This window comes from Fluviirhizobium alvei, assembly GCF_030551875.1.
In the GTDB taxonomy this organism is placed as follows: Bacteria; Pseudomonadota; Alphaproteobacteria; order Rhizobiales; family Rhizobiaceae; genus Rhizobium_E; species Rhizobium_E alvei.
The window spans coordinates 516,602-567,454 of the sequence record NZ_JAUOZU010000007.1 but is presented as its reverse complement, the minus strand read 5'-3'; the positions used below and the strand labels follow the sequence as shown (position 1 = coordinate 567,454).

The window sequence follows — 50,853 nt, the reverse complement described above, 5'->3', positions numbered from 1 at the left end:
GAAAAACAGGCCGCATGAGGCCAGATTAGAAACCCGAGACTCTCCCGAAAACTGGAGGGAATTTGGGTCTCAGGTCACGACGCACAAAAATGTGCCTTCTTGCCGGGTCGCCGAGGGCCCGCTAACCCAAGGGAAACAGGGGAGGAAGAGCATGCTCGGACGGTTGTCGCTCGAAAATCAGGTTGCCATCATCACCGGGGCCGGAGGCGGACTGGGCAGTGCCACCGCACGCCTGATGGCGGCGCGCGGCGCGAAAGTGGTTCTGGCGGATTACATTCTTGTAGCGGCGAGATCCGTTGAGGCAGAGCTGGCAGCGACCGGCGCGACTGCGTTGGCCATCCAGTTCGACCTTGGCGATGAAGCATCGATCAAGCGCATGGTTGCCGAGACGATCGACCGGTTCGGTCGGATCGATATCCTGCACAACAACGCTGCCGATCTTTCTCCCGAGGTCGGGCAGAATGATCACGACATTCTCCATATGGATACCGCACTCTGGGACCGGGTGTTCCGGGTGAATGTGCGCGGCACCATGATTGCCAGCCGGGAAGTGCTGCCCCATATGCTGGCGCAGGGAAGGGGGGCAATCGTGACGATGACGTCGAGCCTCGCCTTGCAGGGTCATATCGTCCAGAATGCCTATTCGACCTCCAAGGCGGCGCTGATCCAGTTGGTGCGCAACATCGCGGCCGCGCATGGTCCAGATGGTATCCGTGCCAATTCGGTTGCGCCTGGCCTGACCTTGACGCCGGCGGTGCGGCGCGTCTTCCCGGAGGCCGTCCGGACGCTTGTTGAAAAGGAAACGCTGCGGGACCAGATGGGGGAACCGGACGATCTCGCCGAACTGGTCGCGTTCCTGGCGTCTGATGCGGCGCGCAACATCAACGGCGAACTGATCGTCTGCGATGGCGGTCTGACGTCGCATGTGCCGGATATCGCCGGCTATCGCGCCCTCGGCAAGAAGGCAGCACCCGATCAGGTCTGATCGGTCTGCTGCCGGGACCCGGCGGGTCCGTGCTTGGTATCAGTCCCCGGTCTTGAAATGCTTGGAGAGTTTCAGGCCCTGGGCCTGGTAATTCGATCCCAGAACCGTGCCGTAAAGGGCCTGCGGCGCTTCCTGCATATGCTCATAGACCAGCCGGCCGATGATCTGGCCATGGTCGAGAATGAAGGGCACATCGTGGCTGCGGACTTCGAGAACGGCGCGCGCGCCGGCGCCGCCTGCGCTGGCATGGCCGAAGCCGGGGTCGAAGAAACCGGCATAGTGAACGCGGAACTCGCCGACCAGAGGGTCGAACGGTACCATTTCCGCGGCATAGAGCGGCGGCACATGCACGGCCTCGCGGCTGACGAGGATATAGAATTCGTTGGGATCGAGGATCAACTCGTTGCGGCCGCGGCTATAGAGCGGCTCCCAGAAGTCATAGATGTCGTGGGCGGCCTTGACGTCGACATCGATGACGGCGGAATGGCGCTTGCCACGATAACCGACCAACCCATCCGAACCGCTGCCGACAAGATCGATCGAGAGCGCGATCGAGGAGCCGGAAATAACCGGGCTTTCTGCCGCCACCAGCGTTTCCGCGAGGTGAAGCGCCAGCATTTCATCTTCCCGCAAAAGCGACTGGCCATCGCGAAAGCGGATCTGCGACAGCCGCGAGCCGCGACGGACGACGACCGGGAAGGTTTTGGGCGAGATTTCCAGGTAAAGCGGACCCTTGTAGCCGGCCGGTACCTTGTCGAACTCCTGCGCATAATCGGTGATCACGCGTGTGAAGATGTCTAGCCGACCGGTCGAGCTTTTCGGATTGGTCGAAGCCGACAGTCCATTCGGCAGGTCGAGACTTTCCAAAAGGGGCACGATGTAGACGCAGCCGGTCTCGAGAACCGCACCTTCCGAAAGATCGATCACATGCAGGCTGTGGCGCGACAGCTTGTCGGCCACGCGGCGATTGGGACCGGGCAGAAAGGAGGCGCGGACGCGGAAGGCGCGCGCACCCAATCGCAGATCCAGACTTGCCGGCTGGATCTGATCCGCATCCAGCGGCTTTTCGGACGCCAGGCGCCCCTCTTCAAAAAGCGCCCTGATGGCGCGGTCTGCCAAAATTCCAGCCATAGATGTCTCCCGCGGGGGAACCATAGGAAGGTGGAATGATTGACGCAAGCGCCGAGATCAGCTATGTCGCCTCTATCCCGTGGTGATTTGGCCGGCCGGCTTGCAGCCACGTAAAACAAGTAGCTAAAAAGGCCGGGTTCAGTGGAAACCGGCCTGCTTTTGCGGCCGGTTTTTGTATTTGAGGTGACCGGAAATGACCAAAAATTGGCGGCCTGCGACCAAACTCGTCCATGGTGGCACTCTGCGTTCGCAGTTCGGCGAAATGTCCGAGGCGATCTTCCTGACGCAGGGTTTTGCCTATGAGACATCCGAAGCCGCCGAGGCGCGCTTCAAGGGTGAGGCCGATGGTTTCATCTATGCGCGCTACGGCAGTCCGACCAATGACATGTTCGAAAAGCGGATGTGCCTGCTCGAAGGCGCAGAAGATGCGCGCGCCACGGCTTCGGGCATGGCAGCCGTCAGTGCGGCCATTCTCTCTCAACTCAAGGCCGGCGACCACATCGTGGCGGCGCGGGCGCTTTTCGGTTCCTGCCGTTGGGTGGTGGAAACGCTGGCGCCGAGATATGGCATCGAATGCACGCTGATCGATGGCAAGGACCTTGCCAACTGGGAGCGCGCCATTCGCCCCAACACGAAGGTCTTCTTCCTTGAAAGCCCCACCAACCCCACGCTTGAGGTGGTGGATCTGATCGGTGTTGCCAAGCTCGCGAACCAGATCGGTGCCAAGGTCGTGGTCGACAATGTGTTTGCGACGCCGCTGTTCCAGAAGCCACTCGAACTCGGCGCCCATGTGGTCGTCTATTCTGCGACCAAGCATATCGATGGACAGGGTCGCTGCCTGGGTGGCGTCGTTCTGTCCGACAAGCAATGGATCGATGAAAATCTGCACGACTATTTCCGGCATACCGGACCGGCCATGTCTCCCTTCAATGCCTGGGTGCTTTTGAAGGGACTGGAAACCATGGCTCTGCGCATCAAACAGCAGACCGAAAACGCCGCAAAGATTGCCGATTTCCTCGCGTCGCACAAGGCTGTCGCCAAGGTTGTCTATCCGGGCCGCAAGGATCATCCGCAGGCCGATATCATTGCCAAACAGATGACGGGTGGATCCACGCTCGTCGCCTTCGAACTCAAGGGTGGCAAGAGCGCTGCCTTCGCGGTGCAGAACGCGCTTGACGTGGTGACGATCTCCAACAATCTCGGCGACGCCAAGAGCCTGATCACCCATCCGGCCACCACGACGCACAAGAACCTGTCGGATGAAGCCCGCGCCGAACTGGGGATCACGCCCGGTATCCTTCGCCTTTCCGCCGGGATCGAAGATTGCGACGATCTGATCGAAGATTTCGACAGGGCTCTATCGGGCCTGGCCAGCTAAAACTTTATTCGACCCCGGCTGCGATCCGTGGCCGGGGTCAATCGTCCTGACGTTCGAAGCGGCTGCGAGCCGCCTCGATATCCGCCTCATGGCTGCTGATCCAGCCGATTAGCATGTTCATGAGCTTCTGCAGCTCCTGTCCGAGTGGGGTAAGCGCATAGTCCGTGCGCGGAGGAACCGTTGGGGTCACGGTCCGAACCACCAGGCCGTCGCGCTCAAGCGCCCGCAATCTCAAGGTCAGCATGCGTTGGGAAATGTTCTGCTCGGATGCGAGAATGCAGACGAGACGGCGCAACTCGGCGTAACGGTAGGTCCCGGTTTCGAGAATGACGAGGATCAGCGGGCTCCAGCGGTCACCCAGCCTGGCCATGATCTCGCGAACCGGCGCATCGCGATCATGGCGCGATCGTGACATGCGTTCGGCGAGGTCCCCCAGTGCGCGATAGACCTCCTCCCGGTCTTCGCGCTGTGCCAGTGTTTTTTCAATGTTCCGGCGCTTGCCTTCGAGATCGAAGTTCAATGGACGCTCCCCTGATCCATGGTCACCGCCTGATCCGGCGATGAAAGATCTAGAGGCTATCGGTTGTCATCGCAAGAATGCCGATGAGAGACGGTCAAGCCGGGAAATCGGAACGATTGAGGATCTCGATCAAAGTGCCCCAGGGGTCGGTGATGAAGATCGCGGTTGCCGGTTGCCGGTCGCCCGTCAGGTGAGGGTCTTCCTCCCGCGACATCGGCTTGCCCTTTCCACGGGCGATGCCCACGATCTCGATCCCGGCCGCATGGAGTGTTTCTGCAGTCGCCTGTGTATCCTCCACGGCAAAACAGAAATGCTTCATGCCCTGCGTCTTGAGGTCCGTGTTGGGGAGACGACGTTCCTCGGGCACTGCCGCAGAACCGGCAATCTCGAACAGTTCCAGACGCATGCCGCCGAGGCGGATGAAAGCGCCTCTGGCCGATATGTGGGCGATTTCGAAGGAGAATTCGTGCTCGAAACCGAAAACCCGTTGCCACCACTCGATCGCAGCTTCGCGATCGGGGACGCTGATGCAGAAATGGTGCGGCGTCACGGCAATCAATGGGTCAGCCATAGAATCCTCCCGGAAGCTGATTGAACGAATGACTAAATAAGCGTCGAGCCCGTTGGTGTCAATCGACCCGACGGACGCGGCGAAGTCATCCCGGAACGACCGTCACGCCGCTTCCTCAACTCTGCGGACGCTGGCGCTCCGGATCAGCCCAAGCCCGAGCACCGCTGCCACGATCGAACCTGCAAACATCCAGGGAGCCGGTCCGGTCAACTCGAAATGATGTGACAGATAGACGATCCCGGCGCCTGAGCCACCAATCCCGAGATAGAGGGGAATATGGCCATAGGCCCACAGGCGGAGGCGACGCCCCGATGCCGCATCTCGCACCCGCCTTTCTCCGATCGCATCGGCGCTACGGAAATAGCCGATCCAGTAGAGGAGCCCGATCGCGACGCCGAGGAGCGCAGCTACAAGAGTATCCAGGTGAAGTTCGGAGCCATGATCCAGCGCATGGACGGATGCGGCGACCATTTCTCCGAGCATGATCAGGGTGAAAAGGCCGAACCGCTCGGGAAGATGTTCGGGATGCGGCGGCGCGCGATGCGTTTCGGAGGCCACGATAAAGGGCGTGACCACATCAACGCCGAGCGCCAGAGCCCACATCCAGACCCGGACGGAAGGATCCATTGCGATCGACAGGAGCCACAATGCGCTTTGGAGCGCATAGAGGGCAGCATAGAGGTTTACGAGACGACGCAAACCAGGCCTGTGGATTTCCCTTAGATAGTTGATCATGAGCAGGATCTTGAAAGCGCCAACGCCACCTGCAAAGGCCCAGGCGCGATTTCCGAAGGCGTCGCCCGTACCATAGGCGATGAAGACCACCGCAACGATCTGCACAAAGCCGATCAGGCGCTGATCCGGTCGATCGCTGTAGAACCGACTGGCATTGAAACTGTTGCCCAGCCACAGCCACCACAAAACTAGAAAGAGAAAGGCAAAGGAAAGCAAGCCGTTGAAATCATAATGTTCGGCCAGACGTGACGTCAGGCCCGCCACCGCCACAACGAAAATCAGATCGAAGAAAAGTTCGAACCAACTCACCTTCTTGGGTTCGGCATGGGTCGTAGTGTCCGACATGGATATCTCTCCCTTTATTTGACAATGCGCTGGCTAGACCCGGGATGATACCCTGACCGATGCAGGTGTCCCCGGCTGCAGAATGGTTTCAGCGGCCGAGAGCTTCGACCACCAGAGCGGCTGCGGCGGCGCCGGAATATTGTTGCTGGCCTGTGATCAGGTTGCCATCACGTACCGCAAAGGGCTTGAACATGCTGTTGACGATGAAGTTTGTGCCGGTGATCTTGCGCGCCTCTTCCTCGATCCAGAATGGCTGGATGCGCTTGCCGACGAAATTGTCAGCAAATTGCTCCTCGCTGTTGGCGAAGCCCGTCCATGTCTTGCCATTCACCAGCAGTTCGCCGTTCGAAAGCCGTATCTTAAGCAAGATGCAGGTTCCGTGACAGACGATCGAGACGATCTTTCCGCGTTCGTAACTCTGAGCGATGAAGCGATGCAGCGCCTCGTCATCGATCATGGTGACCATCGGCGATTGTCCGCCGGCGAGAAAGATGGCGTCGTATTTCGCGGGGTCGACCTCTGTAATGGCGCGCGTTCCCTTAAGAAGGGCTGCATGGGTCGGCGAGGTCTTGAATCCGAGCGACAGGATGTCGTGAGCCGAATAGCCGGAGGCATCGTCCGGATCGGAAAAACCGTCGGCCACGAGATCGCCTCCCTTCGGACTGACGATATCGATTTCATAGCCGGCTTCGGAAAACGTCCAGTAAGGATGGGTTAGTTCGGCCCACCAGAAGCCGATCGGCCAGCCTGTCGTGGGCGATATTCCGGGATTGGCCGCAATCAGCAGCACCTTCTTGCTGTTGTGGACGTCGATGGAAGCAGACATGGTTTGCCCTTTCAGATGGTTTTGTTTTTTCGGATAAATGAAATGCCTCGGCAGCGTGTGCTGTCAGCGGTTAGAGCGAGGCCTCCTATTCCGTTTCGCAACCGGGATTGACTCGACGCCGCATGACAATTGTCGCGGTTTCAGACATGGCGGTTTCCGAATTCATGATAGTCGGGAAGAGGGGCTCGGCCCTCGACGGCGGCGAACGCCCAGTTGCGGCCCTTGCCGCGAAAGAGAGCCTGATTGATCCAGACCATGGCGAAGGGTTCGAGCAGTCGGGACTTCGTGATGTCGCCTGCGTCGAGTGGTGCAAAACCGAGATCGGCGAGCAGGGCTGCAGCCTTTTCTTTCGCTGTCTCACTATTGCCGGCCATCAGCATGGCCGGTCGATGGGGCAGATGATCGTTCTTCGCCATGATTTCGGCCCCGACCTGATTGAGCGTCTTGACCACATGCGCTTCGGGCAGCCAGGTCTGCACCATTTCCCCGCCACTGGACGTGTGGCCGACGACGAGGCCAAGAGCACCATTGACCATGCCGATAGGGTTCATGCAGTCGATGACCACCTTGCCGACTAGATCGCCGAGGCCTTTTGTTGCCGCTTCGGCCGCTTTCCAGGGCAGGGCAAAAATGATGACATCCGACATTGCAGCGGCATCGGCGGGAAGAGCTGAACGACTTCCCGTTTCCGACGCCAGTTGCTTCGCCTCTGCCGCGTCCGGATCTCTCGTGCCGATGATCATTTCGTGTCCCTTGCCCTTAAGGCCATGGGCGATAGCTGAACCGACATTGCCCGTTCCGATAATTGCGATCCGCATGGACATTCTCCCTGTTGCTTTCCGTTCGGGTAAGGTATGACGAAGCGGAATGTAGAGAAAACGAATTCGCCTAATGTCTGATTTAAGTGATTCTCAACTCAGAAGGCTCGATCTGAGCCTGCTCCTGGTGTTTCTCGGCCTTCTGCGTCACCGGAAGGCGGCACTGGTCGCGGCCGAACTCAGCCTCACGCAATCGGCCATCAGTCAGGCCTTGAAGCGCCTGCGGGATGTCTTCGGGGATCCGCTTTTCCTTCGCCTGCCTCATGGCATGGAGCCAACGGCAACGGCTCTGGCGCTGGAATTGCCAGTGGCCCAGGCGGTCTCGGCGCTGCGTTCGGCTCTCAAGTCAGCGCGTGCGTTCGAGCCGACACTGGCGGAAGGTGTTGTTCGCATTGCCGCGCTCGATGCGGAACAATCCGTGTTGGTGCCACGGTTGGTCGAACGTGTGGCGCATCTGGCACCAAAGCTGGCTTTCTCGGTGATTCCGCTTGGTCGTCGCGCGGCGGTCGAAGCGCTGGTGGATGGGCGGGCAGATCTGGCACTCGGCTATGTCTGGGAGGCGCCGGACGTCCTTATCCGCAAGAAAATCTATGATGAGTCGTTTCTCGTTGTCGGAAAACCGGCAATACTGCCGGACGCGCCGGATTTGTCACTGGATGCCTATTGCGCGGCAAACCATGTTCTCGTTTCTCCGGGCGGCGATTTGCGCGGGGTGGTAGACGACCGGCTGGAAGCGCTTGGCAGGACGAGGCGCATCGTGCTCGGACTGCCCTCGTTTTTGCCAGCGTTTGCGGTCGTTGCCTCATCCGATGCCATCGTAACCGTTCCGAGCCGGATTGCCCGGGATTTCGCGCCCGGCTTCGGGTTGGCGGTAGCCGAGCCTCCGCTCGATATACGACGCTTTCCGGTTTCGGTGTTCTGGCATCGCCGCAACGACCAGGATCCGCTGACGCGTTGGTTACTGCAATTCTTGAGGGAGTGATTGTGCGGCAAGACGCATCCGCGTCGCGGCATAATGTGGCTGAATTCTTTGCATAAAGAGTGGTACGGTTGGGTGGATTCGAACCACCGACCTCAGGAGCCACAATCCTGCGCTCTAACCAACTGAGCTACAACCGCATGACTGTCTGCGACAAATCGCATTCGTGGGGGTCACATACGGGGCGACGGATTTTTTTTCAAGCCCTTTCGTCAGGATTTTTGTCTCGAAGACGAATTCCACAGTTTGCCTGGGACCTGAAACGCGAAGGGCCGGAATGAACCGGCCCTCCGAAATCGATGCGGTCTTGCCGATCAGCCGTTGAGCTTCATGGACGACATGGCCTTTTCGGCAGCGTCCTTGCCCGGCTTGGAAACATTTTCGGCAACCTTCTTGGAGGTCTCCTGCAATGCCTTGGCCTGTTCGACAGCGAGCTCGGCCTGCTTGCGCAGGAAAGCGGTCTGCAGTTCGAACAGTTCGGAAACGGACTTCACGCCGAGCAGGGCTTCAAGATGGCTGAAGGAGTTTTCGGTGTTGGTGCGCAGCATTTCGATTGCCTTGAGGCCGAACTCGACCGAGCCCGCCTGAGCGTTCTGCACGGTGGCTTCAACCGTCTTGGAGGCTTCTTCGGTGGCTTCCTTGACCTTGGCGAGCGTTTCCTTGGTCTTCAAGGAACCCTTTTCGGCGAATTCCTTGAAGCTCTCGGTGAACTTGCTCGGGTCGAAGCTGGAGAAGGAGAAAACGTCATCGGTCTTGAACGTGGACATGCTATTACCTCTCGATAGGGCGATGGGTTGGGACGCCAAATTAATCACTGTGATTATTCTTATAGCACGGTTTATTGTGCAGCGCAACATAATAATGCGATGCAGCATGATTAACCCTTCGCAGCGATAGGTCCCGTGCCGTTCTGGACCGCCGTGCGGCGAAGGAGTATTAAGAATGCGTTAACGATCGCGCGAATGCGGCAGTTGACGTTTGTTCAGGTTCCGCGTTTTCAGGTCCGCCATGCCCCAGGTGCAATACCCATTCATCGACATAGCCGTGCATCCGGATGTTCGCGAACGTTTTGCGGCCGGTGAGGCGATCGTGCTGTTCTCCGAGGACATGAACGACGTGCTCTGGGCCAATGGTCGCGGGGCGAAACTGTTTGGCGAAAAGTTTATCTATGACCTGCTGGACAATGGACCCGACAGGAACGGGGTGGCGTTCCGCCAGCTTTCCTCGGCCGTCGGTCAACTGGCCGGCGTCGGAGATCGGCTGGGCTTTGCCATGCGCGTGGCCTCCGGCTTCCGCAGCACAACGACGCCAGCTGAAGTGAGCCGCATTGCCATCCGGCCGGGCGAGACTGTGATCATGTTTTCGGCACCGATGGCGGCGGGAGGAAACAATCCTGAGCACCGCTATTCCGCCATGCTCGAAGGGTTCGATGACCCCGATACGCACATGGCCGTGCTTGATGGAGAAGGTCGTGTTCTGGCCGCTTCGCCGCGCTTTGCAACGCTCGGCATTTCCGAGGCGACTGCGAAAAGCCTGATCGTGGCTGCCGATCGGGATGCCGATCGTCTGATCAAGCGGCCGATCCCTTCGGGTGCGGGCTATCTTCCGGCTGCGATCGGCAAACTGTCCGATCAGCCGTCGCTCAACCTGATGTTCTGTGTCGAAACCGTGCTTGGCCTGATGGATCCTCCCGAGGCGGATGCGATTTCCGCACCTGCCGAACCGGTGTTCGCGCTTGCTGAACCTGAGGATCATCCGGTTGTCGAGAGCATCCCTGAATGGAATAGTGTGGTCACCGACCAAGTCGACATCGTTGAAGCGCTGCCAGCCGATGCTGCCGCAGACGTGATTGAATTGCCGGAGACCCTGGTCTCCGAGGTGGCGGCCGACGGCATGACGGCGGAACCCGTTGCCGAGGAAACCGATGCGTTTCCGGACTCTGACATTCAGGGCGAGGCACCGCAGGCCGATGATGTTCTGGACGATGTGGTAAGTCATGCAGTTCAGCGCGAGGATGATGCATCGGCCGAGATGGTTGCCGCTGACGAAGCCGTCGCGGATGAGCCATTCGAACCCGTCGCTCAAGCCGAAGACGTGACGGAGACGGCAGCGGACATCATTGCCGATGCGGCCGCGACGGCGCCGCAAGCACATGAGACGATCGATGCGGAAAGCCCGCTCACAAGCGAACCGTTCCGGTTCGAGCCGCAGAACCGGCCGATCCGGTTTGTCTGGAAACTCGGTGCGGACGGTCGCTTTTCCGAAGTGTCGCCGGAATTCGCCCGCACTGTGGGGCCGGTGAGCGGTGATATCAATGGCAAGAGCTTTGCGTTGCTTGCCGAAGATTATGGGTTCGATCCGAACGGAGAGATCCGCGGTCTTCTGGAACGACGCGACACCTGGTCTGGCCGGACCATCCGCTGGCCGATCGAAGGCACCAACCTGATGGTTCCGGTCGATCTGGCGGCGCTGCCGACCTATTCGCGCAATCGCGAATTCGACGGGTTCCGCGGTTTCGGCATAATTCGCGTCAACGACGCGGAAATCGACAACCGCGCTATAGGCCTGTCGATCGCGGCTGTAACGGGCGGAGAGGCTTCCGAGGCTTTCGACATTACAGGCGATGGTGAACCGGTGGTCAATGCATCGATCGCGACCGAAGAAGAGCCTGTGGCTGACGATGGCGAACAGATGGCGGGTGATTCCGGTTTCGATCATGCCCGGCCTGATGAAGACGTTATGGCGGATACGCCAGATCCTTTTGCTGGCGAAGTTCCGGTATTCGCCGCGACAAACGAGGTGCCGCCTCTGGTGCCCGGCCTCTCCGAAAAGGTCGTGCTGCTTGAAGAGCGCCGCGCCAAGGCGCGTGACGGTCTGAGCCAGGCCGAACAGGCCGCGTTCCGTGAGATCGCGCGCCAGCTTGAGACGGTGGGTCGTCCTTTCGAGGATGGCGATGAGGTTGATGGCGATTTCGAGCAGGATGATGATTTTGTCTCCGTGATGGAGGAGGTCGAGGCCGCTCCCGTTTCGGCATCTGACGAAGAGCAGCCCGGTCCTTCCACCGAAGAAGGTGAGGCAGAGCAAACCGCGCATTCCGCCACTGACGCCGATGTCATCGACCTCTCGGACCGGGAGCGCGGCCTGACGGCTGCTTCGATCGATATGGTGCCGCTCGCCATTCTCATTCACGCCGGCGATGATCTGATTGCGGTGAATGCGGAATTCCGCCGGCTGACGGGTTATGACGGGATTGCAGCGCTCCAAGCTGCCGGAGGTCTGGATGCGCTTATCCTGCGCCGCGAGGGCGAAGAGGCGGGCGTTTATCTCATTCGTGCCGATGGAACCCAGTCGCCGGTGTCGGCGCGGCTGCAATCAATCCGTTACGAGGGTGTGGCGGCCCTGCTTCTGGCACTTGTGCCGATCCCGTCGGTTGCCAAACCAGTCGTCGATGATGGCGCCGATCGCAGACGTCTGGCGGCACTCTCGGTCGAGGTCGACGAGTTGCGCTCGATCCTCGAAACGGCAACGGATGGCGTCGTCCTGCTCGATACCGAAGGGCGTATCCGCTCGATGAACCGTTCCGCCAGTGCGCTGTTCAACTATGACGATGCCGAAATCAACGGCCGGCCCTTTGCCATGCTCTTTGCCCATGAGAGCCAGCGTGCGGTGCAGGATTATCTCGCGGGCCTGGCCGGCCATGGCGTGGCCAGCGTGCTCAACGATGGCCGTGAGGTGATTGGCCGCGAGGCTTCGGGCGGCTTTATCCCGATGTTCATGACCATGGGGCGGATGCCGGGATCGGACAGCTATTGTGCCGTGATCCGCGATATCACCCAGTGGAAGCGTTCCGAGGAGGAATTGCGCGCTGCCAAGCGTTCTGCGGAAACGGCCAACCAGCACAAGAGCGATTTCCTGGCCCGCGTGAGCCATGAGATCCGCACGCCGCTGAACGCGATCATCGGCTTCTCCGACATGATCGCCAGCGAGCATTTCGGTCCGGCGGGGCATGCCCGTTATGTCGAATATGCTGCCGATATCGGTCGGTCGGGGCGGCATGTGCTTGATATTGTCAATGACCTTCTCGACATTTCGAAAATCGAAGCCGGCGAGATGGATCTCGATTTCGTTGCCGTCGGCCTCAACGACTGCATTTCCGAGGCAGTGTCGCTCCTGCAGCCGCAGGCCAATACCCAGCGGGTGATCGTGCGCACCTCGTTGTCGCAGTCCGTCCCGAACGTAGTGGCCGATCTGCGATCGGTGAAGCAGATCGCGATCAACATTCTGGCCAACGCGATCCGTTTCACCCAGCCGGGTGGACAGATCGTGGTGTCGACGGCCTACGAACCGTCGGGATCCGTGTCGCTGAAGATCCGCGATACCGGTGTCGGCATGTCGCGGGCCGAGCTTGAACAGGCGATGAAGCCCTTCGGCCAGGTTTCTCCGGGCAGTCGCAAGCGTGGTGATGGAACCGGGCTCGGCTTGCCCCTGACCAAGGCCATGACGGAAGCCAATCGGGCGCTCTTCTCGATCCATTCCGCGCCCAACGAGGGAACGCTGGTGGAAATCACCTTCCCGCCGCAGCGCGTTCTTGCGAATTGAGGCTGGTGATATTAGAGCATGATGCTCAACTTTACCCGCGATTGATGGGTGGTCGGCGCCGGGGCGAATGGCTTAGGCGCCGAGAACATGAAGCCGGACGAGAGCGTTGCCAGATCAAGCAAGCCAAGCCTTTGCGGTGAGCCCGCAGCCCCTTCGCCGGTGGCGGTCTCCTCTGTTGCAGATCGCTGTGATCTCGGTATCCTTCTTGATTGCGCTGCCGATGGCCGCCATTCTCTGGATGGGCGTAACGGCCGGCACGGATGATCTGCCGCATCTTGTCGAGACGGTCCTGCCGCGCGCGCTTGGGCGGACATTGACGCTCATGGTGCTGATTTCGCTGGCGACAGGCATCACCGGCATCCTCACCGCCTGGCTGACGGTGGCCTTCGATTTTCCGTTCCGGCGTATCCTCACAGTCGCTTTGGTTCTTCCGCTGGCGATGCCGACCTATCTTGCCGCCTATGCCGCCGGCGAGGTGTTCGATTATGCCGGCCCACTGCAGAGCCTCCTGCGAACCGTCTTCGGCTTCCACTCGGCGCGGGATTACTGGTTTCCCGATATCCGCACGACATCCGGCGCCGTCTTCATCATGGGGTCGGTGCTCTATCCCTATGTCTATCTTTCCTGCCGTTCGCTGTTCCTGCTGCAGGGGCGTTCAGCGGCCGATGTTGCCCGGACCCTGGGCGCATCGCCAATGAGGGTTTTCTTCACCGTGCAATTGCCGATGGCGCGACCGGCGATCGCCGCCGGCTTGACGCTGGTGGGCATGGAGACGCTGAACGACATCGGTGCGGTCGAATATCTTGGCGTCAACACGCTTACATTCGCCATCTACGACACCTGGCTCAATCGCGGCAGTCTGGCCGGGGCGGCGCAAATTGCTTCCTTCATGCTCGTCTTCATCGGCGCCCTGATCGTCATAGAGCGCCATGCACGTCACCGGCAGCGGTTTCATACCGGCAAAGCCGCCCAGGCGCTGATCGACAGCACCCGTGTTCGCCCGGCAAAAGGCTGGGGCTGGCTGATGACGCTTGCGTGCCTCGCACCTGTGATCGGCGGATTCCTGATGCCGTTTCTGATGTTGTCGAGCTATGCGATCAAGCGTCTCGACCTCTTCGGGTCGCCCGCCTTGTGGAATGCGCTCGGCAACACGGTGCTGGTCGGTTGTGCGACGGCAATCATCTCGGTCGGCTTTGCCTTCCTGCTTGCATATTCGGCTCGCTTGGGTCGCAACCGCGCGACCGGCATTGCCGCGAGGATTGCGGCATTCGGCTACGGTATCCCGGGAACCGTACTGGCAATCGGTGTGCTGATCCCGCTTGCGGGGATCGACAATCTCGTTTCCGCGTTTCTGCGCGATGTCTTCGGTTTGCGGCTTGGCCTGCTTTTGTCAGGCACGATGTTTGCCATCGTTTTCGCACTCACCGTGCGGTTTCTCACCATGGCGGAAGGAACGGTGGAAGCAGGCTTCCAGAAACTGCCCGTCAATCTCGACCATGCGTCGCGTACGCTCGGCCGCACAAGTAGCCAGACACTCTGGACCATTCTTGTCCCGTCCATGCGCCCGGCAGTGCTGACGGCGGCCCTTCTGGTCTTCATCGAAACGATCAAGGAACTGTCGGCCACGATGCTGCTCAGGCCGTTCAACTTCAATACGCTGGCCACGCTCGTCTATGAGGACGCGTCCCGCGCAAAGGTCGAGGATGCCTCTGTGCCGGCCATGATCATCATCCTGGCCGGGCTCATTCCGGTGATGATTGTCTTGAGGTCACTGGAAAAAGGTCGCTAGGCCGCCGCCAATCAGGTCGGCAGCAGCCCCTTCAGACCTGCGGCTGTGTATTTCAACAATGTCGAATAGGCGTTGTCGAGATTGTTGGCGGTGAAGCGGCCGCCGGACAGGGAATCGAGGCGGCGATTGGAGGAGACGGCCTGCAGCATCAGCTGGAGGCTGAAGGAGAAGCCGCGCATCAGTTCTTCCTCACTCAATCCGGGCAGAAGCGGGCGCAGCCGCTCGATGAAGAGATTGGCCGTCTCGTCGAAATATTCCTTCAGCAGGTCTAGCCAGCGGTTGGTCAGCGCCAGTTTGGAAATGACATGAACATAGGCGCGCCAGCCATCGTCGCCGCTTTGCATTTGCTGAAACAGAGGCAGCATGAAGGCGTCGAGCAGGCTTTCGACCGTGACATTGCCGCTTTCTTCAAGCGCACGCAGACGCTCGCGACGCATGTCGTTGAGCAGGTGAACGCGTCTCGCCACCACCGCGGCAAAGAGATTGTCCTTGGTGCCGAAGTGATAGCTCGCAAGAGCCAGGGTGACATCGGCGCGGTTGGTGATATCGCGCAGCGATACGGTGTCGAACGTCTGCTCACCGAACAGTTCCTCGGCCGCATCAAGGATTTTTTCCTTGGTCTGGTCGCCGTTGGCGCGTGTCATAGGTGCGGTGCCGCCCCGCTTTGCTTGCTTCAGACCTGCCTTCGACACTGCGGACTCCCTTGATCAATGTGATTCGATTATGCCTTCGGGCGCGTTTGGTTTCAATCGTCCTATAGACGAGTGCTCTTTGGATGTATCGATGGAACCGATAGGTGCTCTCAGACACAAATCGCTTTACCGCAATTGGTTGAGTGTTTAAATAAGCTCATGAGGCGTCGCCGGTAGGAGGGCGGTGCAGGTGTAAGGGCTAGCGCCCCATCGCCGACGAAACATGGGGGGAATTCATGACTGACAAGATTCTGTCTTCAATCATCGATGGCCAGATGAGCCGCCGTTCTGTGCTCAAGAGTGCGGGCAAGGTCGCGGCTGCATCTGCCGCCATGAGTTTGCCGTCGTTCAACATCGTGCGGGCGCAGGAAGCGACGATCAAGATCGGCTTCATCGTGCCGCTTTCCGGTATTCGGGCTTCGTTCGGCGAGTCGACGCAGTTCACAATCGACAGCGTCCGCGAACATCTGAAAGACGGTATCGAGGTTGGCGGCAAGAAATATGCCGTCGAGATCATCGTCAAGGACAATCAGTCGACCCCGACCCGTTCGCTTCAGGTTGGCAACGAACTGATCCTCAACGACCAGCCGGATATCATTCTGGTTTCGGATGCCGAAGGCGGCACGGCGATCGGCAACCTCTCTGACGCGCGCGGTATTCCGCAGATTTCGACGGCAGGTCCCTGGCAGGGTTGGGCCTTCCAGCGTGGTTACGATCCGGCCAAGGGCTTCCCCTTCACCTATCACTTCTTCTGGGGTGCGGATGAACTGGGCGCTGTCTATGCCAACATGTGGAACGGCATGGAGACCAACAAGAAGGTTGGAACCCTCTATGCCGACAATGATGGCGGTCGTGCGATGTCGGATCCGGAGCGCGGCTTTCCTGTCGCCTTCAATGCGGCAGGTTTCGAGGTTATCGATACCGGTCTCTTCCGCATGGATACGGATGATTTCTCCACCCAGATCGCGAAATTCAAGGAAGCCGGTGTCGAAATCGTTGCCGGTCATGCCTTCGAAAATCATCTCGCAACCTTCTGGAACCAGGCGGCGCAGGTCGGCTTCCAGCCGAAGATCTGCACCATTGCCGCCGGTCTGCTGTTCCCATCGTCTGTGAACAACCTCGGTGTGCGCGGTGATGGCATGTCGACCGAAGTCTGGTGGACACCGGCCTTCCCGTTCAAATCCTCGCTCACCGGTCAATCCGCCAAGGATGTTGCCGATGCCTATACGGCAGCGACCGGCAAGCAGTGGACCCAGCCGCTCGGCTATGACCATGCCTTGCTTGAGGTGGGTATTGCGGCGCTGAAAGCTTCGGGCGATCCGAAGAACAGGGTGGCGATCCGCGATGCCATTGCCGGCCTGACGCTGGATACGGTTGTCGGCAAGGTCGATTTCAAGAATACGCCGCTGAAGAATGTCGGCCTGACGCACATTACCGGCGGCCAGTGGCAGAAAACCGGGGATGCGAAGTTCCCCTTCGATCTCAAGGTCGTTGACAATTCGACGAATCCGGATGTTCCGGTTTCCTCGCAGTTGCTGCCGATCGCTTATTGATGAGATAGTTGTTGAGGTTTGGCGGGCGGGTGCCTGGTGCATCTGCCCGCTGCCATGGATGCAACTGAATTTGAATGGACGATGATCGTGCCGCTTCTCGAAGTCAGGGATCTCAACAAGAGCTTTGGGGCCATTGTCGTGGCCGACCATGTCGATCTTGTCATTGAAACCGGCGAATGTATCGGGGTCATTGGCCCGAACGGTGCCGGCAAAAGTTCGCTCTTCGGCCTGATCGCGGGCAGCTTGACGCCGGATTCCGGCCGGATTGTTCTCGATGGTCGCGACGTAACTGCCTTGCCGGCCTTCAAGCGCGTTCATCTCGGCGTCGGGCGGGCTTTCCAGATTCCGCAGCCTTTCGTCGGTCTCACCGTCTATGAAAACATCCTTGCGGCTACCGGCTTTGGAGCAGGATTGTCCGGCAACGTCGCGCGGCAAAAGGCGCGCGAGGTGGCGGAGAGAACGGGACTGGCCGCAAAGGCCGATATTCTCGCCGGTTCGTTGACATTGCTCGATCGCAAGCGGCTCGAACTCGCCAAGGCCCTGGCAACGGGTGCCAAGTTGCTGATGCTTGATGAAATCGGCGCCGGCCTGACCGAGCGTGAGGTTCTCAATCTCGTCGAAACGATCCGGGATCTGAAGCGCGACCATGGCATCATCTGGATCGAACATATCGCCCATGCGCTCAAATCCGTCGCCGACCGCATCATCGTGCTGCATTTCGGCAAGAAGCTCCTGGAAGGTGCGCCGGAGGAGGTGATGGGCTCGGCCGTGGTCAAGGAAATCTACATGGGGCTTGCTGCCGATGCCGATCATTGAGGTGGAAAAACTCGAGGCCTTCTATGGCGACATGCAGGCGCTGTTCGGCATCGATTTCGCGCTCGGCGAAACGGAGTGCCTTGCTCTTGTCGGTGCCAATGGTGCGGGTAAATCGACGACCCTGCGCTGTCTGACCGGGCTCATCCGCAAGCTGCGCGGCGATATCCGCTATGACGGCAGTTCCACTCTCAAACTGACAGCCGAGAGCCTGGCGCGGGCGGGCATTGCCATGGTGCCGGAAGGTCGCATGCTGTTTGCTTCGCTGACCGTCGAGGAAAATCTGACGATGGGGACCCTGACGAGGCGAAAGGGTCCCTGGTCGCTCGAGCGGGTCTATGGCCTTTTCCCGATCCTCAAGGAACGGCGGAACCAGATGGCCACGACGCTTTCGGGTGGCCAGCAGCAGATGGTGGCGATCGGACGTGCCCTGATGTCCAATCCGCGCGTCATGCTCTGCGACGAGATTTCACTTGGTCTTGCCCCGGTCGTGGTCGGGCAGATCTACGATTCCTTCGGCACGATCCGCCAGGAAGGCACGGCGCTGGTGGTGGTCGAGCAGGATATCAATCGCGCGCTTTCGGTTGCCGACAGGGTCATGTGTCTGCTCAAAGGCAAGATCACGCTCGAGGGCCGCTCGCGCGAGATCGACATGGACCGGCTGACGGCCGCCTATTTCGGAGAGTGAGCCATGGTCTGGCTGGAAACCATCATCAACGGCATCCTGCTTGGCGGGCTCTATGGCATTCTGGGTCTCGGCCTGGCGCTGGTCTTCGGCGTGATGCGTGTCATTAATGTCGCCCATGGCGAATTCATTGTCGGGGCGGCCTTTGTCGGCGTCGTTTTCGGCTGGCTGCTGCCGGGGGTCAATCCGCTCGTCACGCTCATCCCGATCATGGTTCTCGCCTTCGGGGCCGGGTGGCTGTTTCAGACGGTGTTGCTCAATCGCGTGGTCGAATCCCGCAACATGCTTGTGCCGATGCTGGTGACCTTCGGTCTGTCGATCGTCATCCGCAACCTCATGCTGGCGGAATTCGGCTCCAATCCGATGGCGATCGATGCCGGGCCGATTGCCAAGGCCTCGCTTGAAATCGCCGGCGTCCATATCGGTCTCCTGCCGATCATCACCCTGGCGATTTCCATCGTGCTGTTCGGATTGCTGCAATATCTGATCAAGAGCACGATGTTCGGACGCATGGTACGGGCGACGGCGGACAATCCGGAAATCATGCGTCTGATGGGCGTCAATCCGAAGCGGGTCTATGCGCTGGTGATGGGGCTTGCCTTCGTCATGGCGGCCGTTGCCGGTGTGCTTCTGTCGATGCGCACATCCTTTTCGGCAACCTCGGGCACCGATCGCATTCTCATCGCCTTCGAAGTGGTGGTTCTGGGCGGGCTCGGCTCCTTCTGGGGCGCCCTGATTGCCGGCATCCTTTTGGGTGTGGTGCAGCTTCTGTCCTTCCAGTTCGATGCCAATTCGGGCCTGCTTTACGCCCATCTGCTTTTCTTCCTGTTCCTCGTCATCCGACCGAACGGCATTCTGGGAGCGCGCGCATGACCGCCACCATTTTGAGGGGTCTTCCCTTCGCCGCCTTCCTCCTGTTCCTGGTTGCCTCCCCCCTGTCCTTGTCGGATGGCAGCCTGCATCTGGCGACCGAAATGTTCGTGATCATCGTGATTGCCTCGATGTGGAACCTGCTTGCCGGTTATGCCGGGCTGATGTCGCTCGGCCATCAGGCATTTTTCGGCGCCGGCGGCTATGTGCTGTTCATCTTCTCCAACAAGACGGGCCTGCATCCCTATACCGGGCTGATTGCCGCCATGCTGTTCGGTGCGCTGGTTGCCGCGCTGATCGCTCCGGTTCTCTTTCGCCTGCGCGATGCCTATTTCGCGATTGCGACCTGGGTTCTGGCGGAAATCCTGTCGATCGCTGTGCAGAAGACCGATGCCTTAGGCGGGATTACCGGCGTTTCGCTGGAGCGGATCGATCTCATCGATTTCATGCGCTTTGAATCGCAACTGTTCATCATCGGCGGCATCGGCGTGCTGGTGACCGTTCTTGGTAGCCTCTGGCTGCTGCGTTCGCGGCTCGGGCTCGGTTTCATGTGCGTGCGCGACAATGAACTGGCGGCTGCAGCCATCGGCGTGGATGTCTGGCGCAACCGTTTCATCGTGTTCATTCTTTCGGCTGCGGGATGTTCCTTTGCCGGGGGGCTGTCGCTGCTCGGTGGCCTCGTGGTGCAGCCCGGCAATGCCTTTTCCGGCGAATGGTCGGTGATCATGACCTTCGTCGTCGTGATCGGCGGCATCGGCACACTGGAAGGGCCGGTGATCGGAACCCTGATCTATTTTGCACTGAGACAGTTGCTGACGGTCGTCTTTCCGCTGTCGGGCACCTGGTTCTGGGTCGCGATGGGTTCTGTTGCCGTTGCCACCATGCTCTTTGCGCCGCAGGGTCTGTGGCCCTGGCTGCGCGACCGGTTGCGGATCGACTGGATGGTCGTGCGCCGCAGGATGCCGAGCTGAGACCAAGTCTCACCTATCATGTTTCGAGAGGCCGCCCCTGTGGCGGCCTTTGTCGCTCGAGCAAGGAATAAATTCACAATTTTGAACCTTGACTCTTTTTTGATCCTCTGGAATCTATAAGAACATAACAAGAACAAATATAGGAGCGCCCGCCATGGCAACGTCTGTCCTGGCGCAGGAGACGCTTTGCGCCTTGCGCACAGAGATCAACCGGCTGGAAAATGAAAAGACCTCCACTCTTGGCCGCAAGGCGCGTCATGGTGAGGGTTGGCAATCGCCTGAGACGATCCCGAACCTGATCCGGACCGGGGCCGAGCCATTTGACCATGCGTTGGGCGGCGGGATCGAGAGAGGCGCGCTGCATGAGATCCGTTCGGCGGAATCGCGCGACAATGGTGCGGCAAGCGCTTTCGCCCTGGCGCTCGCGCTGATGGCGGTCAGGCAGGGGCGCGCAGGCAGCGGCGCCCGCATTCTCTGGATTGCGGATCGGCTGCAGGCAAACGAAACGGGCCGGCCTTACGGACCGGGCCTAGTCGGCTTTGGCATGAAGCCGGGTGGCATGGTGCATGCGACGCCGCGCAATCTCACCGATGCGTTGATGATCGCCGAAATGGCGCTGACGGTCGATGCCTTTGCCGCCGTGATCCTCGAGGTCAACGGCAATCCGCGTGGCCTCGGCCTGACGGAAAGCCGCCGGCTGCATCTGAGAGCCCGAGCCTACCGGCGGCCGTTGCTGCTGTTGCGGGAGAGGGGCGAGGAAGAGGCTTCGAGCGCGCTTTTGCGGTTCCGCGCCACGCCTGCGCGCGCCGCACCTTGCCGGCTTCCGGATGGAACGTCGTTTGCCGCCAGCATCGGGCCGCCGGTTTTCCGCATCGATATCGAGAAAAGCCGCACCCCGATTTTCGAGAGTTTTTTCCTGGAGTGGAATGCCGATGACTGTCTTCTGTCCCGATCCGAGCCGGACCCTGTTTTCCACACAGGGGCAAACCCGCCTGCTGGCGTTGCACTTTCCGCATCTGGCGACCGACCGGATCGCCCGGGCACGATGGGGACGATCCTGGCGTTCGACCGGGCGTCCTGATCATCCGCCGATCGTCTGTGCGGCCCGCAGCGGCAATGCGATGCGCCTGAGCGCGCTTGACGAGGCGGCGCGCGGTGTCGGGCTGAGACCAGGCCAGGGTGTGGCCGATGCCCGTGCCATGATCCCCGGCCTCGATGTGGTGGCAGCCGAGCCCCAGGCCGATCGCGCCTTTCTCGAAGCGATCGCCGACTGGTGCGATCGTTACACGCCGCTGGTGGCGATCGACGGCGAGGATGGGCTCTATCTCGATATCACCGGCTCGGCGCATCTTTTCGGCGGCGAGAAGGCGCTCCTCGATGATGCCTTGAACCGGCTTTTCCATATGGGGATCAGCGCCCGCGGGTCGATCTCCTCGACGCCGGGCCTGTCGCACGGGCTGGCGCGGTTCGGTCGCCGCGAGATCGTGGTACCGGAGGAGGAAAGCGAGGCGCTTGCGCCGCTGCCGGTCAAGGCGCTGCGGCTGCCGGTTGTGACCGTGGAACTGCTGGTCAAGGCCGGCCTGCGGCAGGTGGGCGACCTGATGGACCAGCCGCGGGCACCGTTGACGCGGCGGTTCGGGACCGAACTGATGCTCCGGCTCGATCAGGCGCTCGGGCTGGAGGAAGAGGCGATTTCACCGCGCCGGCCGGTTGCCGCACTCTCCTGCGAGCGCCGTCTGGCTTCGCCCGTCGTGTCGGAAGAGGATATCCTGGCCCTGATCGGCAAGCTGGCCGTACCGATGCGCCAGAGCCTGGAGGCGCGCGGCGAAGGTGGTCGCCTTTTTGAGATGCTGCTGTTCCGCGTCGATGGCCGCGTCTTCCGCATGACTGCGGGCAGTTCGTCGCCCTTGCGCGATGCCGAGCGTATCAGCGCGCTCTTTTCGGCTCGCCTCGCCGCCATCCATGATGATTTCGATGCCGGTTACGGCTTCGAGACCTTGCGTCTCAATGTTCTGCAAACGGCGGAATATCGCCAGAAGCAGGGTGATTTTTCCGGCGGCGGCCAGCAGGACGAGGGGCTCAATGATTTTCTCGACCAGATGTCGGCCCGCTTCGGCCCGGGCGTCTTTTCACTGCCTGTGGCCGTTGCGAGCCATATGCCGGAGCGCGCGGGCGCCATGGTTCCGGTCGAGGAGATCGATCTCGCCGGGATCAGTGGCTCCTCCGGTCCGGCCAGTCGGCCGCTGCGTCTCTTTGAGCATGCCGAACCGGTCGAGGCGACCGCCAGCGTGCCGGAGGGGCCGCCTGCGACCTTCCGCTGGCGCCGCGCCTTCTTCCGCGTCAAGCGGGCGGAGGGGCCGGAACGCATCGCGCCCGAATGGTGGGTGGACGGCGAGGATGCCCGAACGCGCGACTATTTCCGGGTCGAGGACGAGGCCGGCCGCCGCTACTGGCTCTATCGCGAAGGGCTTTACGAACGCGAGACGAACAGTCCGCGCTGGTTCATGCATGGGGTCTTTGCATGACCTATGTCGAGATTGGCGTCCGCAGCAATTTTTCCTTTCTCGAAGGCGCCTCCCAGCCTGAGGAACTGGCCGTCGCCGCCCATCGGCTTGGGCTTGCAGGGGTGGGGCTTGCCGATCGCAACACGGTCGCGGGGGTAGTGCGGATGCACCAGGCCGCAAAGGAGGCGCGTCTGTGCTACCAGCCCGGTGCGCGGCTGGTCTTTGCAGATGGCACGCCGGACATTCTCGCCTATCCGCGTCATCGGGCCGGCTGGGGAAATCTCTGCCGTCTCTTGAGCCTCGGCAATCTCAGGGCGGACAAGGGTAAGCCGATCCTCAACCTGACCGATCTGCAAGACTGGGGCGAGGGGATGATGCTTGCGGTCATGCCCGGTCGCATTGAACAGCCGGACCAGCAGGCAGCGCTTGCCAGCCTGCTCGCCGGCCTGCGGCAGGGGTTTGGCGATCACGTTCATCTCGGCCTGTCACCGCGTTACGACGGGCATGACCGGTTGAATTTTGCCCGCCTGCAGGTGCTGGCCGAACAGGCGTCTATCCGCCTGGTCGCCACCAACGATGTGCTGATGCATGAGCCGGCACGCAGGCCGCTTGCCGATGTCGTCACGGCCATTCGCGAGCATGTGACGATCGACAATGCCGGTCTGAGGCTGGCTGCCAATGCGGAGCGGCATCTGAAGGGCGAAAAGGACATGGAGCGGATTTTCCGGCAGTATCCGCAGGCGCTCACGACGGCATCGGAATTTTTTGCCCGCCTTTCCTTCTCGCTCGAGGAATTGCGCTACCAGTATCCGGACGAATCCCTCAATGGCGAAACCCCCGCGATTGCCCTGCGGCGGCTGGCCTGGGCCGGGGCCGAATGGCGCTATCCAGAGGGGATCCCGGAGAAGGTTTCGCGGCAGATCGAGCATGAGCTCGCCATCATCCGCGAACTCGAATACGAGCCCTATTTCATTACCGTTTACAACATCATCACCTATGCCCGGTCGCAGAACATTCTCTGCCAGGGCCGGGGTTCGGCGGCCAACTCCACCGTCTGCTTCTGCCTCGGCATCACGGAGGTCAATCCGAACCTGACGGATCTGCTGTTCGAACGGTTCATTTCGCCCGAACGGCGCGAACCGCCCGATATCGACGTCGATTTCGAACATGCCCGGCGTGAGGAGGTGATCCAGCATATCTATGAGCGCTATGGCCATGCCCATTCCGGTCTTGCCGCCACCGTCGTCACCTACCGGGCACGCTCGGCCGGTCGCGAGGTTGCCAAGGCTTTCGGCCTTTCCGAGGATGCCCAATCGGCCCTGTCCGGTGCTGTCTGGGGCTGGTCGACGGCGGCGCTGAAGGAGCGGGAGGCAACGGCTGCGGGCCTTGATGTGCGCGAGCCGCTGACTCAGCGCGTCTTGACCTATGCCTCCATGCTGATGGGCTTTCCACGCCATCTGTCCCAGCATGTCGGCGGCTTCGTCATCACCCGCGACCGGCTCGATGAAGTCGTCCCGATCATGCCGACGGCGATGGAGGGGCGCACGATGGTGGAGTGGGACAAGGATGATCTCGATGCGCTCGGCATTCTCAAGATCGACATTCTGGCACTCGGCATGCTGACCTGTATCGCCAAGGCGCTGAAATTGCTCGAACTGAATTATGATCGCAAATTGTCGCTGGCCACGATCCCTTCGGAAGAGCCGGAGGTCTATGACATGATCTGCCGGGCCGATACGCTCGGTGTGTTCCAGATCGAAAGCCGGGCGCAGATGACCATGCTGCCACGCCTGAAGCCGCGCAAGTTCTACGATCTCGTCATCGAGGTGGCGATCGTCCGGCCGGGTCCGATCCAGGGCGATATGGTGCATCCCTATCTCAGGCGGCGGCAGGGCAAGGAGCCCGTCACCTTCCCGAAGCCCGAGATGGAGAAGGTGTTGGGCCGCACTTGCGGTGTGCCTCTGTTTCAGGAACAGGCGATGCAGATTGCCATCGTCGCGGCCGGGTTTTCGCCCGCCGAAGCTGACAAGCTCAGGCGTGCCATGGCCACCTTCCGGCGCGTGGGCACCATTCATACTATGCAGCGCAAGATGGTGGAGGGCATGGTCGCCAACGGCTATGAACGCGATTTTGCCGAACGCTGCTTCAAGCAGATCGAGGGTTTCGGGGAATATGGCTTTCCCGAAAGCCATGCGGCCTCCTTCGCGCTCCTCGTCTATGCCTCCTGCTGGCTGAAGGCCTATTATCCGGATGTCTTCTGTGCGGCCATCCTCAATTCGCAACCGATGGGCTTTTATGCGCCGAGCCAGCTGGTGCGCGATGCACGCGAGCATGGGGTGGAGATCCGCGAGGCGGATGTGAATCTCTCCTTCTGGGAAAGCGGTCTCGAGCAGGGCGTTCATGAGCCGAAGCGCATTGCCCCCCAGCATCGAAGCATGGCCTCCGTGATCCGGAGCCGGCATGCGGTGCGGCTGGGCTTCCAGCAGGTGCGGGGTCTCGGCGAGGCCGACATGCAGCGGCTGGTGGCGGCGCGAGGCGATGGTTATCGCAGTGTCCGCGATCTCTGGCTCCGCTCAGGCCTGACGCGGGCCGTCATCGAGCGGCTCGCCGATGCCGACTGCTTTCGTTCCATGGGGCTCGACCGCCGGGCGGCGCTCTGGCAGGTCCGCGCGCTCGATCAGAAAGCCGCCTCTGAGCGGTTACCCCTGTTCGAGACGGTGGGCGAAGAGGTGAACGAGCCGGCCGTGCGCCTGCCTGTGATGCCCAAGAGCGAACATGTGCGGCATGATTACCGGACGGTGGGCCTGTCGCTGAAGGCGCATCCGCTCTCCTTCCTGCGGCAGGATTATGCTGCGCGGGGCTTCATCCGTGCCGGCGATCTCGAAACGGTACCGGATGGTCGCCGGGTCTCGATAGCCGGCCTCGTGCTCGTGCGCCAGCGGCCGGGCTCGGCCAAGGGCGTGATCTTCATGACGATCGAGGACGAGACGGGCGTTGCCAATGCCATCATCTGGCCGAAAGTGTTCGAAACCTATCGCAGCATCGTCATGGGCGCGAAGCTCACCGGCCTTCGCGGCCGGGTGCAGAAGGCCGATGGCGTCATCCATGTGGTGGCCGAACATGTCATGGATCTGTCCGAGCATCTGGCCGCACTCGGAGAAAGCACGCGCTGGTTCCAGAGCCTGGCCAATGCCGACGAGGTGCGGCGGCCGGTGCCGGAAAGCCGTATCCGTCCCCGCACCGGGGCTGCGGCGACCAGTCTGTTTGCAGAAATACCCGAACTCAAGGAGGATCTGAAAGCCATTGCCGATCGGGCACGGCAGGCGATGCCGGGTGGCCGCAACTTCCATTGACGATCACGCAGGAACAGACCGGATCGGCCTATCCCTCGGCGCGTGGCAACTGTCCATAGCGTTTGCGCAGGTTCTGCGAGGCAGCCGAAATGAGGCGATCGGCGATGATGGCGATGGCGGCAATTGCAAGGCCGGCCACCAGTCCGCGGCCGGTATCGGCCTTGGTCAGCGCCGAATAGGCTTCCTGGCCGAGGTCGCGGGTACCAACGAGGGCGGTGATCACGAGCATCGAAAGCGCCAGCATGATCGTCTGGTTGAGCCCGAGCATGATTTCCGGCAGCGCCAGCGGCAGGCGGATGCGGGTAAGCAACTGCCGCTGCGTGCAGCCCGAAACGATACCGGCCTCGATGATCTGCGGATCGATGTTGCGAATGCCGAAGGCGGTATAGCGCACGGCCGGCGCCAGCGCGTAAAGCACGATCGCCACCATGGCGGTAAAATCACCGACCCGGAACAGCATGACGACGGGAATGAGATAGACGAAGCTCGGCAGGGTCTGGAGCGTATCGATGACGCCGCCGATGATCCGTCCCGCCATTGGGCTTACGGCTGCCCAGACGCCGAGCGGGATGCCGATCAGACAGGCGATGATCACCGATGCGCCGCAGAGATAGACAGTGACCATGGCAAAATCCCAAAGGCCGGTCACAGCGAGGAACAGCGCAAGCGCCCCCATTTTGACGGCCATCCGGAAGCCGCCAAACGTGTAGCCGGCTGCCAAGATCAGCAGCACAACGAAGGCCCAGGGCAGCGACAGCAGGAACTTCTTGATCGGCAGCATGAAATTCTGCAGCAGCGCCACCTTGAAGGCCTCGAATGCATCGAAGAAGTTCACGTTCAGCCACTCGATCTGATGTTCCCAGAAGGAGCCGGTGGAAAAGGTCAGGCTTTCGGGAAAGCTCTGCGAACCGGGCAGCAGAAAACTCAGGCCCATGGTAAGCGCAAGCACGATCACGGCCGGAGTCCACTGCGGATAGCGCTCCATCAGCGGACCGCCACGTTTTGCCTCGGCGCTCAGCCGGCGACGGGTGGCGAAAGCCTGACTGATGCGGTCGAGTGCCACTGCCAGCACGACGATCGCGATGCCGGCCTCCAGTCCCTCGCCGATATGCAGGCGTCTGAGCGCCGTCAGGACATCGTATCCCAATCCTCCGGCGCCGATCATCGAGGCGATGATCACCATGTTGAGCGACAGCATGATCACCTGGTTGACGCCGATCATCAGGCCGGGTTTGGCAGCCGGAAGCAGAACCTTCCATAGCATCTGGCGATCGGTGGTGCCGACCATGACGCCGAAATCGTGGATTTCCGGATCGACATCCTTGAGTGCCATCAGCGTGATGCGCACCATCGGCGGCAGGGCATAGACGATCGTGGCCACAAGAGCGGCGACCGGGCCGAAGCCGAACATGAAGAGGATCGGCACAAGATAGGCGAATGTCGGGATCGTCTGCATCAGATCCAGCACCGGGCGCAGGATCCGTTCCGCAAAGGTCGAGCGATAGGCGAGTACGCCAAGCCCGACGCCACCGGCAATTCCAAGCGGCACGGCAATCGCGATCGATGCCAGCGTCACCATGGCACTTGTCCATTGGCCGAACAGCGCCAGATAGAGAAAGGCGGCGCCCGAGAGAAGCGCAAGTCCGACGCCGCCGGCATAATGACCGATCATGATCGCGACGACGATCACTGCCACCCAGGACAGTTGCGGCATCCAGAGCACGGCGTCATCCCCGAAACCGCTTCTGAACCCTGTTGCCAACAGCGAAAGCACGAACTGATAGGGCAGGTCGATCAGCCATGCGATGGCACGGGTGAGATCGGTAAAGGAAAAGAGGCCGAAGGAGGCATCCTCGATCAGCCATTTCATGGCCGCCGACAGCCATTTGGCGAGTGGAATGACGGAAGACTTGGGATATTTGGCGAAGAAGCCAAGTCCGGCCGCATTGAGGAGATCGCGCCCGTAGAGGGCCATCACGACCGTCAGAAGCCCGAGCGCAATCCACATCCATCGGGTGAGATTGCGAGAGGAAGGGACGGATTGCGCCATCACGCAACCTTCCGCCCGATCAGCACATCGATGACGGCCCCGGGCGATATGGCACCGATGATCGTGCCGGTCTCATCGGCGACCGGCAGGTCCCGGCCACCGGAAACGATCCGCTCCGAAACCGAGGCGATCCGCGCATTGGCGGCAACGGGCTCGCCTTCGGCAACGCCAGTATGCATGATCGAACGCACGGTCAGCACTTTTTCGCGCGGAATATGGCGGGTGAATTCCTGGACATAGGAATCGGCGGGCTCGAGAACGAGCGTTTCCGGTGTCGCAACCTGAATGATCTGGCCATCCTTCATGATGGCGATCCTGTCGGCCAGACGGATGGCTTCGTCGAAATCATGGGTGATGAAGACGATCGTCTTCTTCAGCATTGCCTGCAGGCGCATGAACTCGTCCTGCATCTCGCGACGGATCAAGGGATCAAGCGCCGAGAAGGGTTCGTCGAGGAACCAGATTTCCGGTTCGACGGCGAGCGAGCGGGCAATGCCGACGCGCTGCTGCTGGCCACCCGACAACTCGTGCGGATAGCGATCCTCGCGGCCTTCGAGACTGACAAGCGAAATGACCTGGCGCGCGCGCTCTTCCCGCTCCTTGCGACCCATGCCCTGGATGTCGAGCGGAAAGGCTATATTCTCGAGGACGGTCAGATGCGGCAAAAGCGCAAAATGCTGGAACACCATGCCCATCTTGTGACGGCGGATGTCGATCATCTCCTGCCGGCTGGCCTTGAGCAGGTCGCGGCCCTCGAACAGGATCTCGCCGGCCGTCGGCTCCACCAGTCGTGAGAGACAGCGCACAAGCGTCGATTTCCCGGAGCCTGAGAGGCCCATGATCACGAAGATCTCGCCCTCCCGGATTTCGATATTGGCGGCGCGGACGGCGGCGACCACGCCAGCCTTGTTCAACGCGTCGCTATCGGGTGCCGTTTCGCCGCCGAGCAGGCTCGCGGCATTCTCGCCGTAGATCTTCCATACATTGCGGCATTGAAGCTTGGGGATCATAGGCGTTCCGGCAATTCGGAATGAAAAGGTCAGTCCCGCAAATATGCCACGGAACCATAAGGATTGCTGGGAAAAAAGCCGGCGGCTGGGCCGCCGGCAGCTTCACGCGGGGATTACTTCAGCCATTCCTTCCAACGGGCTTCGTTGGCGGAGATCCAGGCTGCGGTGACATCTTCAACCTTCTTGCCGTCGAGGTCGACCTCAGCCACCAGTTTGTTCATTTCGTCGGTGGTCAGGTTGAAGGCCTTGACGGCCTTGTAGGCGCCCGGCCACTTGTCCTTCATGCCAGCCCAGCCAGCCTTCCAGATCGGGCCCTTCGGCTTGCCGCAGTCATAGGCCTCATCCTTGTTGATGCCCCAGGAGGGATCTTCGTAGCAGGCCTTTTCATAGGGCGGGAATTCGACGAACTCACCTTCGAACTTGGCCGGTGCCCAGTGCGGAGAATAGATCCAGAGAACGATCGGCGCCTTGCGCTGATAGGCCGATTCCAGTTCGGCAAACAGCGCGGCATCAGTGCCGGCATGGACGACTTCGAAATCGAGGCCGAGAGCCGCAACGCGTTCCTCATCGAACCCGCCCCAGGTCACCGGACCGCCAAGATAACGGCCCTTCGGCGCGGTTTCAGCCGTCGAGAAGGCTTCGGCGCAATCCTTCAATGCTTCCCAGTTCGGCAGGCCCGGGCACTTTTCCTTCATGTAGGATGGGTACCACCATTCCTCGCGGGCCAGCATGCCGGTTTCACCGAGATTTTCGACTTTACCGGAAGCGGTGGCTTCGTTCAGTGCTTCCTGGCCGGTGGTGGCCCAGATTTCCATGGCGACAGTGAGGTCGCCCGTCTTCAACCCTGCGAACTGGGCAAGGTAATCGGCCTGGACGAGTTCGACATTGTAGCCGGCCTTTTTCAGCACTTCGGCCATGATGTTGGAGGACAGAAGCTGCCCGGTCCAGTCGTTGAGGGTAATCTTGATCGGGTCCTTCGATTCCGGCTCGGCAAAGGCCGGCTGGGCCGCGGCGAGCGCCAGGAAGGATGCCGCAATTCCGCCTGCAATCAATTTTTTCAGCATTGCCTGTTTCCCTCTGTTATCTTTTCGGGACGACATTGCCGGACCTCGAGCGATCCAGCTGTCCGTCGGTTTGAAGCCCGATCGATGGACCTTCTTTTGGGTCGCTGTCGTCCGGTCCGTCAAAGGTTCTTCACATCGCCTGACCTGTCAAGAAAATTCCACATAAACAAACGAAAATTTGGGAATTTGTTGAATTTGCTTCGGCATGGCGACGGACGCGCAAAATCTGCCGGCAACCAGCTGCCGGCGATGGCCTGTCTTGCGTCCGGATCGGTCTAGCGCGCGCCCGCCGCGATGGTTTTCACGTGGCGAGAAAAGGCTTCTGTCGCCATCAGCGCCTTGCAGCGTTCGAACCTGTTCAGCGCATAGGCCCAGAAATCATCGGCGGGATTGTCATTCGCATGCTGGATCAGGCCCCAGAGCGTCCAGAGCAGATCGCACATGGCCTTGTAGATCACCATGCGCGCCTCTTCCTCGGCCGTCGGTGCGCCGCCGGCCCAGGCCTCGAGCATCTCGCGGTCCTGCTCTGCATCGAAGCCGGCTTCCACCGACAGGTCGCCGAGGTCCCAGAGCGGATCGTTCATGCCGGAATATTCCCAGTCAACCATCCACATGCGCTGGCCGTCGTCGAGGAAATTCTCGCAGAGCGGATCACAATGACAAGGCGCCAACCGACCGGGATTGGCTGCCAGTGCGGCGCGGACCGGGTCGGAAGCCTTGACGACATCGTGATAGCCATCGGGCAACGTGATGTCCTTGGTGGACAGGACCTTGAGATAGTCCGCAATCATCGAGAAGAGTTCGAACCGGAAGCGGAATTCAAGCCCGGAATCATGGAGCCTGCGGAAGGCGAGACCAGCCCGTGCCGGCGATCCGGTTCGTTCGCGAAATCCATCCGGTGTCATCGTTGCCGCACCATCGACAAACCGCGTCACCATGAAACCGGTGGCCGGATCGGCATGCAGAACGGCAGGCGAAACGCCAGCCTTTGCAGCGACCTCTGCATTGTGGGCTTCGACACTGCGGTCGATATAGTCGGAGGTTCCGGCGCCGGGCAGGCGGGCTACCAACCGGCCGCCGAGCGCGGTTCTTGCCTTTTCCGTTTCCGGTTCGATCCGGAAGACGAGATTGGTCAATCCGCCGAGACGATGCGCTGAATAATCGCTTGGGCTAAGCCCTGCAAACATCGTCAGGGCATTGAGTGCACGAAAGATTTCGTCCTGCATCCGGATCCCCTTACGCTTTCAGCCTGAGGTTTTCCGGATCGTAGAGCGGCGATTTTGTCCTGACAACCGGATAGATATTGCCGAATGTCTCGACCGTGAAATCGGTCCGATCCGCCATTTCCACCGGCAGGTAACCGTAGAAGATCGTCTTCTGCAGCGTATGGCCGAAGGAAGCGGCAGAGGCGAGGGAGACGACCTTGCCATCGAGCATGATGGTCTCGCCGCCATAGACGGGCAGCATGCCATCGGCCACGAAGGTGCAGAGCGTGCGCTTGATCCCGTCGGCTTTTTGTTTTTCGAGCGCAGCCCGCCCGATGAAATCGCCCTTCGATTTCAGATGAACGCGTCCGCCAAGCCCGGCTTCATAGGGTGTGTAGTCCGGTGTGATATCCGAACTCCAGTAGAGATAGCCCTTCTCGACGCGCAGGGATTCGATGGTGCGATATCCGACATCGATGATGCCATGGGCCTGACCTGCCTTGGCGAGAGTTTCGTAGACATGGGCGGCATATTCTGTCGGCACATGCAGTTCCCAGCCGAGTTCACCGACATAGCCGATACGCACGGCGCGAACTGGTGCGGCTCCCACAATGATGTTCTGTGCGGTGGCAAAGGGGAAGGCATCGTTGGAAATGTCTTCTTCCGTTACGCTCTGCAGCACGTCGCGGGCCTTCGGTCCGCAGATATTGATGACGGCACGGGCCGAGGTGACTTCGATCAGATGTACGGAGCCGTCTTTGGGCATGTTGCGACGGATCCAGTCGCTGTCATGGATGCCGAACGCACTGCCTGTCACCAGATAGAAGTGGTTCTCGCCAAGGCGCGTGATCGTCACGTCTGCTTCGATGCCGCCGCGCTCGTTGCAGAGCTGGGTGTAGATGACCGATCCAACCGGCTTGTCCATGTTGGATACGGCAAGGTTCTGCATGGCGGCAAGCGCGCCGGGGCCGATCAGTTCGAACTTGGAGAAGCTCGTCTGGTCGATGAGTGCCACGCCTTCACGGATCGCCTTATGTTCGAGAGCGGCATATTTCTTCCAGCCCGGCTCGAGATAGTCGAGCTGGTCGACCGGTTCCACGCCTTCGGGCGCAAACCACAAAGGACGTTCCCAGCCATTGCGGGAACCATAAACGGCACCCTTGCGCTTGAGGATCTCATAGAGCGGGCTGCGGCGGATGCCGCGGGCAACGGCGCTTTCGCTGCCGGGATAGCGCATCTTGTAGTGATGGGCGTAATGTTCGACGGCGCGCGCATACATGAAACTCTTGGTGCCATGATGGGGGCCGAAACGACGGATATCGAGTGGCCAGAGATCGAGGCTCGGCCGGCCATTCAGGATCCATTCGGCGATCATTTCGCCGGCACCGCCGCCTGCGGCGATGCCGTAGAGGAAACCGGTCGAAACAATCAGGTTGTCGAAGCCGGGCGGCCGGCCCATGACGAAATCGCCATCGGCGGAATAGGGGATCGGACCGTTGATGACGGTGCGGATGCCAACTTCGTTGACGATCGGCGTCACCTGTCCGGCAAGCTCTGCCAGCGGCGCGAAACGGTCCATATTCTCCGGCAGCAGCTGGCGGACGAACTCACCGGGAATGCCGTCATCGCCGAAGGGCAATGTGCCTTCCTCGTAGCCGCCGATCACCAGCCGGCCGCCGGCATCCGGCTTGTAATAGACAAGCCGGTCAGGATCGCGCAGCGTCGGCAGATCTTTGGGAAAGCCCGGGATCGGTTCGGTGACGATATATTGATGCTCGACGGCGCAGGCCGGGATCATGATGCCAAGCTTACGACCGATCTCGCGGCTCCACATGCCGGTGGCGAGCACGATGTTTTCGGCCTGATAATCGCCATCTGAGGTGATGACGCGGGTAATGCGGCCATTGCTGACTTCGAAATCCAGCACTTTCACGCCCTGTTTGAGCGTTGCTCCATGCAGGCGGGCACCGGCGGCCACGGCCTGGCAGAGGCTGGCCGGATCGACATGGCCGTCGGACGGAATGTAGGCGGCGCCTTCAAGCCCCTTCGTTTCGATATAGGGGAACAGGTCCTTGGCTTCAGAAGGGGTGACGACCTGCAGTTCCAGCCCGAAGCTTGCGGCCATCGTGGCAAGGCGCTTGACTTCGAGCATGCGATCCTTCGAGGCAGCAAGCCGCAGCGAGCCGACCTTCTTCCAGTCGGTCGCCATGCCGGTTTCTTCGCCGATCCGGTCATAGAGCGCGATCGATTTTTGCAGCATGCGCGTGGTGTTGCGCGAGGATCGCAATTGCCCGACCAGGCCTGCTGCGTGCCAGGTAGCGCCTTCGGTGAGGTTTGCCTTTTCCAGGAGAACCACATCCTTTTCGCCATTGCGGGCCAGATGGTAGGCGATCGAGCAGCCGATCATGCCACCGCCGATGATCAAATGCTTTGCAGTCTTCATGTTCAGCCAGTTCCCCTTTGCGAGATCGATTCCGGCCGGTTGCCGATCGGATCGGTCCCTTTCCTGCATTCATCCGGCTGCGATGCTGCAATGGAATGGGGCGAAAAACAACATAAATGTTCATTTGTGTTGTTTTTTGTTGGATTGTTGCGTCAACGCTGAAAAACATATGTTCCCGGTGCCGGGCCGAGAATGGGATAGCCGGCCGCGACATTGCCGAGTGGCGGCAAGCCGACATCGGCACCGGAGAGCGTATTCAGCCAGTCGGTCCAGCGCGGCCACCAGGAGCCTTCCTGGAGCGGCGCTTCAGCATGGAACCGGTCCGGATCCGGATTTCTGCTGCCATGTGGATGAAACAGTGTCTGGTAGCTGCGGTGCGGATGGCCGGGCTCGGATACGATGCCGGCGTTATGGCCGCCGCTGGTCAGCACGAAGGTCGTGTCGGTGTCCAGCAGATGGATCATTTTGAAGACCGACCGCCAGGGCGCGACATGATCCGAGACCGTTGCCACCGAAAAGACCGGCACAGTAATGTCTTCGAGATAGACCGGTCGCCCATCCACCCTGTAGCGGCCCTCGGCCAGTTCATTGTCCTTGAAAAGATGGCGCAGATATTCCGAATGCATGCGGTAGGGCATGCGTGTGGCATCGGCATTCCAGGCCATGAGATCGGTCATGGCTGCCCGGTCACCCATCATGTAGTCGCGGATCATGCGCGACCAGATCAGGTCCTGGCTCCGCAGCATCTGGAAGGCGCCGGCCATGCGGCTCTGGTCGAGATAGCCATCGCGCCACATCAGGCTTTCGAGAAAGGCGATCTGGCCTTCGGTGATGAAAAGGCCGAGTTCGCCCGGCTCCTCGAAATCCACCTGTGCTGCGAAAAAGGAAAGGCTGGCGAGACGTTCATCGCCATCCCGTGCCATCGCGGCAGCTGTGATCGCCAGTTTGGTGCCGCCGAGGCAATAGCCGGTGGCATGGATCTTCTGTCCCGGAACAGTGGCCTCGATGGCATCGAGGGCGGCCAGAATGCCCTTGGTTCGGTAATCGTCGAAGCTGATATCGCGATCCGTTTCGTCCGGATTTCGCCAGGAGATCGAAAAGACCGTGAAGCCTTGGTCGACCAGATGGCGGATCAGGGAATTCTCCGGCGACAAGTCCAGGATATAGTATTTCATGATCCAGGCCGGCACGATCAGGACCGGTTCCGGCCGCACCGTCGGCGTTGTCGCCCGGTACTGGATGAGCTCGATCAGATCATTGCGGAAAATCACTTCACCGGGTGTCACGGCAACCGTTTCGCCGGGCTTGAAGGCCTCAGTGCCCTCGGTCGGCTGCCCGGTGGCCTGACGCATCAGATCTTCGGCGAAGTGAGAGGCGCCGCGCAGAAGGTTGGCGCCTTGTTCTTCGGCCGTGCGTTCAAGGATTTCCGGATTGGTCAGAAGATAGTTGGATGGCGAGAAGACATCGAGCCATTGGCGGCCGAAGAACTCGACCAGCCGCTGGTTCTCGGGCATCACGCCGGCAATGGAATCCGTAGCATTGTGCCACCATTGCTGGGTGAGAAGAAAGGACTGGCTGAGCACATTGAAAGGAAACTGCTTCCAGCCTTCATGCTTGAAACGGTGATCCTGCGGCAGCGGATCGATCACGCAGTCCGGCTTGTCAGATGTGGCGCAGGTCATCAGGAAATGCTGCAGCCGAACGAGCTTCTGCGTGCCCTTGATGCCGATCTGCTGCTGGCGGCCGGGCGAGGCCAGCAGATGCAGCATCCAGTCGGAAAAGGCCTCATACATGGCGATCGGCGACAGGCCGCCGGTGAGTTTGGCGACGAATGCATGGATCTCGCGATCCAGGTCCTCGAGAGGTAGAGCCGGGTTGGGCGAAGGCGGTTGCGCAGGGAGCGAGGGTTCGTTTGCCGACACGGTCGTCGTCGCTTGCATATCCGGCGTGGCAACGGGTGTGAAATCGGTCCGATCATCCATTCGCAGGTCTCCTGACGCGCGCTGCGGTTTTCGGCATGCTCCCCCGACTGCCGATCTATGGCTAGCATTGGCAGGTCAATACGACAAGACAGTGACCTCCGGCCGGGCTGCGGCAAGTCGTAGCCTTGCCGGTATTCCATGCCGCGATATCAGGAAATCAGGAAGGCGCGGAAATCGTTGACATTGGTGCCTGTCGGGCCCGGTTCGAACAGATCGCCGATGCAATGGAAGGCCGACCATGCGTCATGTCCAGAGAGATAGGCGCGGGCATCGCCGCCAGCGGCTCTGATCCTTGCCGTCGTGGTTCCGTCGGCGAAAGCACCGGCGTTCGTCTCGGAACCGTCGATTCCATCGGTATCGGCGGCCAGGGCTACGACATTCTCAATGCCTTGCAGATCGATCGCGGCCGAGAGGAGAAACTCGCTGTTGCGACCACCCTTGCCGTAAACACCGGTTCCGATCGTCACCGTCGTCTCGCCGCCGGAGATGAGGACCATCGGTTTGCTCGAAGGGGCGCCATGGAGCGCGAATTCGCGGGCAATTGCCGCATGAACCCGGCCAACATCGCGCGCCTCACCTTCGATGCAATCCGACAGGACCATCGGCGTGAGGCCAAGCTCGCGGGCCTTTTCGGCTGCGGCCTCAAGCGAAACACGGGCAGAGGCGATCACATGCACCTCGTTGTTGGCAAAGACCGGGTCGGACGGTTTCGGTGCCTGGGCAGAAGCGATGCTGGCAATGATCGGTTCGGGCAGATCGATGCGATAGTCCCGGATCAGGCGCAGCGCCTCTTCGGCATCCGTCATATCCGGAACCGTCGGGCCGGAGGCGACCATGGCGGGATCGTCGCCCGGGACATCCGAAACGATCAGGCTCACCACCTTGGCCGGATGGGCGCGCGCGGCAAGCCGTCCTCCCTTGATGCGGGAAAAATGTTTGCGCAGCGTGTTCATGGCGGAAATGGGGGCGCCGGAGGCCAGCAGCGCCTGGTTGAGGGCTACTTCATCAGCCAGAGAAAAGCCCACCGGCGGGGCGGGGAGCAGCGCCGAGCCACCACCGGAGATGAGAGCAACGACGAGATCATCGGACGTCATTCCCTCGACCGTCTGCATCAGGGCGTCCGATGCGACAAGGCCCGCGTCATCCGGCACAGGGTGTGCCGACTGCAGGATCTTGATTTGCCGGCAGGCTTCCACCGGCCCATGCCGGGCAACCACGAGACCTTCGACCGGTCCATCCCAGGCGCGTTCGAAGGCTGCGGCCATCTGGCTTGCCGCCTTGCCGGCCCCCACCACGATGGTTCGCCCCTTTGGCCGGTCCGGCAGATGCCGGACGATGGACGCATAAGGATCAGCGGCCGCCACGGCCGCCTCGAAAAGGGATGTCAGGATGGCGCGCGGCGGCAATGACATGTCAGGACCCGGCGATCTCGATATCATAGACGAAAATGCCGCCGATACCGTCGATGGCCGCAGCCACGATCTTGCCGCCGGTTTTCTGGTGGCCGGGATCGGCGAGATAGATATCGCGGCTTTCGGCATCGCTGAAATCGACGATGAAGCCTTCGGCATAACCTTTGTCCATGCCGGTCTCGGGGCTGACATTGTCACCGACATGAACGGCGAGAATACCGGGCAGTCGGTCCTTGAGGTCGCTGATTTCCTGGTAGATTTCCGTTTTTGCCTCGGCTGAGGTTTCTGGGCGGAAGCGGATGAAGACGCAATGGCGGATCATGTTCAGCGGACCTCTGCTCGGGCTCTCGGACGGGTATCGTTGCGTTCGTTCTGGAAAATCGCCGGCGGCAAGGGCGGCAATTCCCGGATGATGTCGGCTCCCTTTTCACCCACCATGATGGTCGGCGCATTGGTGTTGCACGAGGGGACCCTCGGCATGACCGAACTATCACAGACGCGCAGGCCCTCCAAGCCCCGCACCCTGAGATCGAGCCCCACGACGGCATCCTCTCCGGTGCCGATCCTGCACGTGCCGACCGGATGGTGATCGGTCTTGGCATTGGCGCAGGCATAATCGAAGAGTTCGTCGTCCGACATAACCTTCGGTCCCGGCAGGCGCTCGGCCAGCACATAGGGTTTGAGGGCTGCCTGTTGCATGATTTCACGCGCCAGCTTCAGGCCTTCGATCGACATCTTGCGATCATGCGGATCGGACCAGTAATTGGGATCGATCAGCGGCGCCTGAGCCGGATCGGACGATCGAAGCCGCACGGTTCCACGCGAGCGCGGATGCAGATAGGCCGAGTTCAGTGTGACGCCGGCATTTTTTAGTTTCTCGACGCCGGCCTCGATGCCCGATCCGAGGCCCAGGTGGAATTGAATGTCGGGTGATCGTGCATCGGGGTCGGCATACCAGAAGCCGCCGGTCTCGAAGAGGGAGGAGGCGACAGGTCCGGTGCGGAAGAGTACATACTGTATGCCGGCCCAGAGTGTCCGGTGCAGCTTTGCGACGCCGTCATAGGTGTGGTCGCCGGTGCATTCCGAAATCACGAACAGATCGAGATGATCCTGCATGTTGGAGCCAACGCCCGGCAGATCGTGGCGCACGTCGACGCCGACCGCGCGCAGATGATCGGCCGGACCGATGCCCGACTGCAACAGGAGCTTCGGCGAGCCGATGGCGCCCGAGGAGACGATGACCTCGCGTTCGGCGCGAATGATCTCGGAGCCCGAACCCGTGATCACTTCGACGCCAGTGGCGCGCTTGCCTTCCAGTACCACCCGCGCAACACGTGCGCCGAGCCTGACGGTGAGGTTCTTGCGATTGCGGATCGGCGAAAGATAGGCGAGCGAGGCCGAAGAGCGGCGACGGTTGCGCTGGGTGAGCTGATAGAAACCGACGCCAGCCTGCTGGCGGCCGTTGAAATCGTGGTTGTAGGGAATGCCGAGTTCCTGGCCGGCCCGGATATAGGCGTCGCAGATCGGCAGCGGCGACACCGGCATCGAAACGCCGAGCGGACCGCCATAGCCGTGATAATCATCGGCGAAACGCTGGTTATCCTCGGCACGCTTGAAATAGGGCAGCACCGAGCGATAGTCCCAGCCTTCGCATCCCTCTTCGGATGCCCAGAGATCGTAATCGGCAGCATTGCCGCGCGTATAGAGCTGGGCATTGATCGATGAGCCGCCGCCGATCACCTTGGCTTGCGTATAGCGCAGCACGCGGCCCTTCATATGTTTCTGCGGCACGGTTTCCCAGCCCCAGCTGGCAACGCCCTTTGTCATCTTGGCGAAACCGGCCGGCATGTGGAAGAGCGGGTTCCAGTCGCCGCCGCCCGCTTCGAGCAGCAGCACCTTGACGGACGGATCCTCGGTCAGGCGGTTCGCAAGCACGCAGCCAGCCGGTCCCGCGCCCGTGATGATATAGTCGTAGGTCATGAAAACTCCTGTCACAAACGGGGGATCGAGAGGCCGCCATCGGCATCGATCACAGAACCGGTCGCAAAACCGAACTTGCCCGAGGCCAGCGCGCTGACCATGGCGCCGATATCGGCCGGTTCGCCCCACCGTTTCATCGGCACCAGACCGGCCTCGATCAACGCATCGTATTTGGCAGAGACGCCGGCGGTCATGTCGCTGCGGATAATGCCCGGGCGAAGCTCGAAAACGGCGATGCCCGTTTCGGCGAGCCGAAGCGCGAGGCCCTGGGAGAAAGCGGAAAGGCCAGCCTTGGTGACGCAATAGTCGATCCGTTCCGGCGAACTCATGCTGGAGGAGACCGAGGTGATGTTGACGATCGTGCGGGCGGCAGCTGTCGCCTTCGATGACAGCATGGTTTTGACGACGGCCTGGGTGAAGAAAATGGTTCCGCGCAGGTTGGTGGCGACGATCGTATCGAAATTGGCCGGATCCAGTTCGAGAAAATCACCGCGCACGACCGAGGCGATACCGGCATTGTTGATGAGACAGTCGATCCGGCCGAACCGTTCGACGATCGTATCGACAGCCCTTGTATGGGAGGAAAGATCGGCAAGATCCGACTGGACATAGATGGATTGGGCGCCGAGCCTTTCCAGTTCGGTCAATGTCGGATCGCCATCGGTTGCCGCACCGATGCCGGTGAGTGCGATGTCGTAGCCATCGGCGGCGAGCGCGCGGGCAATGCCGAGGCCGATGCCGCGGCGACCGCCGGTGATGATTGCAACGGGACGCTTTCCGGTCATGTCGCGAACTCCTTGCTGGCAATATGATCGGCGACGCGTAGCGCCTGTGCCGCGATCGTCAGGGCAGGATTGACGGCTGCGGATGTCGGCAGGAAGCTTGCATCGACGACGAAAAGATTGGCGTGATCGAATGACCGGCACCAGATATCGAGCGGTGCCTTGCCCGGATCATCGCTAATCCGGATCGTGCCGCACTGGTGCGAAGGTGTGCGCTTGTCGAAGGCGCGCGACAGCACGATCGGGAAGCCGGCCTTGCGCAACACGGCCTTCAGTTTTGCAACCAGATCGAGATGGGCCTGCCAGTTGGTGCGGTGCCATTTGAGGATGATGCGATCGCCATCGACCATCACCCGGCTTTCGGGATGCGGAATGTCCTCGCTCATCGCGTAAAAATCCACGGCATGGATCGAGACCCGGTTGAGCAGCCATTCGGGCACTGATGGCATGTTGGCTTTCAGGATCTTGCCCGAGACGCGCCCAAGCAGCTGCACATTGCCGAGCGGCGGGCCGCCTGCGCCATCCGACAGGTAGAAGTCATTGAAGCCGAAAGTCTTCTGGTAGGTCGAGCGGTTGACGAAGAAGGGTGAGAGTGCCAGCACCGCGCTCGAATTATGGTTCATGAAGTTGCGACCGACCTGATCGGACGAATTGGCCAGCCCCCGGGGATGGTGCTCATTTGCCGAGCGAAGGAGGAGAGCGGCCGATTGGACCGCGCCGGCAGAGAGCACCACAAGCCGGGGGCTGAGGCGATGTTCGGCACCGTCCTTGCGATAGACAATACCGGAGATGCGATTGCCGTCGGTGGCGGTTTCGAGCCGCACGACCCGGGCGTTGGTCATCAGTTCGACATTGGGGTGCTTGAGCGCTTCGGCAAGTGCTGTCGTTTCGGCATCCATCTTGCCGTCAGCCCGATGCGGATGTGCATCCCACGGGGTTTTGCCACCCTTGAGCCAGGCATCGATATCGACGCCAAGCGGTAGCGAATAGGGATGCATGCCTGCGGCCTTCAATCGGGCGCGGACACGCGCAATCACCTTTTCCTCCCGCACCGGCGGATAGGGGTAGGGCGTTGAATGTTCGGGCTCGGTTGGATCCTCCCCCAGGGTGCCGCGGACCTTGAAAAGGGTCTCGGCGCGGCCATACCAGGGTTCGAGCTCCTCGTAGGGGAACGGCCAGGCGGGCGAAACACCTTCGCGATGCCGGAGTTCGGCGAAATCTTCCTTGCGGTAGCGCGTCAGGACGGCGCCATAGAATTTCGAATTGCCGCCGACATTGTAATAGTTGCCGGGATTGAAGGGCGCGCCATCGGCCTCATACCAGACTTCCTTCGGCCGGAAGAAACCGCGCTGGAAGATGGCGCGCTGGTCGCGATTTTCCGGTCGGTCGATCAAATGATCGCCCGCTTCCAGAATGAGGATCCTGGCGCCGGTCCTGGCAAGTCCGGCGGCAATGGTTGCGCCACCGATACCGGAGCCGATGATGACGATGTCGGGAGCCCTGGTCATGATGCGATCCGTCCTCAGGCAATCCGGCCCTGGCTTTGCGGATCGAAGAACACCGCCTTGTCGAGGTTGAAGGCCAGCCGTGCCACCTGACCGGACTGGATGCGCGCGTCGGCGCGCAGCCGCGCCACCACTTCCTTGCCGCCGAGTTTGGTGACGGCGAACGTATCCGAGCCGGCGGGCTCGACCACCTCGATCAGGCAATCGCCTTCGGCGACGGTTGTCGCATTGCGGTCGGCACCTTCGATATCGGTCAGCGCTTCGGGCCGAATGCCGAAAATTACCGGCTTGCCGAGATGCTGGCCTACAGCTTCCTTTCCGGGCGCGACCGGCAGCAGGATTTCCTCGCCGGAAGCTCTCGCCAGAGCCACGCTGAAACCGCCATTGTCATTCTTGCGGACGGTTCCATTGAGGAGGTTCATCGCCGGCGAGCCCATGAAATCGGCCACGAACATGTTGGCCGGATTGTTGTAGATCTCGGCCGGTGATCCGAATTGCTGCAAAACGCCATCCTTGAGCACGGCGATCTTGGTCGCCAGCGTCATGGCCTCGATCTGGTCGTGCGTCACATAGACGATCGTCGTTTTCATGCGCTGGTGCAGCCGCTTGATCTCGGTGCGCATGTCGACGCGCAGCTTCGCATCGAGGTTGGAAAGCGGCTCATCGAACAGGAAGACCTGCGGATTGCGTACAAGCGCACGGCCCATGGCCACGCGCTGGCGCTGGCCGCCCGAGAGCTGGCTCGGCTTGCGATCAAGAAGATGACCGATCTGCAGGATTTCGGAGACATCCTTGATTGCCTTCTCGCGGATCTCCTTGGGCACTTTCCGGATTTCCATGCCGAAGGCGATGTTTCCGGCCACCGTCATGTTGGGATAGAGCGCATAGGACTGGAAGACCATTGCGATGTCGCGCTGCGACGGCGGCAGGTTGGCGACATTGCGGCCGTTGATCGAGATCTCGCCCGAGGTGATCGGCTCAAGCCCGGCGATCGTGTTGAGCAGGGTGGATTTGCCGCAACCGGATGGGCCGACGAGCACCAGAAAACCGCCCTGTTCGATCTCGATGTTGATGTCTTTCAGGATTTCAAGCGCGCCATAGGATTTGCGCAGGTGCGAAATTTTGAGGAACGACATGATTTATCCTTTCACGGCGCCGGACATCAGTCCGCGGACGAAATAGCGGCCGGAGACGATGTAGACGATGAGTGTGGGCAGGGCGGCGAGGATCGCACCGGCAAAGTGGACATTGTATTCCTTGACGCCGGTGGAGGAGGAAACGAGGTTGTTGAGCGCCACGGTCATCGGGGTCGAATAGGGGCCCGAGAAGGATGCGCCGAACAGGAAGTCGTTCCAGATGTTGGTAAACTGCCAGATGACCGACACCACGATGATCGGTCCCGACGAGGGCAGCAGGATGCGCCGGAAGATCTGGAAAAAGGATGCCCCGTCAATCTGGGCCGCGCGCACCAGCTCGGTCGGGAAATTCTCGTAGTAATTCCGGAAATAGAGTGTGGTGAAGCCGAGGCCATAGATCACATGGACCATGATCAGGCCCCAGATCGAACCAGCCAAGCCCAGAATGCCGAGGATGCGCGCCATCGGGATCAGCACGATCTGGAACGGAATGAAACAGGAAAGCAGCAGCATGCCGAAGAAGATGTTGGAGCCGCGGAACTGCCATTTGGTGAGCACATAGCCGTTGAGTGCCCCGATGATGGTGGAAATGGCCACGGCCGGCACGACCATCAGGATCGAGTTCAGGAAGAAGGGCTTGAGGCCCGTTGGCTGGACGCCGATCTGCGCTGTCGACCAGGCCGAGATCCACGGTTCGATCGTCCAGGTTTGCGGCAGGTTGAGCATGCCGCCCTGGCGGATTTCCTCCAGCGGCTTCAGCGAATTCACCACCATCACATAGAGCGGCAGGAGGTAGTAAATCGCAAAGAAGATCAGGGCCGTGTAGATCAGTGCGCGGGTGAGACGGCCGTGCGAGATCGCATTTTCGGGATTGGAACCGCCACTCATCAGCGTTTTCCTCCGCGGATTTCGGAATAGAGATAGGGCACGATGATCGAGAAGATCATGATCAGCATGATGATCGCCGACGATGCCCCGATGCCCATCTGGTTGCGGGTGAAGGTGTAGGAATACATGAAGGTCGCCGGCAGTTCGGTCGCCTGGCCCGGTCCGCCGCCGGTCAGGGCAACGATCAGGTCGTAGGCCTTGATGGCGAGATGGGCGAGTACCACGAAGGCGGAGAGAAAGACCGGCCGCATCAGCGGAATGATGATGCGGCGATAGATCGTCACCGTGCTGGCCCCATCGACCTGCGCCGCCTTGATCATCTCGTTGTCGACGCCGCGCAGACCGGCAAGGAACATTGCCATCACGAAGCCGGACGATTGCCAGACGGCGGCGATCACGACGCAATAGATCGCGAGCTTGTTGTCCTTGATCCAGGTGAAGGAGAAACTCTCCCAACCCCAGAGATGCATGGTGTTCTCAAGACCGATGCCGGGATCGAGAAACCACTTCCAGGCTGTGCCGGTGACGATGAAACTGAGTGCCATCGGATAGAGATATATCGGACGCAGCACACCTTCGCCGCGGATCTTCTGATCGAGCAGGATGGCGAGAAACAGGCCGAGAACCGAGCAGATCGCGATATAGAGCGTGGCGAAGATCGCGAGGTTGCTGATTGCCCGCCACCAGTGCGGCAAGGCCCAGAGTTTCGCGTAGTTCGAAAACCCGACGAAGGTGTAGTTCGGCAGCATCTTGCTGCCAGTCATCGACAGATAGCCCGTATAGGCAATGAAGCCATACACGAACAGAACGATGACGACGAAGCTTGGTGCCACCACGATCTTCGGCAGCAACTCCTGGAGCCGGTTGCGACTGTTCATCGCTCAACATCCCCGATGTGCGTTGTGATGATCGGCCGATTGTCCGGACGATCGATAGCCGACATCAATGCTCGTCCCGATGGACAAGGTGATCCGAAGGCAGTGGTTCTGAAAGAGACAGGAGCCGCGATAGTCACGGCTCCCGTCATTGCGCTTACTTTGCGCCTTCGACGGCCGACACGAGTTCCTTGACGGCATCCTCGGAGGAAAGCTCGCCGTTGAACTGACGGGTGACGACGTCATAGATGGCGTTCTTCACAGCTGCCGGATTGGCATGGCCATGCGCCATCGAACCGAACAGACGGCCGTTCTTGTCGGCGTCGGCGAGGTCGGCCATTGCCTTCTTGCCGCAGGCGTCAAACGCATCGTTCGGAACGTCGGTGCGTGCCGGCGCCGAGCCCTTGACGACATTGAAGGCCGACTGGAAGGTCGGGTTCTCGATAGCCGAAGCCATCTGCAGCTGAGCCGGCACCTTGTCGGCAGAAACCTTGAACATCGCGAACTGGTCGGAGTTGAAGGTCACGGCGCCCTGGGTGCCGGGGAAGCGCATGCAGACGAAGTCGGTGCCCGGCGTCTTGCCGGCCTTGATGAATTCGCCCTTGGCCCAGTCACCCATGAACTGAACACCGGCCTTGCCTTCGATCACCATGGCAGACGCCAGGTTCCAGTCGCGACCGGAGAAGTTGTCGTCGACATAGGACCGCAGCTTGGTCATGCGGTCGAAGGCTTCCTTCATCTTGTCGGAGCCGAGGGTCGCCGAGTCGAGATCGATGAAGGCCTTCTTGTAGAAATCGTCACCGAGCGAGAGCACGACGGCGTCGAAAAGGGTCGCGTCCTGCCAGGGCTGGCCACCGGCTGCAATCGGGGTGATGCCCTGTGCCTTGAAATTGTCGAGCATGGCAATCAGTTCGTCCCAGCTCTGCGGCTCCTTGCCACCGGCCTTGTCGAGCGCGGCCTTGTTGATCCACAGCCAGTTGGTGGAGTGGACGTTGACCGGAGCGGCGATCCAGTGACCGTCATATTTCGAGAACTGCTGCAGGGCACCCGGGATGACCTTGTCCCAGCCTTCCTTGGCGGCGATCTCGTCGAGATTGCCAAGCGCACCTTCCTTGGCCCAGTCGAGAATGTCGAAGCCGAGCATCTGCACGGCCGTCGGTGCGTTGCCGGCAGTGACGCGGGCGCGCAGGACGGTCATAGCTTCGGTGCCGCCGCCGCCGGCGACGGGCATGTCTGTCCAGGTGATGCCCTTGCTTTCGAGGTCCTTCTTCAGAACGTCGAGAGCGGCAGCTTCGCCGCCAGATGTCCACCAATGCAGGACTTCAACATTTTCCGCGGCCCGTGCGGCACCCTGGGATACGCCAAGGGCGAGCGCCATGGCGGCGGTTGTCATCAAAAACTTGCGCATCGTATTCCTCCCGTTTGCAAGTTGTCCGGCGGATTGTCCCGCCATTCCCAAACCCGTCATCGACCCTTCGATGCCGGGGTATTTCGCTGCACTTTAACCTGTGCATGGCTATTTAAAACGTTATAAATTTTTTTCTGTCAAGAACCTCGTCGCTTTTTGCGTTTCAAAATAAAATCATATAATTCAATAGCTTGATTTATAGGTTTCGCTGCGTTGCACAATATATCGCAATTGCAAACGTTTCAAAATCAACAGACTGCGCTTGCTGCTGGTCAAGCAACGGGCTAGCCTGTGTCGCGGAAAGCCCGAAATGCGGAAGAGAGAATGACAACCATCCTGGAGAGCGAACGGAAGAGGGGCGCTGGCAAGCCGACGTTGAAGACGGTGGCGCAGGCAGCCGGACTTGCTGTCGCAACGGTATCGCGGGCGCTGGCAGACGATCCGCTGATCAGCCGGACGACGCGTGATCGCGTGCGTGAAATTGCCGGACAGCTCGGTTATGCGCCGGATCGCGCCGCCCAGAGGCTGAAGACCGGCCGAACCAACGTCATCAGCGTCCTTCTGGATCCGCACGAGGAAATCCTCGGTTTTGGCACGTCGCTGCTCTATGGTCTGACCAAGGCGCTCAAGGGCACGCCCTATCATCTCATCGTGATGCCGAACTTCCTCGAAACGTCGAATGTCGAGGCTGTCGATTACATCATCCGCAACAACCTCGCCGATGGGATCATCTTCACCCGCACGGAAACGTTCGATCCGCGGGTCCGGCGTTTGATCGAGGCCGGTTTCCCCTTCGTCAGCCACGGAAGAACGGAATTCACGACGCCGCATCCCTATGTCGATTACGACAACTTCACCTTCGCCCTTGAGGCTGCCAGGCGCCTGATTGCCAAAGGACGTAAGAAACTCACCATCATCCTGCCGCCCAAGCGGCTGACCTTCAGCCAGCATATGTTGCATGGCTTCATGACCGCCGTCCGCGAAGCGGGCATCGCGTTCGAGATCGACGATGGTATCACGCTCGATTCCACCGCCGGCATGGTCCGGGATCATTTTCGGACCCGCCTGACGCAGCCGGAACCGCCGGATGGGCTGATCTGTCCCGGCGAAGTCTCGGCGCTTGCCGCCATTACCGGCCTCAATGAAGGCGGCTGGGTGCTTGGTCGCGAATTCGATATCGTCGCCAAGCGCACGTCGCGTCTGTTGTCCGATATCCAGCCGATGGTCGAGACGATCTATGAAGATCTGACCGAGGCCGGCGAAACGCTCGGCAAGGTGCTTCTGCGGCGTATAGCCAACCCGCAAGCCGCGGGCCTTCAGGTGCTGCTCGAACCGCCGGTGCAATTCGAACCCATGCCGCGTTGAGGCAGCCTGCCTGTTCGCGAAACCAACCATGACTGCCTCCTTTCCGTTCGGGTTGCTGTCGTCTGACTTACCGCGGCATCCACCAGTTGGTGCGATTGCCGATATGCATGTTGAGCGTCTTGGTTTCGGTATAATCCTCGACCGCATGGCGCCCGAGTTCGCGACCGAGACCGGATTGCTTGTAGCCGCCGAAGGGCAGTTCTGAGGCGCCATCCATGAATGTGTTCATCCAGACGGTGCCGGCACGCACCTTGCGGCCAATGGTCAGGCAGGTGTCGAAATCGCGACTCCAGACACCGGCGGACAGGCCGTAATCGATCGAATTGGCAATCTCGATCGCCTCTGCCACCGTTTCGAAGGTCAGCACGGAGAGAACCGGGCCGAATACTTCCTCGCGGGCGACCGCCATATCCGGTCTGACGCCTGAGAGGATGGTCGGGGCCATGAACTGGCCCATGCCGAGATCGAGCGCGTCGCCGCCATGGGCGATTTCGGCACCGCCGGCTCGGGCACCCGAGACGTAGGAAGCGATCTTGTCGAGATGCTGCGGCGTGATGATCGCACCGACCTGTGTTTCGGGATCGAGAGGATCGCCGACCTTCACTTTCTTCGCCAGTTCTGCGACCCGCGCCACGACATCATCGGCGATGCTTTTGTGCAGGATCAGCCGCGAACCGGCATTGCAGCATTCGCCGGCATTGAAATAGGCGCCGAAGACGGCGGCATCGATGAAGGCGTCAAGATCGGCATCTGGGAACACGATTTGTGGGTTCTTGCCACCCAGTTCGAGCGAGACCTTCTTGAGCGTCTGGGCAGCATTGGACATGGTCAGGCGGCCCACCCCGGTCGAGCCGGTGAAGGAAACCATATCGACCTCTGGATGCGAGGTCATGACCGCGCCGACCTCCGGTCCTGTGCCGGTGACGATGTTGAGAGCGCCCGCCGGCAGGCCGGCTTCGAGAAGGATCTCCCCGAGCAGCACCGTCGAGCCCGATGTCAGTTCGGACGGTTTGACGACGGTCGTGCAGCCGGCCGCCAGTGCGAAGGGCAGCTTCTGGCTGACGATCAGGAAGGGGAAGTTCCAGGGCGTAATGATCGAGACGACGCCAACCGCCTCTCGCAGGACGACCCCAAGCGTGCCGTCGCCCAGCGTATTGTAGCTCTCGCCATGGAGATCACGCGCAAGGGCGGCAGCATAGCGCCAGATGTCGACGGCACCGGCGATCTCGCCGCGCACCTGGCTGATCGGCTTGCCGGCCTCGATCGCATCGAGGAAAGCGAGTTCGTCTGTGCGCGCGGCAATCAGATCGGCGGCCTTGAGCAGCACGTTCGATCGTTCCGCTGCCGTCATGGTCGGCCAGGGGCCAGTATCGAAGGCCTTGCGGGCAGCGCGAATGGCGGCTTCCGCATTGGCCCTGGTGCCAGAGGCGAACCGGCTCACCACGGTGCCATGGCTGGGAGCAATACGCTCGATCGGCGCGGCATTGCCATTCAGCCATTGGCCGCCAATCAGCATGCGAAAATCGCGGATCGTGTGGTTTGCGAGCGTCTTCGGGGTGACAAGGATCGTCATCACCATTCTCCCTTGAATTGAGCCGGGCGTTTTTCGCCAAAGGCGGTTACGCCTTCTTTCAGGTCGCCAGTCTTGGCGACGAGGATGGAGCCGAGCGCTTCGGCGGCCGATCCATTGTCCTCGCCATTGGCCATGGCGATCATCATTTTCGTGATTTCAAGCGCGGCCGGACCGCGGTCGGCAATCCGCATCGCATAAGCGCGGGCGGCATCGACCGAGCCGCCGGTTTCGACCACGGCATCGACAAGACCGAGTGTGCAGGCTTCCTGGGCAGAGAAGATTTCGCCACCCAGTGCCATGCGGCGGACCAGTTGCGCCCCGAAACGCTTGACGAGCCGCTGGGTGCCCGACCAGCCCGGAACCATGCCCAGACCGGTTTCCGGCAGGCCGATGCGGATATGGTTCTCGGCGATGCGGATATCGGCAATGCCGGCGAGTTCGAGACCACCGCCCAATGCATGGCCGTTCAATGCTGCGACCAGCGGCATCCGCAATGTGGCAAGTCGTTCGAACACGCGATGACCGTGGCGCACCCAGGCATGACCAAACTCCTGTGGCTGCATGCCTGCCCAGGCCTTGATGTCGCCGCCGGCGGAAAAGCCCTTGCCCTCTCCGGTCAGAATGGCTGCGCGAACCGCCGGGTTGGCTTCGATCTCATCTGCAGCAGACGAAAGCGCGCTCAGCATATCGAGATCGAGTGCATTGAGCTTTTCCGGACGCGAAAGCGTCAGGATTGCGACCGGACCCTCGAGGGTGATCTTGACGGTGCCGCTGCTCATGCCTGACCACCCTTCAGCGTGCGGAATGGCTTGGCGGGCAGGCTCAGCCCGATGCGCGCTTCAGCGAAGAGTTCCGCATCCATGGTCTTGAGCCTATCGGAAACGATCAGCGGAAATTCCGACTGGTCGAGAATGTCGCGCTTCAGGTCGATGCCGGGGGCGATTTCGGTGAGCATGATGCCGTCGGCCGTCAGTTTCATCACGGCACGTTCGGTCACATAGGTAATGTCCTGGCCTTGCGCGATCGCGCGCGGACCCGAGAAGGTCACATGTTCCACTTCATTGACGAGTTTCCTGAGCTTGCCTTCCTTGTCGATCACCAGCTTGCCATCGGAGAGTGACAGCTTGGCGCCGGCATTGAACATGCCCGAGAAGACGATTTTTCTGGCACGCGCCGTGATATCGACAAAGCCGCCGGCACCAGCCGTGACATGCGGTCGGAATGCGAGCTTGGAGACATTGACCGAACCATCCTTGCCGATTTCCAGAAAGGACAGCAGCGAAGCATCAAACCCGGCACCCTGGAAATAGGTGAACTGGTAGGGTGATGGCATGTAGGCATCGGCGTTCGAGGCGCAGCCGAAGGCAAAATCGAGTAGCGGTACGCCGCCAACGGCACCCTGTTCGATGACCCAGGTCACCGCGCCATGCAGCCCTTCCTCGAGCAGGATGCGCGGAACATTGGCGGAAATGCCGAAGCCGAGATTGACACAGCTTCCTGCTTCAAGCTCCTGCGCCACCCGGCGGGCAATAACCTTCTGGATCGAGAATTCCTGTAATTCGAACGTCTCCAGCGGCCGGAAGATCTCGCCCGAGATGGCGGGGTCATAGGGCGTCTGCGTGGTCTGCTTCTGGTCCGGATCGACGACGATGTAATCAACCAGCATGCCGGGCACCCGCACATCGTGCGGCTTCAGCGTTCCATCCTTGCAGAGACGCTTGACCTGGGCGATGACGATGCCGCCATTGTTACGGGCTGCAAGGGCCTGATCGAGGCCGCCGAGATAGGCGCCCTCATGTTCATATGTCAGGTTGCCGCGTTCATCCGCCGTGGTGGCGCGAATGATTGCCACCTTGGGAATGATCGAGCGGAAATAAAGCCAGGTCTCGCCATCGAACGTGACCTTCTCGACGATCGGCTCGGCGCTCGCGCGCTCGTTCATCGCGCAGCCCTGGCGCTCCGGATCGACAAAGGTTTCGAGCCCGACCTTGGTGAGCACGCCCGGCCGTTTGGCCGCCGCCTCGCGATGCATGTCGAAGAGAATGCCCGACGGAATGT

At 60.7% G+C, this 50,853-nt stretch carries 40 protein-coding genes, 1 tRNA gene and 1 riboswitch (1 of these 42 running past the window's edge); of the genes, 14 read left to right on the top strand and 27 right to left on the bottom strand.

From position 1 onward, the window contains the following. Positions 1-151 precede the first annotated feature (151 nt). Positions 152-985, top strand: a complete 834-nt coding sequence (locus tag Q4481_RS11925) for an SDR family NAD(P)-dependent oxidoreductase (protein WP_304376563.1) — start codon at positions 152-154, stop codon at positions 983-985. 39 nt (positions 986-1,024) lie between these two features. On the opposite strand, the gene Q4481_RS11920 is transcribed toward Q4481_RS11925, so the two are convergent. Next, entirely contained in the window at positions 1,025-2,140 is a 1,116-nt protein-coding gene (locus Q4481_RS11920; RefSeq protein ID WP_304376562.1) for a 2'-deoxycytidine 5'-triphosphate deaminase, read from the bottom strand. Between the two features lie 45 nt (positions 2,141-2,185). Further along, positions 2,186-2,264: riboswitch (SAM riboswitch) on the top strand. A gap of 45 nt (positions 2,265-2,309) precedes the next feature. Here Q4481_RS11920 and Q4481_RS11915 point away from each other — a divergent pair. Beyond that, positions 2,310-3,494, top strand: coding sequence for an O-succinylhomoserine sulfhydrylase (locus Q4481_RS11915; protein ID WP_304376561.1), 1,185 nt, complete (start codon positions 2,310-2,312; stop codon positions 3,492-3,494). Positions 3,495-3,531: 37 nt separating this feature from the next. Here Q4481_RS11915 and Q4481_RS11910 read toward each other — a convergent pair whose 3' ends face one another. From Q4481_RS11910 to Q4481_RS11890, 5 genes are all read right to left on the bottom strand, one after another. Beyond that, positions 3,532-4,014, bottom strand: a complete 483-nt coding sequence (locus Q4481_RS11910; RefSeq protein WP_304376560.1) for a winged helix-turn-helix transcriptional regulator — start codon at positions 4,012-4,014, stop codon at positions 3,532-3,534. Between the two features lie 94 nt (positions 4,015-4,108). Next, positions 4,109-4,585: a VOC family protein gene (locus Q4481_RS11905; RefSeq protein WP_304376559.1), complete on the bottom strand. Its 477-nt coding sequence runs from the start codon at positions 4,583-4,585 to the stop codon at positions 4,109-4,111. 102 nt (positions 4,586-4,687) lie between these two features. Further along, positions 4,688-5,665 (bottom strand): low temperature requirement protein A, encoded by a 978-nt coding sequence (locus tag Q4481_RS11900; protein WP_304376558.1) that lies wholly within the window; start codon positions 5,663-5,665, stop codon positions 4,688-4,690. Positions 5,666-5,753: 88 nt separating this feature from the next. Beyond that, entirely contained in the window at positions 5,754-6,491 is a 738-nt protein-coding gene (locus Q4481_RS11895) for a type 1 glutamine amidotransferase domain-containing protein (RefSeq protein WP_304376557.1), read from the bottom strand. A gap of 140 nt (positions 6,492-6,631) precedes the next feature. Next, a complete protein-coding gene (locus Q4481_RS11890; protein ID WP_304376556.1) occupies positions 6,632-7,309 on the bottom strand; it encodes an NADPH-dependent F420 reductase in 678 nt (225 codons plus the stop codon). Positions 7,310-7,382: 73 nt separating this feature from the next. Here Q4481_RS11890 and Q4481_RS11885 point away from each other — a divergent pair, with 73 nt between their 5' ends. Then, positions 7,383-8,291 carry a LysR family transcriptional regulator gene (locus Q4481_RS11885; protein ID WP_304376555.1) on the top strand — a complete coding sequence of 303 codons (909 nt, stop codon included), beginning with the start codon at positions 7,383-7,385 and terminating at the stop codon, positions 8,289-8,291. 60 nt (positions 8,292-8,351) lie between these two features. Here Q4481_RS11885 and Q4481_RS11880 read toward each other — a convergent pair. Continuing rightward, positions 8,352-8,428, bottom strand: a tRNA-His gene (locus tag Q4481_RS11880). Between the two features lie 174 nt (positions 8,429-8,602). Continuing rightward, positions 8,603-9,055: a phasin gene (locus tag Q4481_RS11875; RefSeq protein WP_304376554.1), complete on the bottom strand. Its 453-nt coding sequence runs from the start codon at positions 9,053-9,055 to the stop codon at positions 8,603-8,605. Positions 9,056-9,296: 241 nt separating this feature from the next. On the opposite strand from Q4481_RS11875, the gene Q4481_RS11870 reads away from it, so the two are divergent. After that, a complete protein-coding gene (locus Q4481_RS11870) occupies positions 9,297-12,887 on the top strand; it encodes a PAS domain-containing sensor histidine kinase (protein WP_304376553.1) in 3,591 nt (1,196 codons plus the stop codon). A 220-nt stretch (positions 12,888-13,107) separates the two neighbouring features. Next, positions 13,108-14,676 (top strand): ABC transporter permease, encoded by a 1,569-nt coding sequence (locus tag Q4481_RS11865; protein WP_304376602.1) that lies wholly within the window; start codon positions 13,108-13,110, stop codon positions 14,674-14,676. An 11-nt stretch (positions 14,677-14,687) separates the two neighbouring features. Here Q4481_RS11865 and Q4481_RS11860 read toward each other — a convergent pair whose 3' ends face one another. Then, positions 14,688-15,368, bottom strand: coding sequence for a TetR/AcrR family transcriptional regulator (locus Q4481_RS11860; RefSeq protein ID WP_304376552.1), 681 nt, complete (start codon positions 15,366-15,368; stop codon positions 14,688-14,690). A gap of 236 nt (positions 15,369-15,604) precedes the next feature. Here Q4481_RS11860 and Q4481_RS11855 point away from each other — a divergent pair, with 236 nt between their 5' ends. The 8 genes from Q4481_RS11855 (at position 15,605) to Q4481_RS11820 (ending at position 26,117) form a co-directional block, all read left to right on the top strand. Further along, positions 15,605-16,921, top strand: a complete 1,317-nt coding sequence (locus Q4481_RS11855; protein ID WP_304376551.1) for an ABC transporter substrate-binding protein — start codon at positions 15,605-15,607, stop codon at positions 16,919-16,921. An 81-nt stretch (positions 16,922-17,002) separates the two neighbouring features. After that, on the top strand, positions 17,003-17,737 hold the full coding sequence (locus Q4481_RS11850; RefSeq protein WP_304376601.1) for an ABC transporter ATP-binding protein: 735 nt from the start codon (positions 17,003-17,005) through the stop codon (positions 17,735-17,737). Continuing rightward, positions 17,724-18,422, top strand: a complete 699-nt coding sequence (locus Q4481_RS11845; RefSeq protein ID WP_304376550.1) for an ABC transporter ATP-binding protein — start codon at positions 17,724-17,726, stop codon at positions 18,420-18,422. The genes Q4481_RS11850 and Q4481_RS11845 overlap by 14 nt, the downstream gene beginning before the upstream one ends. 3 nt (positions 18,423-18,425) lie before the next feature. Next, positions 18,426-19,292: a branched-chain amino acid ABC transporter permease gene (locus tag Q4481_RS11840; RefSeq protein ID WP_304376549.1), complete on the top strand. Its 867-nt coding sequence runs from the start codon at positions 18,426-18,428 to the stop codon at positions 19,290-19,292. After that, entirely contained in the window at positions 19,289-20,260 is a 972-nt protein-coding gene (locus Q4481_RS11835) for a branched-chain amino acid ABC transporter permease (protein WP_304376548.1), read from the top strand. The genes Q4481_RS11840 and Q4481_RS11835 overlap by 4 nt, the downstream gene beginning before the upstream one ends. 154 nt (positions 20,261-20,414) lie before the next feature. Next, positions 20,415-21,341 (top strand): hypothetical protein, encoded by a 927-nt coding sequence (locus tag Q4481_RS11830; protein WP_304376547.1) that lies wholly within the window; start codon positions 20,415-20,417, stop codon positions 21,339-21,341. Then, positions 21,262-22,785, top strand: coding sequence for a Y-family DNA polymerase (locus tag Q4481_RS11825; RefSeq protein ID WP_304376600.1), 1,524 nt, complete (start codon positions 21,262-21,264; stop codon positions 22,783-22,785). The genes Q4481_RS11830 and Q4481_RS11825 overlap by 80 nt, the downstream gene beginning before the upstream one ends. Further along, the gene (locus tag Q4481_RS11820) at positions 22,782-26,117 is read left to right on the top strand and encodes an error-prone DNA polymerase (protein WP_304376546.1); all 3,336 of its coding nucleotides are present in this window, start codon (positions 22,782-22,784) and stop codon (positions 26,115-26,117) included. The genes Q4481_RS11825 and Q4481_RS11820 overlap by 4 nt, the downstream gene beginning before the upstream one ends. Before the next feature lie 28 nt (positions 26,118-26,145). On the opposite strand, the gene Q4481_RS11815 is transcribed toward Q4481_RS11820, so the two are convergent. The 15 genes from Q4481_RS11815 to Q4481_RS11745 form a co-directional block, all read right to left on the bottom strand. Continuing rightward, entirely contained in the window at positions 26,146-28,167 is a 2,022-nt protein-coding gene (locus Q4481_RS11815) for an ABC transporter permease (protein WP_304376545.1), read from the bottom strand. After that, entirely contained in the window at positions 28,167-29,177 is a 1,011-nt protein-coding gene (locus Q4481_RS11810; RefSeq protein ID WP_304376544.1) for a quaternary amine ABC transporter ATP-binding protein, read from the bottom strand. Before Q4481_RS11810 ends, Q4481_RS11815 begins: the two co-directional genes overlap by 1 nt. Positions 29,178-29,290: 113 nt before the next feature. Further along, positions 29,291-30,241: an ABC transporter substrate-binding protein gene (locus Q4481_RS11805; protein WP_304376543.1), complete on the bottom strand. Its 951-nt coding sequence runs from the start codon at positions 30,239-30,241 to the stop codon at positions 29,291-29,293. Positions 30,242-30,516: 275 nt separating this feature from the next. Next, positions 30,517-31,467 carry a choline/ethanolamine kinase family protein gene (locus Q4481_RS11800; protein ID WP_304376542.1) on the bottom strand — a complete coding sequence of 317 codons (951 nt, stop codon included), beginning with the start codon at positions 31,465-31,467 and terminating at the stop codon, positions 30,517-30,519. Between the two features lie 10 nt (positions 31,468-31,477). Then, the gene (locus Q4481_RS11795) at positions 31,478-33,889 is read right to left on the bottom strand and encodes a GcvT family protein (RefSeq protein WP_304376541.1); all 2,412 of its coding nucleotides are present in this window, start codon (positions 33,887-33,889) and stop codon (positions 31,478-31,480) included. Between the two features lie 152 nt (positions 33,890-34,041). Next, positions 34,042-35,871, bottom strand: a complete 1,830-nt coding sequence (locus Q4481_RS11790; protein WP_304376540.1) for a PHA/PHB synthase family protein — start codon at positions 35,869-35,871, stop codon at positions 34,042-34,044. A gap of 149 nt (positions 35,872-36,020) precedes the next feature. After that, the gene (locus tag Q4481_RS11785; protein ID WP_304376539.1) at positions 36,021-37,283 is read right to left on the bottom strand and encodes a glycerate kinase type-2 family protein; all 1,263 of its coding nucleotides are present in this window, start codon (positions 37,281-37,283) and stop codon (positions 36,021-36,023) included. 1 nt (position 37,284) lies between these two features. Further along, entirely contained in the window at positions 37,285-37,605 is a 321-nt protein-coding gene (locus Q4481_RS11780) for a Dabb family protein (RefSeq protein WP_304376538.1), read from the bottom strand. A gap of 2 nt (positions 37,606-37,607) precedes the next feature. Further along, positions 37,608-39,263: a GMC family oxidoreductase gene (locus tag Q4481_RS11775; RefSeq protein ID WP_304376537.1), complete on the bottom strand. Its 1,656-nt coding sequence runs from the start codon at positions 39,261-39,263 to the stop codon at positions 37,608-37,610. An 11-nt stretch (positions 39,264-39,274) separates the two neighbouring features. Beyond that, a complete protein-coding gene (locus Q4481_RS11770) occupies positions 39,275-40,048 on the bottom strand; it encodes a 3-ketoacyl-ACP reductase (protein ID WP_304376536.1) in 774 nt (257 codons plus the stop codon). Beyond that, complete coding sequence (locus Q4481_RS11765; protein WP_304376535.1) at positions 40,045-41,553, bottom strand: GMC oxidoreductase; 1,509 nt, start codon at positions 41,551-41,553, stop codon at positions 40,045-40,047. The genes Q4481_RS11770 and Q4481_RS11765 overlap by 4 nt, the downstream gene beginning before the upstream one ends. 14 nt (positions 41,554-41,567) lie before the next feature. After that, entirely contained in the window at positions 41,568-42,686 is a 1,119-nt protein-coding gene (locus tag Q4481_RS11760) for an ABC transporter ATP-binding protein (protein ID WP_304376533.1), read from the bottom strand. Between the two features lie 3 nt (positions 42,687-42,689). Continuing rightward, positions 42,690-43,574, bottom strand: coding sequence for a carbohydrate ABC transporter permease (locus tag Q4481_RS11755; RefSeq protein ID WP_304376532.1), 885 nt, complete (start codon positions 43,572-43,574; stop codon positions 42,690-42,692). Next, a complete protein-coding gene (locus Q4481_RS11750) occupies positions 43,574-44,452 on the bottom strand; it encodes a carbohydrate ABC transporter permease (protein WP_304376531.1) in 879 nt (292 codons plus the stop codon). The genes Q4481_RS11755 and Q4481_RS11750 overlap by 1 nt, the downstream gene beginning before the upstream one ends. 154 nt (positions 44,453-44,606) lie before the next feature. Beyond that, a complete protein-coding gene (locus tag Q4481_RS11745) occupies positions 44,607-45,857 on the bottom strand; it encodes an ABC transporter substrate-binding protein (protein ID WP_304376530.1) in 1,251 nt (416 codons plus the stop codon). Between the two features lie 324 nt (positions 45,858-46,181). Here Q4481_RS11745 and Q4481_RS11740 point away from each other — a divergent pair, with 324 nt between their 5' ends. Further along, positions 46,182-47,222 (top strand): LacI family transcriptional regulator, encoded by a 1,041-nt coding sequence (locus Q4481_RS11740; protein WP_304376529.1) that lies wholly within the window; start codon positions 46,182-46,184, stop codon positions 47,220-47,222. Positions 47,223-47,289: 67 nt separating this feature from the next. Here Q4481_RS11740 and Q4481_RS11735 read toward each other — a convergent pair whose 3' ends face one another. The 3 genes in view from Q4481_RS11735 to Q4481_RS11725 are tightly spaced (each overlapping or abutting the next) and all read right to left on the bottom strand, a layout consistent with a single transcriptional unit that may run on beyond the window. Continuing rightward, complete coding sequence (locus Q4481_RS11735) at positions 47,290-48,801, bottom strand: aldehyde dehydrogenase family protein (RefSeq protein WP_304376528.1); 1,512 nt, start codon at positions 48,799-48,801, stop codon at positions 47,290-47,292. Beyond that, positions 48,795-49,574 carry an enoyl-CoA hydratase/isomerase family protein gene (locus tag Q4481_RS11730; RefSeq protein ID WP_304376527.1) on the bottom strand — a complete coding sequence of 260 codons (780 nt, stop codon included), beginning with the start codon at positions 49,572-49,574 and terminating at the stop codon, positions 48,795-48,797. The genes Q4481_RS11735 and Q4481_RS11730 overlap by 7 nt, the downstream gene beginning before the upstream one ends. Next, positions 49,571-50,853: the 3' portion of an acyl CoA:acetate/3-ketoacid CoA transferase gene (locus Q4481_RS11725; protein ID WP_304376526.1), read on the bottom strand. 328 nt of this gene lie beyond the right edge of the window; 1,283 of the gene's 1,611 nt are visible here — the last part of the coding sequence; the start codon falls outside the window, past its right edge — the gene reads right to left on this strand; its stop codon occupies positions 49,571-49,573. The genes Q4481_RS11730 and Q4481_RS11725 overlap by 4 nt, the downstream gene beginning before the upstream one ends.

What these genes read in the sequence shown, in the direction of transcription:
- Q4481_RS11925 (WP_304376563.1), top strand. Translation starts at nt 152, where the DNA reads ATGCTCGGACGGTTGTCGCTCGAAAATCAGGTTGCCATCATCACCGGG.
- Q4481_RS11920 (WP_304376562.1), bottom strand. Translation starts at nt 2,140, where the DNA reads ATGGTTCCCCCGCGGGAGACATCTATGGCTGGAATTTTGGCAGACCGC.
- Q4481_RS11915 (WP_304376561.1), top strand. Translation starts at nt 2,310, where the DNA reads ATGACCAAAAATTGGCGGCCTGCGACCAAACTCGTCCATGGTGGCACT.
- Q4481_RS11905 (WP_304376559.1), bottom strand. Translation starts at nt 4,585, where the DNA reads ATGGCTGACCCATTGATTGCCGTGACGCCGCACCATTTCTGCATCAGC.
- Q4481_RS11900 (WP_304376558.1), bottom strand. Translation starts at nt 5,665, where the DNA reads ATGTCGGACACTACGACCCATGCCGAACCCAAGAAGGTGAGTTGGTTC.
- Q4481_RS11895 (WP_304376557.1), bottom strand. Translation starts at nt 6,491, where the DNA reads ATGTCTGCTTCCATCGACGTCCACAACAGCAAGAAGGTGCTGCTGATT.
- Q4481_RS11890 (WP_304376556.1), bottom strand. Translation starts at nt 7,309, where the DNA reads ATGCGGATCGCAATTATCGGAACGGGCAATGTCGGTTCAGCTATCGCC.
- Q4481_RS11885 (WP_304376555.1), top strand. Translation starts at nt 7,383, where the DNA reads ATGTCTGATTTAAGTGATTCTCAACTCAGAAGGCTCGATCTGAGCCTG.
- Q4481_RS11875 (WP_304376554.1), bottom strand. Translation starts at nt 9,055, where the DNA reads ATGTCCACGTTCAAGACCGATGACGTTTTCTCCTTCTCCAGCTTCGAC.
- Q4481_RS11870 (WP_304376553.1), top strand. Translation starts at nt 9,297, where the DNA reads ATGCCCCAGGTGCAATACCCATTCATCGACATAGCCGTGCATCCGGAT.
- Q4481_RS11865 (WP_304376602.1), top strand. Translation starts at nt 13,108, where the DNA reads ATGGCCGCCATTCTCTGGATGGGCGTAACGGCCGGCACGGATGATCTG.
- Q4481_RS11855 (WP_304376551.1), top strand. Translation starts at nt 15,605, where the DNA reads ATGACTGACAAGATTCTGTCTTCAATCATCGATGGCCAGATGAGCCGC.
- Q4481_RS11850 (WP_304376601.1), top strand. Translation starts at nt 17,003, where the DNA reads ATGATCGTGCCGCTTCTCGAAGTCAGGGATCTCAACAAGAGCTTTGGG.
- Q4481_RS11845 (WP_304376550.1), top strand. Translation starts at nt 17,724, where the DNA reads ATGCCGATCATTGAGGTGGAAAAACTCGAGGCCTTCTATGGCGACATG.
- Q4481_RS11840 (WP_304376549.1), top strand. Translation starts at nt 18,426, where the DNA reads ATGGTCTGGCTGGAAACCATCATCAACGGCATCCTGCTTGGCGGGCTC.
- Q4481_RS11835 (WP_304376548.1), top strand. Translation starts at nt 19,289, where the DNA reads ATGACCGCCACCATTTTGAGGGGTCTTCCCTTCGCCGCCTTCCTCCTG.
- Q4481_RS11830 (WP_304376547.1), top strand. Translation starts at nt 20,415, where the DNA reads ATGGCAACGTCTGTCCTGGCGCAGGAGACGCTTTGCGCCTTGCGCACA.
- Q4481_RS11820 (WP_304376546.1), top strand. Translation starts at nt 22,782, where the DNA reads ATGACCTATGTCGAGATTGGCGTCCGCAGCAATTTTTCCTTTCTCGAA.
- Q4481_RS11815 (WP_304376545.1), bottom strand. Translation starts at nt 28,167, where the DNA reads ATGGCGCAATCCGTCCCTTCCTCTCGCAATCTCACCCGATGGATGTGG.
- Q4481_RS11810 (WP_304376544.1), bottom strand. Translation starts at nt 29,177, where the DNA reads ATGATCCCCAAGCTTCAATGCCGCAATGTATGGAAGATCTACGGCGAG.
- Q4481_RS11805 (WP_304376543.1), bottom strand. Translation starts at nt 30,241, where the DNA reads ATGCTGAAAAAATTGATTGCAGGCGGAATTGCGGCATCCTTCCTGGCG.
- Q4481_RS11800 (WP_304376542.1), bottom strand. Translation starts at nt 31,467, where the DNA reads ATGCAGGACGAAATCTTTCGTGCACTCAATGCCCTGACGATGTTTGCA.
- Q4481_RS11795 (WP_304376541.1), bottom strand. Translation starts at nt 33,889, where the DNA reads ATGAAGACTGCAAAGCATTTGATCATCGGCGGTGGCATGATCGGCTGC.
- Q4481_RS11790 (WP_304376540.1), bottom strand. Translation starts at nt 35,871, where the DNA reads ATGGATGATCGGACCGATTTCACACCCGTTGCCACGCCGGATATGCAA.
- Q4481_RS11785 (WP_304376539.1), bottom strand. Translation starts at nt 37,283, where the DNA reads ATGTCATTGCCGCCGCGCGCCATCCTGACATCCCTTTTCGAGGCGGCC.
- Q4481_RS11780 (WP_304376538.1), bottom strand. Translation starts at nt 37,605, where the DNA reads ATGATCCGCCATTGCGTCTTCATCCGCTTCCGCCCAGAAACCTCAGCC.
- Q4481_RS11775 (WP_304376537.1), bottom strand. Translation starts at nt 39,263, where the DNA reads ATGACCTACGACTATATCATCACGGGCGCGGGACCGGCTGGCTGCGTG.
- Q4481_RS11770 (WP_304376536.1), bottom strand. Translation starts at nt 40,048, where the DNA reads ATGACCGGAAAGCGTCCCGTTGCAATCATCACCGGCGGTCGCCGCGGC.
- Q4481_RS11765 (WP_304376535.1), bottom strand. Translation starts at nt 41,553, where the DNA reads ATGACCAGGGCTCCCGACATCGTCATCATCGGCTCCGGTATCGGTGGC.
- Q4481_RS11760 (WP_304376533.1), bottom strand. Translation starts at nt 42,686, where the DNA reads ATGTCGTTCCTCAAAATTTCGCACCTGCGCAAATCCTATGGCGCGCTT.
- Q4481_RS11755 (WP_304376532.1), bottom strand. Translation starts at nt 43,574, where the DNA reads ATGAGTGGCGGTTCCAATCCCGAAAATGCGATCTCGCACGGCCGTCTC.
- Q4481_RS11750 (WP_304376531.1), bottom strand. Translation starts at nt 44,452, where the DNA reads ATGAACAGTCGCAACCGGCTCCAGGAGTTGCTGCCGAAGATCGTGGTG.
- Q4481_RS11745 (WP_304376530.1), bottom strand. Translation starts at nt 45,857, where the DNA reads ATGCGCAAGTTTTTGATGACAACCGCCGCCATGGCGCTCGCCCTTGGC.
- Q4481_RS11740 (WP_304376529.1), top strand. Translation starts at nt 46,182, where the DNA reads ATGACAACCATCCTGGAGAGCGAACGGAAGAGGGGCGCTGGCAAGCCG.
- Q4481_RS11735 (WP_304376528.1), bottom strand. Translation starts at nt 48,801, where the DNA reads ATGGTGATGACGATCCTTGTCACCCCGAAGACGCTCGCAAACCACACG.
- Q4481_RS11730 (WP_304376527.1), bottom strand. Translation starts at nt 49,574, where the DNA reads ATGAGCAGCGGCACCGTCAAGATCACCCTCGAGGGTCCGGTCGCAATC.